Origin of the sequence: Enterobacter cloacae complex sp. SYL001, from assembly GCF_049237025.1 — a bacterium.
GTDB classification, from domain to species: Bacteria; Pseudomonadota; Gammaproteobacteria; order Enterobacterales; family Enterobacteriaceae; genus Enterobacter; species Enterobacter intestinihominis.
The window spans coordinates 1-56,732 of record NZ_JBMKJI010000009.1 but is presented as its reverse complement, the minus strand read 5'-3'; the positions used below and the strand labels follow the sequence as shown (position 1 = coordinate 56,732).

The following is a 56,732-nucleotide window of genomic DNA, read 5'->3' as shown; positions in this document are numbered from 1 at the left end:
GCGTTCTGCGGTGGCATTCTGGTGGCAGCGCAAAGAGATGTGATCGGCCTCAAGCGGCGCGATATCCAGCCCGAGACGGGTGGCAAGTTCTGTGAACGCCTGGGTGAAGCGCGGTAAATCTGCGGAAATATCATGCAGTTCGTCAATGGTGTGCCAGTTCGCCATAGGTCAGTCTCGTTTCGTGTCGCAAAGCCGCTAATTTACTCTGTTGATCTCTGTCGACCAACCGCAGAATCACGGTTTTTTTGACTGCATGATTATGCATACCGTCTTCGCCTGGATTCTGAGCGATCTTCGCCCCCCGCAGGGCTGACGCCCGAGGGCATTTGCAGTATACTCCCGCCCTAAATTCTTAAACTGGCGTGGGTGTTTTTTACCCGCATCAAAAACGTAAGGTATCCAGGTGAATATTCAGGCTCTTCTCTCAGAAAAAGTCAGTCAGGCACTGATTGCCGCAGGTGCGCCTGCGGATTGCGAACCACAGGTTCGTCAGTCAGCGAAAGTACAGTTTGGCGACTATCAGGCTAATGGCGTGATGGCAGTGGCTAAAAAACTGGGCATGCCGCCACGACAGCTCGCTGAGCAGGTACTGACGCATCTGGATCTCAACGGCATCGCCAGCAAAACCGAAATCGCCGGTCCGGGCTTTATCAACATTTTCCTTGAGCCTGCGTTCCTGGCAAGCCACGTTGACGCGGCGCTGAAATCTGACCGTCTTGGCGTGGCTCAGCCAGAAGCGCAGACTGTGGTGGTTGACTACTCCGCGCCAAACGTGGCGAAGGAGATGCACGTCGGTCACCTGCGCTCCACCATTATCGGTGATGCGGCCGTGCGTACCCTGGAGTTCCTCGGTCACAAGGTGATCCGCGCTAACCACGTAGGCGACTGGGGCACGCAGTTCGGTATGCTGATCGCATATCTGGAAAAACAGCAGCAGGAAAACGCAGGCGAAATGGCGCTGGCAGACCTGGAAGGTTTCTACCGTGAAGCCAAAAAACACTACGACGAAGACGAAGCCTTTGCCGAGCGCGCGCGCAGCTACGTGGTGAAACTTCAAGGCGGCGATCCGTACTTCCTCGAGATGTGGCGCAAGCTGGTGGACATCACCATGTCCCAGAACCAGCTTACCTATAACCGTCTGAACGTGACCCTGACCCGCGACGACGTAATGGGTGAAAGCCTGTATAACCCGATGCTGCCGGGCATTGTGGCGGACCTGAAAGCCAAAAACCTGGCGGTGGAAAGCGAAGGCGCAACGGTAGTATTCCTTGATGAGTATAAAAACAAGGAAGGCGAACCGATGGGCGTGATCGTCCAGAAAAAGGATGGCGGCTATCTCTACACCACCACCGATATCGCCTGTGCGAAATACCGTTACGAAACCCTGCATGCAGACCGCGTGCTGTATTACATCGACTCCCGTCAGCACCAGCACCTGATGCAGGCGTGGACTATCGTGCGTAAAGCGGGTTATGTACCTGAATCCGTGCCGCTGGAACACCACATGTTCGGCATGATGCTGGGTAAAGACGGTAAGCCGTTCAAAACCCGTGCGGGCGGCACCGTGAAGCTCTCCGATCTGCTGGATGAAGCGCTGGAGCGCGCCCGTCGCCTGGTGGCCGAGAAGAACCCGGACATGCCTGCTGAAGAGCTGGAGAAACTGGCTAACGCGGTTGGGATCGGTGCGGTAAAATACGCGGATCTCTCCAAGAACCGTACCACCGACTATATCTTCGACTGGGACAACATGCTGGCGTTTGAAGGCAACACGGCGCCATACATGCAGTACGCTTACACCCGCGTACTCTCCGTCTTCCGTAAAGCCAGTATTGACGAAAGCGTGCTGGCGAACGCCACGGTGACCCTTACCGAAGACCGTGAAGCACAGCTGGCTGCCCGCCTGCTTCAGTTCGAAGAGACGCTCTCTGTGGTCGCGCGCGACGGTACGCCGCACGTTATGTGCGCTTACCTTTACGATCTGGCCGGTCTGTTCTCTGGCTTCTACGAACACTGCCCTATCCTGACCGCCGAGAGCGAAGCGGTGCGTAACAGCCGCCTGAAGCTGGCGCAGCTGACGGCGAAGACCCTGAAACTGGGTCTGGATACTCTGGGTATCGAAACCATAGAACGTATGTAAAAAAGAAACCCGGCGGTTGCCGGGTTTTTTTATAAATGAACGCCATCAGTCGTGAACGAGTACCTGGAAGGTATCTAATTCATACTCTCTGCCGTTATAGCCGATGCAGCAACCTCTGCTGAGGTGACTTCCAGCTTTACCCACAAAGAGACCGTTATCGAATTTTGCGCGGGCAACGTAGAGCTTAGTGCCATTGGCTTCATGTCCCGCCTCAACCATATTCGGTGGGAAATGTTTATCCTTAACGTCTACCCATTTTAAAGCGCCCACGTAAACTTCAAATTCATTACAAAAGTGCTCTCTTCCTCCCCATGGGACCCATGCCGTATTGCCGAACACCCATTTCCCCGGATGAATCCCACCATTCACTTTTGCGCGAATAATAAACAATGGAGATGGTCCTTTGATACCAGGAACACCTATTTCATAACCTGCTACAGGCGCGTCCAATGGGATAAACTCATCTCTTTTCGCTGATTTCCACATAATGATGTCCTTTTCAGTCTAAATAATTATCCGTAGTTAAAATCATTAAAACTCAGAAATTGAATGAATGGCAAAGTCATTATTCAGGCTTTGAAAAATAATCACCTTAACCAGTGATTTTTCCGGGCCTTCCGCATGGATAAAACGGCGAAGCGCAATAAAGGTATGGAACTGGCCAGCCACAAGCTGGCTTCCGACATACAGTAGTGGGAAATAACCCGCACCATCAATATCCTTGAAAACCGTGTCGAACATATTGATATGTTCATCAGACATTTTATCGGCATGCATATTTACAGCAGGGTTAACGATAATACCGCCCATTGTATTTTCCATTGCATCACTCCTTGTATGAATATTAGAAGAATCTTAACGCAGATAAAAAACAGGATAAATACGAATTGTGTTTTGTGAAGAAAATCACGATTTAATATTAAGCGTAATGTATTTCCAGCCTAGTATTCACCACATCAATATATAACACGCCTGATATTGATAGCGTAAGGTATTTTCCCGGTGCCATTATAAAAAAAGCCTCTTCTAAAAGAGGCTTTGCAGTAATGAGATTATTATTCAGGTATTAAAAATATTTCCGCAAATATTCCGTCAGACACAGAATTGCCATTGCCTGGCCATACGGCATCGAGGTCAGCGGTATCTGGCGGTAAAACGCCAGATCGCTGCCCATCCCCGTCCCGAAGGACGTTTGCAGCAGTTCCCCTTCCGGCGAGATGTTTTGCACGATACCGCGGATCGCTTTCTCCGCCACCTCTGCATACTCTGCGCCGACATACCGCTTGCGCACGGCTTTCAGAATGCCGTAGGCAAACCCTGCCGTGGCCGACGCCTCCAGATAAGAATCAGGATCGTCCAGCAGCGTATGCCACAATCCACTCTCATCCTGACATTTTGCCAGTGCGGCGATCTGCGCATTTAGCACCTGCACCAGATAGCGACGAACGGCGTTGTTTTCTGGCAGATCCACCAGTTCGAGGAAATCCGGGATCACGATGGTCAGCCAGCTGTTGCCGCGCGCCCAGCGGGCCCGGGCAAAGTTGTGATTGCCGTCGTAATTCCAGCCGTGGAACCACAGCCCCGTCTCACGATCCATCAGGTTCTGTACGTGGAGCAGGAACTGATAGATCGCCTCCTCGACGTACTCCGGCTTATTAAGCAGCTTGCCGATTTTCGCCAGCGGCAGCACCGTCATCATCAGCGTGTCATCCCACATCTGCTGATGGTTCTCTTCCGCCAGTGTGATGTGCTGCATGCCGCCATGTTCGGTGCGCGGCATCTCATTCATCGCCCATTCCGCCCAGCTTTCCAGCCACGGCAGCCAGGCCGGGTTTTTGGTCTCTTCGTAGCGATACGCCAGTGTCAGGAACGGCGACATGGTATTCACGTTTTTGGTGGTTGCGCCTTCTGCGAAACGGTCAGTAAACCAGCTGTCGATAATCTCGCGCATGCCTGCGTCACCGGTCTGGCAGTAATACTGCCAGATACCGTACAAACCAACGCCGTGCGTCCATTCCCATCCGGCCCAGCCTTTGGTGTCGATCACGCGCCCGTCGTCCAGCCGCAGCAAAAACTCACCCGTTTTGTCGTGGATATTGACCAGATTATGCGTCACCTTTTGAATCAGCGATTTCAGTTCATCCCTGGCGATAAAGCGCTCAGGCTGACGCAGTAACGGGCTATGTTTGACAGGCCAAACTTTCATCATCTTAACCTCTGTTGTATGTCGAATTCAGTACCGCACGATCCTTCAGTGAAGGGGCCGCTGGCTTGTTGCGATTCAGGTAACCGATATTATTGTTGCCCCACAGGGATTCATACGGCATACCGGCCAGCATCTCCACGGTGGCGCGGGCCTGCGGGGTCGCCGCCTCCGGCATCGCATGGCCGGACTCGCGCATTTTCGCGGTCTCTTCACGCAGGGTGCTGTGGGTCTGCAAATTGAGTTTGAAGCGCAGGGAGACCAGGAAGCCGCAGAACAGTACCAGAATGGTGCCGACGCTCAGGATCATCAGGATAGTGTGGCTCACTTCCGCAGGCTGCACTTTTTGACCGCTGACAAAGCCAGACATCTGCATCACGATCCCCACCAGCATTACCGCACCGGCCTGGGACGCTTTACGGGTCAGCGTCATGATGCCCGCGAAGATCCCTTCGCGACGCTGACCGGTGATCACTTCGTCCACGTCAGCAATATAGGTGTAGGTATTCCACGGTACGTAGTTGATACCCCCGCGGCCAAGACCGGCAACCGCAGAGATCAGCAGCAGCAGAGCGTAAACGTCGCTCAGGCCCGCGTAATAAAGCACCGCGTAAGAGAGCGAGGCCAGGCCAAACAGCACGACCACCATGCGGTAAGACGGCGCAGGCCCGAAGCGAATGCACAGCGGGATCATGCCAATCACGGCGAGGAACTGGAAGATGGCCATCGTGCCCAGCAGGTTGGACGCCATGGATGCTTCCTGCATCAGCACAAACACCACGTAATAGGTGAATACGGCGTTGAACACATCCTGGGCAATATAGCCGCCGAGATACATGCCCAGATGCTGGCGGAAAATCTTGATACGCAGCGTCGAACTTAATTCGACAAAAAGACGGTTCAGGCTCTGTCCCAGGGTCAGCTTTTTCTTCTCTTCTTCAGCGCGCAGGGCTGCTTCAGACCACTCTTCCCGCGGACGCTCCCAGGTGAAGAACCAGACGAAAGTAAGCATCAGCGCGCAGAGTACAGAGAAGACCAGGCTTGCATAGAAGAAGGAGATCGCGTTGTCTTTGCCGAAATGCGTGAGCAGGATCCCCGGCAGGAAGGAGGCCAGAATGGCGGACATCTGGGCCATGGAGATACGCGCCCCGGAGAATTTGGTTTTTTGTTTGAAATCGTCAGTCATTTCCGGCACCAGCGTTTCATACGGCACCAGAATCATGGTGTAAACAATATCAAAGATCAGATACGTCAGGAGGTAATACCAGAAACTCATGTCCCCTACCCACATCAGCGAGTAGCTGAAAACGCAGGGAATACCGAGCAGGATGAAGAACTTACGCCGGCCAAAACGCTTACCCAGCCAGGTGGTACCAAAATTATCGGTTAAAAAGCCCATTAACGGACTGACAACCGCATCCAGCACCCTTGCGGCGGCGAAGATAAAGGTTGCTTCAATCGGTGTGAGTCCACAGAAGGTCGTATAAAAATACAAAAGCCAGGCGGCCGTCAGGGCGGTAGTCCCCGCTCCGAGGAAGTCCCCTGAACCGTAAGCAAGATAATTTGCGAGTCCAATTTTACGTGTTTTCATTGCCGTCAACCCTAATCAGTTTTGGGAGACTCCCTGTAAGCAAACCTCGTCCGGGAGCTTTTACACGGCTACAGTAAAAGTATCGACCTGGTGAAACCTTTCTGTTTCTGCCATCACAGGGTGGTGAATGGCAAAAATGCAAAGAGTGTCAATACGCGTGTCACTGATTTATAAAACAGCGTTTCTTTTGTATCAAAAGGGAAGGTCAATTTTGCGAGCCAGCCTTCAGAAATGCCTGAAGACTGGCGAAAAGGCGGGCAGTTAGCGGTAGTTGACGAGCACCTCGTTGCGCTGAACCTTCAGCGCCGGGATCAGGCGTCCGCCGCCTGGCACTTCCCAGATAAAGCGTAAAGGTTCCTGAGCAGACACCCCGTTGAAGGCCTGGGTGATGCCACTTTGGCCCTCGATTTCCGCGCAGCGGGTCAGCGAGCACAGCCGCACCCGCAACCCGGCCGGTGTGGGTCCCGTCAGGGTGTAATTCCAGGCCACCAGCGTCATCTGCCCGGAGACGGTCTCAGAGGCTGACAGCGGACGGGAGGAGATCGACTCCCCCCGATGGTTGAGCGTTAAGCCGATACTGCTGGCCTGCCATGCCCCCTCGCCTGCGGCCTGCACCGCCAGCGGGAAAAATAAGATCCACAGCCACTTACGCATTATTTCCCTCCTATGGTCGCCGTCATGCGAATATTGCGGTTATCGGACAGCTCCATATTCGACAGCACCACCAGCTGGTTCAGGCTCCGGCGCAGGAAGCGCGACAGCAGCGGACGCAGCGCATGATTCACCAGCAGCACCGGCGGCGCGCCCAGCATCTCCTGACGCGCCAGCGCCTCCTGGGTTTGCGCCAGCAATCTGTCCGCCAGACCCGGCTCCAGCCCGCCACCGCCCTGTAGGGCCTGAAGCAGCAGACGTTCCAGCGGCGTGTCCAGGCCAATCACCTGCACTTCGCCTGTTCCCGGGAACCATTGCTGGGTTATGGCGCGCCCGAGCGCCACGCGCACCACCGCCGTCAGCTCATGTGGATCGCTCTGGAGCGGCGCATGCTCGGCCAGTGTTTCCAGAATGGTGCGCATATCGCGGATCGGCACCTTCTCATCAAGCAGATTTTGCAGCACTTTGTGCAGGGTGGTTAAGGTAAGCACGCCCGGCACCAAATCTTCGGTTAGCTTTGGCATCTCCTGCGTTACGCGGTCAAGCAGCTGCTGCGCCTCCTGACGTCCAAACAGTTCCGCGGAGAACTGGCCAATCAGATGGTTGAGGTGCGTCGCGACCACGGTACTGGCCTCAACAACCGTGTAACCCTGGATCTGCGCCTGCTCTTTCAGGGCGCTCTCAATCCAGATGGCCGCCAGACCAAAGGCCGGGTCGGTCGTCTGCTCACCCGGCAACGTGCCAGCGGCCGTGCCCGGGTTAATCGCCAGCCAGCGGCCGGGGTACGCATCACCGCTGCCGATTTCCACCCCTTTCATCAGGATGCGGTAGCGTGCGGGCGGGAGATCCATATTGTCCCGGATATGCACCACCGGCGGCAGGAAGCCCATGTCCTGGGCGAATTTTTTACGAATGCTGCGGATACGGCCAAGCAGTTCGCCATCCTGCTGGAAGTCCACCATCGGGATAAGGCGGTACCCCACTTCCATCCCCAGCGAATCTTCGAGCTGAACGTCGTTCCAGGTGGCTTCCACCGCCTGGGTGTTCTCAGGCATTTTGACCGGCGCTGGCTCTGCCTTAGGCTGCGTTTCGCGGCCACGCATCCACCAGGCAAGGCCCAGCAGCGCGGCAGTGAACAGCAGGAATACCAGGTTTGGCATGCCCGGCACCATACCGAGCAGGCCCAGTACCGCCGCGGAGAGCAGCATAACGCGCGGGTTGCTGAACAACTGCCCCACCATCTGCTCGCCTACATCCTGATCGGTGCTGACGCGGGTCACAATTACGCCCGCCGCGGTGGAGATCACCAGTGCCGGGATCTGCGCCACCAGACCATCACCAATGGTCAGCAGCGTATAGCTTTCCGCTGCGTGGCCCATGTCCATGCCGTGTTGCAGCACGCCGACGAGCAGGCCGCCGACGACGTTAATCACCATGATCAGAATGCCCGCGATGGCGTCACCGCGCACAAACTTACTCGCACCGTCCATGGAGCCGTAGAAATCTGCCTCCTGGGTCACTTCGGCACGGCGTTTTTTTGCTTCATCTTCCGCAATCAGCCCGGCATTCAGGTCGGCGTCGATTGCCATCTGCTTGCCCGGCATCCCGTCGAGCACGAAGCGCGCGCCCACTTCTGCGATACGCCCCGCCCCTTTAGTGATAACCATGAAGTTGATAATCACCAGAATGACGAACACCACGATACCGATGGCGAAGTTGCCGCCCACCAGGAAGTGACCGAAGGCTTCGACCACCTTGCCCGCCGCCGCCGCGCCGGTGTGCCCTTCCATCAGGATGATACGCGTGGAGGCAACGTTCAGCGCGAGGCGCAGCAGCGTGGTGAACAGCAGGATCGTCGGAAACGCGGCGAACTCCAGCGTGCGCTGGGTGAACATCGCCACCAGCAGCACCATGATGGACAACGCAATGTTGAAGGTGAAAAGCAGGTCGAGGATAAATGCCGGTAACGGCAGCACCATCATCGACAGAATTAGCAGGATCAGAATCGGTCCGGCAAGGATCTGCCATTGCGTCGATTTCAGGTTGCCGGGCAGGCGCAACATTGCCACCAGATTAGCCATCAGTGTCCTTCTCGTTCAAAAAATCCAGTGCTTCAGGCACCGGAAGGTTCTCAGGTTTTACAGGTCGTTGACCGCCCGCTAAACGCCAGCGTTTCAGTTGCCACACCCAGGCCAGCACCTCTGCGACAGCGGCGTAGAGCTGGCCCGGGATCTGTTGTCCAATTTCCGCGTGGCGATACAGCGCACGGGCTAATGGCGGTGCTTCAAGGATCGGTACGCGGTTTTCCGTCGCGATCTCACGAATGCGCAGCGCAATTAGCCCGGCCCCTTTCGCCACCACTTTCGGTGCGCTCATTTTGTTTTCGTCGTACTGAAGCGCCACGGAGTAGTGGGTCGGGTTAGTGACAATCACATCGGCTTTCGGCACATCTTCCATCATGCGACGACGCGCGGCAGCACGTTGCATCTGGCGGATACGGCCCTTGACGTGCGGGTCGCCTTCCATCTGTTTATATTCATCGCGAATATCCTGACGCGACATTCGCAGCTTCTTGATATGGGAAAAGATCTGGAAGATAACGTCGAACGCCACCATCGGAATAATGCTGAGAACCACCAGCAGCGAGCCTAATCCGACCAGGTTCAGGGCATTCTTCATCGCCGTCATGGGGGATTCACTGATCAGACGCATCATCTCCGGCCAGTGGTGCCACAGAAAAAACCCGGCAGCACTGCCCATAAGAAGCGATTTCAGGATCGCTTTAAGAAGCTCAGCCCCGGTTTGAGCTGAAAACATTTTCGCAATACCGGGTAGCGGGTTGAGCTTGGAGAATTTTGGTTGCAGCGATTTACCGCTGAACACCAGGCCACCGAGCATGACCGGCGAAACAAGAGCCACGATGACCACCCCGGCAATCAACGGCAGCAGAGCGATCATGGCGCTTTTTACCAGGTTGATGATCTGAATGAGGATCAGATTGGGGTCATTGACCATGCTGTGATCAAAACGTAAGCCAGCAGAGAGCATTCCCGCCAGTCTGCGGGCAAGCATCTCCCCGCCCCACCAGATTATGCAGACGCCCACCACCAGGATCAGCAGGGAGGTCAGCTCTCGGGATCGGGGGATCTGCCCATCCTCACGGGCTTTTTCAAGTCGGTGGGGTGTGGGGGCTTCTGTTTTGTCGTCGTTCTCTTCTGCCACTGTGCCTGCTCGCAGCCCATTAATTCACGGGTATCATGCCAGCGCAGAGAAAATCCAATGGCGGGAAAAGCCCGTTTATTCGGGCTCTTTTCGCTGTTTTTGTTCTGAACAACCTCAGGCCGCGTTCACAGCCTGAGGCAGAAGGGCAATCAGAAACCAAGACTGTCCAGCAGATCGTCCACCTGATCCTGGCTTGCCACCACGCCCGCTTTACTGGTGTCAAGCTGTGGACCATTGAGCAGGCTTTCGTTCTCGCGTTTCGGACGGGCAGCCGGTTCCGGAATATTTTCCAGCAGCACCATCAACAGCTGACGTTCAATCTCCTGAATCACATCCATCATGCGCTTGATCACCTGGCCGGTGAGGTCCTGGAAATCCTGCGCCATCATGATGTCCAGCAGTTGCGCATTGGTGAAGCTGGTGTGCCCTGGCACATCGCCCAGGAACTGACGGGTGTCCGTTACCAGTTCGCGGGCATCCGCCAGCTCAATGGGGTTCTCAAACCACTCATCCCAGCGTTGGGTCAGCGCTTTCGCCCCCTTCTCCATCGCATCCTGGTGCGGCTGTGACGCCTCAACGCTGTTCAGCGCTCGCTCGGCCGCCTGCGCGGTCATCTGCACCACGTAGTCCAGACGGTCGCGCGCGTCGGGGATGGCTTCCGCCGCTTCGGCGATAGCCTGGTCCAGCCCCAGCTCACGGAGGCTGTCGCGCAGCATGCGGGTCAGGCTACCAATACGGGCAATAATGTCGCTCGGCGAATGTTCTTCAACGGGTTTCATAGCAGGTTGCAACATTTCCATCACCTCACATGCCGAGTTTCTCGAAGATCTTCCCGAGCTTCTCTTCCAGAGTCGCCGCGGTGAATGGCTTCACCACGTAGCCGCTTGCGCCCGCCTGTGCAGCGGCAATAATGTTCTCTTTCTTCGCTTCTGCGGTCACCATCAGCACCGGCAGAGAGGCCATGCCTGCATCCGCGCGGATGGTTTTCAGCAGTTCGAGACCGTCCATGTTCGGCATGTTCCAGTCGGAAATCACAAAACCAAACCCGCCAGCCTGGAGTTTGTTCAGCGCATCCACCCCGTCTTCTGCTTCTTCAACGTTGTTGAAGCCTAGCTCTTTTAGCAGGTTGCGCACAATGCGACGCATGGTGGAAAAGTCATCCACAACCAAAAACTTAAGCTCTTTATCCGCCATAAAATAATACTCCTGAGTCAAATACGTATTGCCTGTCCGGCACTGATTTTCGCCAGCATCTGCTGGCTTACCTGGCTAAGATCGACCACTTCGCTTACGCCACCCATATTGATGGCCTCGCGCGGCATGCCGAACACCACACAACTTGCTTCATTCTGCGCAATCGTCCAGGCGCCAGCCTGGTGCATCGCGAGCATTCCGGCGGCGCCGTCGTTGCCCATCCCCGTCAGGATCACCCCCACGGCGTTGCGCCCCGCATGTTTCGCCACCGAATGAAACAGCACATCCACCGACGGACGGTGCCGGTTAACCGGCGGCCCGTCATGAATTTTGATTTGATAGTTCGCCCCGCTGCGCGCCAGCTCCATATGTTTGTCACCCGGGGCGATATACGCGTGACCTGGCAGCACGCGCTCGCCGTCTTCCGCCTCTTTCACACTGATCTGGCACAGCTTATTCAGGCGCTCCGCGAATGAGCGGGTAAAGCCCGGCGGCATATGTTGCGTAATCAGGATACCCGGGCTTGAGAGCGGCAATGGCTGGAGTACATGGCGAATTGCCTCTGTTCCTCCGGTTGACGCCCCAATGACCAGCAGTTTTTCCGAGCTGAGTAACGGTCCGGCCTTCAGGGTTGCCGGCGCGGCCATCGGCTTGTGGGCCGCCAGTTTTGCGCGCGACGCGGTACGGATTTTCTCGGCGATCATCTCGCTGTACGCCAGCATCCCCTCGCGAATGCCGAGCTGCGGCTTGGTGACAAAATCCACCGCCCCCAGCTCCAGCGCGCGCAGGGTGATTTCTGAACCTTTACCGGTCAGAGATGACACCATCACCACCGGCATCGGGCGCAGGCGCATTAATTTTTCCAGGAAATCGATGCCATCCATGCGTGGCATTTCGACATCCAGCGTCAGCACGTCGGGGTTATATTTTTTGATTAAATCCCGCGCGACCAGCGGATCGGGCGCTGTTGCCACCATCTCCATATCGCTGTGGCTATTGATGATTTCGGTCATGATCTGACGCATCAACGCCGAATCATCGACAGACAATACCCTGATTTTACTCATGCTTTTTCCTTACTCAGCGCATAAACCGTTTGCCCACGCAGGCTAAACTCACGCACGAGGTTGCTGAAGTTTTCCGAGTGCCCGGCAAACAGTAAACCGTCAGGCTTGAGCAACGGAACAAAGCGACGCAGGATGTCCTGTTGCGTCGTTTTATCAAAATAGATCATCACGTTACGGCAAAAAATGGCGTCGAATGGCCCCGGCACGTTGTACTGCTTATCCAGTAAATTAACGGGAGCAAATTCCACGCAGTTCGCCAGCTCCTGGCGTACGCGCACCAGTCCTTCATGCGGGCCGGTACCGCGCATGAAGTAACGCTGTAGCTGCTGAGGAGACAGCGTTTTTAGTTCATCCTGGCGATAAACGCCGTTACGGGCTTTTTCCAGCACTTCGGTGTCGATGTCGCTGGCGTACACTTTCCAGCGGCCCGGCGCCATTCCCAGGGTGTCTGCAAGGGTGATGGCCAGCGAGTACGGCTCTTCCCCGGTAGAGGCTGCCGCGCTCCAGACGCGATACTCTCCGCTACGGCGACGGGCGTGTTCCGCCAGCACCGGGAAGTGATGCGCCTCACGGAAAAACGCGGTCAGGTTGGTAGTTAATGAGTTGATAAATGCCTGCCATTCGGCGCTGTTCTGGTTCGCTTCGAGCATGCTCAGATAGCGGCCAAAATCATCCAGCCCCAGCGTGCGCAAGCGCCGCACCAGCCGGTTGTAGACCATGTCTCGCTTATGGTCCGCAAGCACGATCCCCGCACGCTGGTAGATTAACTGACATATCCGACGAAAATGCGCGTCGGACAGCGCGAGGCGCTGTGTCATCTGCAACAATAATGACGTTTGCCCTGAGGGCATGGGTGATGTCATAGCGCCTTCTCAATCACATTCAGGATACAACGGGCACGGCCTGTGACCGTCCGACTTCTGTTACTGCTTCAACGTGCTCTTTCACATTAAATACGGCGACCAACCCGGTAAGGTGATCCGCCTGGTTTGCCAGCTGATCGGTAGCCGCCGCCGCCTCTTCCACCAGTGAGGCGTTCTGCTGCGTAACCTGATCCATCTGTGTAACGGCCTGCGCCACCTGCTCAATACCACGGCGTTGTTCATCAGACGCCGAGGCAATCTCGCCCATAATGTCGTTAACCCGCGTCACGGAGGTGACAGTCTCGTGCATGGTCTGCGCGGCGGTATCCACCAGCGCGGAGCCCTGCTGAACGCGGGAGACCGACTCTTCTATCAGCCCTTTGATCTCTTTCGCCGCGTTGGCGCTGCGACTGGCGAGGTTTCGGACTTCACCGGCAACCACCGCGAACCCGCGCCCCTGCTCTCCGGCACGCGCCGCTTCAACGGCCGCGTTCAGCGCCAGAATATTGGTCTGGAACGCGATACCGTCGATGACGCTGATAATGTCGCCAATTTTCTGCGAGCTGGCGGCAATCTGCTGCATCGTGCTGGCGACGTGAGAAGCCTGCTCGCCCCCACGTTTCGCCGTCATCGCCGCCTGTTTTGACAAGTCGGACGCCTGACGCGCGTTATCGGCGTTCTGGCTTACCGTCGCGGTCAGTTGCTCCATGCTGGCCGCCGTCTGCGCCAGCGATGCCGCCTGTTGTTCGGTGCGGGATGAGAGGTCGTTATTGCCTGCCGCAATTTCGGAGATCCCGGTATGCATGGCGTAACTGCCCTGACGAACATTGCTTACCGTTTCCCGCAGCGAACTCTGCATCGCCTTCAGGCTGGCGAAAATCGCTGATATTTCATTCCTGCCATACACGGCCACCGGACGCGCCAGGTCGCCCTTCGCCATACTGTCGAAGTGGCTGCTGACGATCGCCAGCGGCTGGACGATCATTTTGCGCGACCACCACAGCGAGCCGCCGGTCAGCAGGGCGGCCAGGATCACCATGGTCAGGAAAATCACCCCTGACATGCGGTAGCTGGTACGGCTGTCCGCACCGGCACGCGCCACAAACTGGTTAATATCCTGCTGCCATGCGTTAAAGCTGTCGTCAAATGCCGCCTGAGACGCCTGCACCGGCGCGGTCAGGAAGTCAGAGAGCTGGTTGTTCTCCAGCCACGTCGCCTGATGGTCGAGATCGCCGTACCACACATCAAAGTTCTTTTTCATGGCGACCTTCAGCGTTTTCTCTTTCTCACTCACCGCCTCCTGCGCCGTAAACGCCTTAAACTGCGCGTCGGCCTGCTTCAGGCTGCTGCGGGCCACGACCATCAGCGCCTTAATATCATCCGGCGGATAGCTCAGCGCGGTTAACGTCCCTGCTTTGTTCAGCGCAGTGCTTGCCTGTAACAGCACGGCACGCGTTTGTGCCAGTGCGGAGCGCTGCTGATTACTCGTCTCAACTTCCTGCAAATTCTGATAGCCATCGCGAAACGCCCAGAAAGACAACCCGTTACTGCCAACCTGCAAAACCCCACACAGGATCAGAATCAAAAACAGTGTGGTCGAGATACGAATACGATTTAACATCCACGCTCCCATCAAGCGGCAAGCAGCCGCGGTTTAATTGTCAGTCAAAATGTTTCCCAGTTTTCATCTTGTCCGGTCACCGCTGCGCGCGTAGGTGTTGTCACGGGCGCCGGGGTTGCTTCGCTGTACGCTGACCGCGAGCTGACCGTATTTGTTGTTTTTGAAGTAAGACGGAACGCCGAGACGGCCATTTTCAGGCGGCTCGCCTGATCCTCAAGCGCAGCGGCCGCGGCAGCGGACTCCTGCACCAGGGCGGCGTTTTGCTGCGTCACACGATCCATTTCAGATACCGCCAGAGCGACCTGGTCAATACCACGACTCTGCTCATCCGATGCAGAGGCGATTTCACCCATGATGTCCGTCACGCGCGTCACGGCATTCACGATGTCATTCATGGTTTCACCCGCACTTTCCACCAGCACCGAGCCGGTATCCACGCGTGAAACAGAGTCTTCAATCAGGGCTTTGATCTCTTTCGCCGCATTGGCGCTGCGGCTGGCGAGGTTACGTACTTCGCCAGCGACCACGGCAAACCCACGTCCCTGCTCGCCCGCACGCGCCGCTTCAACGGCCGCGTTCAGGGCGAGAATGTTGGTCTGGAAGGCGATGCCGTCGATAACGCTGATGATATCGGCGATTTTCTTCGAGCTGTCGGCAATGTCATGCATGGTTTTCACCACGCCGTCGACCACCCGACCGCCGCGCTGGGCGGTGTCGGACGCGCTTTCTGCAAGCTGCGACGCCTGACGGGCGTTGTCGGCATTCTGCTTCACGGTCGCGGTGAGCTGCTCCATGCTTGCCGCCGTCTCTTCCAGAGCGGACGCCTGCTGTTCGGTACGGGACGAGAGATCGTTGTTGCCCATCGCGATTTCACTCGTGCCGGTATAGATGGCATCCGCCCCCTCGCGCACGTTGGCGACGGTATCAATCAGCGAACGCTGCATATGGTCGACGCTGGTCGCCAGCTCGGTGATCTCGTTGCGACCAGAAACGGTCAGCGTTTTCGTGAGATCGCCCCGGCCAATATCGCGGATATGGGCAATGACGCGGCCAAGCGGATTAAGAAGGATATGACGAATGCCGTACCACACGGCCACCAGCACGATGACCAGCGCGAGGGCGAGCACCGCCATCTGCCATTTCGCGAAACGGTAGTCGTTCTGGCTTTGCGTAAAGGCGGAGTGATAAAGCTCGCCGCTGGCTTTGGCGTACTCGCCGAGCGCCGCGCCGAGGGCGTTCTGCATGCCCTGGGTCGGCTGCGCGAAATAGGCATCCATATTGCCCTTCTCCAGGAACTGCACCAGCTCCGTGAGGCCGGCGAAGTAGGCCTGATATTTTTCATCTATGTTCGCGCTCGCCTGCGCCATTGCGGGCTGAGGGGCGATTTTTTTGAAGGCCTCGTAATGTTTCGCCGCGTCTGCCAGGGTGGCGCGCGCATTCTTCAGCAGTTCCGTTTTTGCGCTGCTCTGCTGGTTGTTCGGATCCATCATCATGCGGGCAGACGAGCGGCTCAGATTGATACGCGTCTGCAACATCAGATCCCAGGTTGTGGTCAGTTCGCTTTGCTGCATCCGCAAATCGTTCGAGGCCGCGAAGCTGTCCTGGTTCTGTTTTAACGAGGAGAAAAAGAGGCCGCCAGAAATAAGCTGAAGAAGTGCGAAAATGACCAGCACCATCATAAGCATTGTGACAACGCGGATACGGTTCAACATACAACACCTTCTCATCAATTGATTAACGGTGTTATCGGCAGGGGCCACGGGAACTTTACATTTGCGAAAGGGAAAAGCGCGGGGAGTCAGAACGCGACGTCAACGATCAGCGTGTCGGTGTAGGTTCCGGCAGGCGGCGTGGCCTGGCTGGTCAGGACTTTAGCGCTGTAGTTATAAGTACGTAAAAGCCCGTCGGTACTGACCTGGGATGAGCTGGCGCTGGCCCAGCGCTCGCTGCCACTGCCGCCCCAGCGGTTGCTGGTCGCCTCTTTATAGATGTCGTAACTCATAAAATTGCTGCCGCTAACCATACGACGAACGTTGTTCAGGGCGTTTGCTCCATTATTAATGCCTATGGTGTAGGTGCTGCCCTTGGTGCAGGTGACGGCGATCGACTGCGAAACGGTGGGAAAATTTTGCACCAGCGGCGCGCTGTTAAAATTCACGTCCGGCGTGGTCATCGTGCTGCAATCGTTGGTGACGGTCATGTTGAGGAGAATGGAGGTAGTTGCCGTGCCGGTTTGCGGGGTCAGGCATAGCCCGCCCGCGCCAACGGCGCACACGTTGTAGTTGATGCTGAACGTTAACAACACCTGGTACGGCCCGGCCGTGACGTTCTGCCCCGGCACAGTACGGAAATAAAGCGGAATGTTGTAGCGCCTTGACCCCAGCAGCCCGAGCAGGGTGTTGCCATTCCAGGTATAGGTTTTGCTGATTTGTACTTCACTGTTTCCGCCGCAGCCAGTGGCACCGCACAGGCGCGTGGGGATAACGTCCGCGATGGCCGCATTATCGGTACGTTTCATGGTGGCGCGGCTGTTGGCGGCTATCGACGCCGAGGTGTAGGTCAGCGTCACCGAGTCGTTGGTTAGCAGGTTGAGAACAGTATCGCAGGACACCACCAGCGTGCCGGTGGTTTGCACCTCCCCCGTACTGCTCAGGGCGAATGAGGTGACGCTGCCAAACGAGGCGTTCACCGTACTGACGGTGCAGGCCGCCCAGCCGCTGCCCGAGAACAGCAACAGTATGGCTATCAACAGGCGTTTCACGGCGCCTCCCGGCAGGTCAGCGGACCGTAGGTTTGCAGCTTATGCTCGGGATTTGCGCCCACGTTCAACGTTGCGATACAGCGTTTACCGTCCGGGGTGATGACCTCCAGAGGATTCACATCGTTGAGGTTTTCCAGCCAGGCGAGGCCGTCGTAGCCAACAACCGCGCTACTGCGGGACGCGCGTTTGACCTGGCTTCCCACCGGGATCGGATTGCCCTGCGCGTCATGCAGGATCACGCTGGCAACCCGCTCCTGCTCCATCGGGAAATCCACCAGATAACCGTTATGCCGACGAATCGCCACCCGACGCTCGGTCTCTTTCAGCCGGGTATCCGCAGGTAAGTTCAGGGTATCAATGCGGTAGCTCGCCGGGTAATAGGCGGAAACGCCGCTGACCAGCAGATAACCTTTGTTATTGGTTTTACCAACCGGCTGGTTCTCGTAGCTGACGGGTACGTCCGGATGTCCGTCGGTGCTGATCACCACAAACGCATCGTTGATTTTGTTCGCCGCAAACAGCTCACCGTCCATCAGGACGACAGAGCCCATCGCCTCGCCCCACCAGGTCATCATCCCCTTCTCACCGTAGCCGCCGCCCTGAAGCTCAACATTGTTATTCCGCCAGCCGAGCGTGGCCTGTTGATAGTTACTCGACCGCGACTGGTTGGCCCAGGCCATGTTCCAGCTAAAGCCGCCGTCAGACGGCATCGAGTGGTTGTAGTTAATGCGTTGAGTGCTGCCTGCGTCAGGCGTGTTTTCAAAGGTAACGGCGGCGCTGTCACGTTCGCCCAGAGGGACCTGCAACGACAGCGCAACCGTCCAGTCGTCCCGCTGCTGGTCACGGCTGGCCGCCAGGTAAATACTGCTTGAGCGCCACAGATTTCGGCTCCAGGAGAGGTTGAGCAGCTCGGTTTTCCGGCTGTCAAAACTCTCCACGCCGATCCACGCCGCACCGATATTGCCGTAATCACCGAGGTTAAAGGTTAAGGAGTACTGGTCGGTATTGCGGCTCAGGCTGGCAACGGGGTTATCATATTCATCATAAACGGTGGGCTGATCGTACAGGGCGAGGTTGCCGAAGCCGCGGTCGCGTCGGGTATGCTGGGTCGCTACGCTAAACTCGCTGGTGCTGTACTGATAGCCCCAGTTCATCTGGCCCCCTTCGTCGCCGCGCATCCGGCTTTGGGTATAAGACGTGTTCACCACGCCAAAACGCCCGAGCTTCAGCACTGTGCCCGCGCCGCCGAGCGCCAGCGACTCCGCCCCTTCCGCATGCCCCTCCAGCGTCAGCCAGTCGGTCACCCCGTAGCGATACGATCCGCTGCCCGCCGCCGGGCCATAGTCAAAATTCTCTATACCGTAGTTGCGCCGCAGGCTGCCCAGCGTCACGGCGCCGTCGCTTAACCCCTGCTTCAGCAGATCGCTGCTGACATAAAACGGCAGCGTGGTGCTCACCTGACGTCCCAGCGCGTCGGTGGTGACCAGTACCGCATCCCCTGCGCCGTTGATGTACGGCAGATTAGTGAGGGTAAACGGCCCCGGCTGAAGGCGGGTGGAGCCGGAACGGTAGCCATTAATAAAGAGATCGATCGAGGTCGGGACGGCCGCCTCACCGGAAAACGCCGGCAGCGGCCAGGTCACCAGATCCGGACGCAGGGAGAAGTCGCGCCCGTAGCTGATCCCGCCCATCCGCACGCTGGTGCTCCAGCTCAGCGCATCGCTGATGACGTCCCCAACGGTCCACGTGGTGGCATCCTCCTCGTTGGTGATCAGCAGGGTTGAGTCATAGCGCACGTATCCTTCCTGCTGCCCGCTGCTTCCGGCGAAATTCTGTCGGGCGTACCCTGTCGAAGAAAACGAATAGTCTTCGTTGAAATAGCGGAACTCATGCCACACCGACGCCTGGCCGCCCGTGTGTTCGGTATGGTTGGTATAAACGTCGTAGTTGAGCAGCGCGCCCCGGCCATAATGCGGCTTGCTTTGCGCGCTCTGACCGCTAAACGACGTGATCCGCGCCGCAACCCAGTCCCGGGGGACCGTCAGCATGAGCCGCTGGGCGCTGCTGTCATACTCTACGCGTACCGATGAGAGCGTTGAAAGGTTCACCTCTCCGGCAGGCACATGCTCCTGCGGCAGTCCGGCGCGAAGCAAATCCGCTCCTGAAATAAACCAGGCGCCCTCGCGCTGCGTCACCGGCACCACCAGACCCGTGTCATAGTGGTTCAGCACCAGGGCGAGCTGGAATACAGCTTCGCCGTTCATCGTCCGCGCGTCCGGCGGCGGTAAACTGTCGTCGCCGGTTTCGGCAAATGCGCTGGTACTGACGCAAAGCAGGATCATCATCGCCGGTTTCAGTTGACGGGCGTCGATTGCCATTGTGTATCCCTGGCATTAATTTGCGCGCTCATCCGATTCGGCTGATAAATCCCTGCCGGAAGCGGCCAGCTTCGGGTGCTGCCTGGCAGCACATAACCCAGCAGCCCCTCGGCAACCGTGCGTTTTTGCCCGCCCTGCTCAACCGCAACCTGGCTGAGCCTGACGTGAACGTTTCCCTGATTGCGGACCTCAAGCGCGGGTTTCCCCTCCTCCTGAATGACCCGCCAGTTGAGCTGCTGAGTGTTCGCCAGCGCGTGATGCTCTCCTTCGTTGAGGGTGGGGATCCCCTGTCCATAAACAAATAAGGGAATGGAATAGCGCATTTGCAGTTTGAGGCCCATAGACGGTTCCGCTTTGGCATCCGGCTGGGGAATCTCATCCACAATGATGCGGTAGGCTTGCTCGACGCCGGACGGGATCGTCCCCTGCTTAATCAGGCGAATAAGCTGTTTACTGCCTTTAGCGATAGTCACGATCGGCGGGCTGGCGACCACATCCTGCTGGGCGGTGTAACGCTCATATCCGCCCTCCTGTTTCCAGCGCACAATGCGTATCTGCATTGTCGTGGCGCTGTTGCCCTGATTCTGGATCCACAATTCAGTTGCTCTGGCGTCTGCCGAAAGCCACGGATCGATAGGCCAAAGAAGAATGGTTGCGGCTGCTTGCGCCTTAACCGCTGTAAGGGCCGTTATCCCCAACAGACTCAACAGGCCTGACCGCCTGAAAAATGGCTTCATCAATGCTCTCCCTTTCCTACCATGACAAGGTCACGGTGAGTTGATCTGAATACGTTCCTGACGGGCTAAACCCGGTCAAAAGCGCGACGCCAAAAAGAGGCAGCGCGATGTTATTGCTGTTGGTATAGGTAATCGGTATTGCCTGGTTAACCCCAATTTCACTGTTTGCGGCCAGAGAGCTGCTGCTGTAGAGCCGGTAACCGACCACTTCAGTCCCGCCTGAACGCGTCATCCGCCGCACAGAGCTATAATTCTGACCGCCGTTAATGCTCATACTTAGCGCCACACCCGGTGTGCAGGCGATGGACAACGCGCCGTCGGCAACAAAGCTGGTGCTGACCGGTGCGCTCTCCACGCCGCTGCGGGTACCGAAATTCAGCGTACCGAAACGCCCGCCGGTGCCGGTGCTCACCGAGCATCCAGGCACAACCGTCGCGCTCACCCTGAATGACTGGGACGTCACCGCCCCGGCGTCTGGGATCAACATCAGCCCGACGAACAGGGTCAAAAAAGGGTGCACGACGCCCTCTGCGCTGTCGCGCAGACATAACAATGCCTTCATGGCTGAATCAGTAGGTGACGCTGACGTTAATCGTGTCGGTATAGGTTCCCGGTACGACCGTCACGCTATTGCCGCCGCCCGTAATGCGTGCGTAGAGGGTGTAGCTATCCACCCCACCCGCAGTAGAGGCGACCGGCAACGCGGCATTGTTTGCAACCACGTTGTTGTAACCGCTATCGCTGAACAGGCTGTAGGCAACGCCCTGCGCCGCATTGGCGGTGTTGACCAGATAGCGGCCCGGCGTACCTGGGGTGCCGACAACGGTTCCGGGTGCGGTAGCGTTAGTGTTGCCGGTGATCGCCACCGTGTAACTGGCAGTGGTACATTGAATGGTAAAGGTGTTTCCTCCGCTGGCACCGGTTAACTGGGTTGTCAGGGTGGAGAATGTTGCAGGATGAGTGCCGAAATCCAGCGTCCCGAAGTTAATGCCGTTTTGCGTTGGCGAGCCGTTGATCAAGCAGCCGTTGGTCAGCGTCAACGTCGCGCCGATAGTGCCGCTACTGGTGACCGCGAGAGCCTGACCGACCGTTGCCGCCGTCAGCAGCGTGCCCGCGCAGATAAAAAGAAGTTTTCTTTTCATTTACCACCCTCCAGAAGAAATATAGGTTCGCTTGCCATATTTTATTCATACTGTTCAGTATGTTAGCCCCGCTTAAACATTCCCCGGCGCGGTTACTGAGAATTTAGTTTATGGTTAGCACTTCAACCACTTTCATCAAAAAGAGGGCAACCCCGCTCGAATTAACAGGTTATTAACAAACATTACAAAGGGTTAGCAAAAAAAATGGGCATTATTCTTGCTTAACTTGAGGATATATCGCCTGTAGTGTGATCTGAGTCACAATATATCGTCATGATAAAAACAACGAATTTCATAAAAATTAAAAACAAGTTGTAACTCACGCAGCTTTACTTCAATTTATGCCCCGAATATTTTCCTGCGCTTAAATAAAAATTTTGTATGCATTGACGCAGGAAACTCTTTTAGCGCATAGAGGATCTTTTTGTGGCAAGTGCAAACAAACTCACGCTCTTCATCGTGATTTTCATGCTGGCGGGCATTCTTTCCGGTGCGGCGATCCATGAGTATGCTTCGTCCGACGCGATACAGGCCTGGTCGGAGAACATCACCCTGCTGACCGATATTTTCCTGCGGCTGATCAAGATGGTGATAGCCCCGCTGGTGTTCAGCACCCTGACGGTGGGCATTATGAGGCTGGGTGAAACGTCTACGATTGGGCGCGTCGGGGGTAAAGCGATGGTGTGGTTTATCAGCTCATCCGTACTTTCCATTCTGGTGGGGCTGTTTATTGTTACCCTTGAACAACCCGGCAGCGGTCTGAACCTGAGCATTCCGACAGAGACGGTTGATACCGGCCTGGCCGTGAGCGGGATGTCGCTGAAAGCCTTCCTGTCACACACCATTCCAACCAGCATTGCCGGCGCGATGGCGAACAATGAGATCCTGCAAATTGTGGTCTTCTCGATGTTCTTCGGCATTGGCGGCGCGTCACTGGGCCAAAAATTCAACGCCCCGCTGGTCGCGGCGCTGGATGTGGTATCCCACATTATGCTGAAGGTGACGGGCTACGTGATGTACGTTGCGCCGCTGGCCATTTTCGCGGCGATTTCGTCCGTCATTGCCACCCAGGGGCTGGGCATTTTGCTGAACTATGCCTCGTTTATTGGCGGTTATTATGTGGCGATCCTCCTGACCTGTCTGGTATTGCTGGCCGTGGGTTACATGGTACTGAAGAAAGAGATTTTCCGTCTGGTGGCGATGCTGAAAGATCCGGTGCTGGTGGCGTTTACCACCAGCAGCTCTGAAGCGGCATACCCTAAAACGCTGGAGCAGTTAGCGCGCTTTGGTTGTTCACGGAATATCGCCTCTTTCGTCCTGCCGATCGGCTACTCGTTTAACCTGGTCGGCTCCATGGTGTACTGCTCGTTCGCCTCAATGTTTATTGCCCAGGCGTACAACATTCACCTGAGTTTTACCGAGGTGACGGTGCTGATGTTAACGCTGATGCTGGCCTCGAAGGGCATTGCGGGCGTACCGCGCTCGTCGCTGGTGGTGCTGGCGGCAACCATTCCGAGCTTTAATATTCCGGTGGCCGGGATCCTGCTGCTGATGGGGATTGATCATTTCCTGGATATGGGGAGATCGGCCATTAACGTGCTGGGGAACGGGATTGCGACGGCGATGCTGTCGCAGAATGAAGGGGCGCGGGAAGTTGAGGCTGAGCTGGTGGAGCAGGAGGCGTAAAGATACATAAGAGCCGGGTGGCGCTGACGCGTACCCGGCCTACGTGTTGGAGCCATTTGTAGGCCGGGTAAGGCGAAGCCGCCACCCGGCATTATTTTATGCCACGTGATTCGCCGCAATATCGAGCAGCGCCATCTCTTCGCTGTTCAGCAGCTTCTCAATATTCACCAGAATCAGCATACGCTCGCCGAGCGCACCCAGCCCCGTCAGGTATTCCGTCGACAGCGTGACCGCAAACTCCGGCGCAGGACGGATTTGATCGGCGGTCAGCGACAGCACATCTGACACGCCGTCCACCACAATCCCCACCACACGCTGCCCCAGATTCAGAACAATCACCACCGTGTTATCGTTGTACTCCACATCGCCCTGGCTGAACTTCACGCGCAGATCCACGATAGGCACAATCACACCGCGCAGGTTGGTCACACCCTTGATAAACGCTGGCGTATTCGCGATGCGCGTTACCTGATCGTACCCGCGAATTTCCTGCACTTTCAGGATGTCGATACCGTACTCTTCATCACCTAAAGTGAAAACCAGGAATTCCTGCCCAGATGGCTCGCCCGCCAGTTTCGTTACGTTACTCATACCGGTCATGTTATTACCTTTTACTTAATCAGGCGGCTGTGTTCGCCACACGTTGTTCACGATTTAATCCCTGAAGTGCCGATACATCGACGATCAGCGCGACGCTACCATCACCCAGGATGGTGGCAGCAGAGATCCCCGGCACTTTGCGGTAGTTACTTTCCAGGTTCTTAACCACCACCTGATGCTGACCAATCAGCTGATCGACCAGCAGCGCGTAGCGGCGTCCGGCGCTTTGCAGGATCACAACGATACCCTGCGTGGCCTCGGTTTTTGCCCCGTCCACTTCGAACACTTTCCACAGTTCCACCAGCGGCAGGTACTCGCCGCGCACTTCGAGCACGCGCTCGCCGCCCGCCAGCGGATGCAGATCTTCTTCGCGCGGCTGGAGGGATTCCATCACCGCGTTCAGCGGCAGAATAAAGACTTCATCCGCCACTTTAACGGACATGCCGTCAAGAATGGCCAGCGTCAGCGGCAGCAGGATACGGATCGTGGTGCCCGTGCCCTGCTTAGACTGGATCTCAACGTGACCGCCCATCTCCTGAATGTTACGTTTCACCACGTCCATGCCCACGCCGCGGCCGGAAACGTCGGTGACCTGCTCTGCGGTTGAGAAGCCTGGGGCAAAAATCAGCATGCCCACTTCTTCATCAGTCATGTTTTCGTTGACCGCCATGCCCTGCGAAATCGCCTTCGCCAGAATACGCTCGCGGTTCAGGCCTGCGCCGTCATCGGTCACTTCGATGCAGATGTTGCCGCCCTGATGTTCTGCTGACAGGACCAGGTTGCCCACTGGCGATTTTCCGGCTGCCACGCGGTTTTCCGGCAGCTCAATGCCGTGGTCGAGGCTGTTACGCACCAGGTGCGTTAACGGGTCGATAATGCGTTCAATCAGGCTCTTATCCAGCTCGGTGGAGCTGCCCATCAGCGTGAGTTCGATCTGTTTGTTGAGCTTGCTGGCCAGGTCGCGCACCAGGCGCGGGAAGCGGCTGAAGACATATTCCATCGGCATCATACGGATGGACATCACCGATTCCTGCAAATCGCGGGCGTTACGTTGTAACTGGCCCATGCTGGTGATGAGATCGCCGTGGGTCACCGGGTCCAGCTCGTTGGAGCGCTGGGCCAGCATCGACTGGGTGATCACCAGTTCACCCACCAGGTTGATCAGCTGATCCACTTTCTCCACCGCCACGCGAATGCTTGTGGACTCGCTGGAACGCGCCGCCGGTTTTTCACCGCGGGCCGGGGCGGCCGTCTCTTTTGGCACGGCTTTCAGGGCCGGAGCAGCGGCAACTACCGCAGGGGCAATTTCTGCCGGCGCGGGCACTTCAACGGCCGCCGCCTCGGTTTCAAACGCAATTTGATCCGCTTCAATCACGAAGCACAGCACCGCCACAATGTCATCCTGACCGATCCCGCCGTCGAGCGTCGCGGCCAGGCTGTCTTTACCCTTCACCACGTTGCTGAGCGTCGCCAGGTTACCCAGCTCCTCTTCCAGCAGGTTGACCTCGTTCTCTTTCAGCCGTGACAGCACTACGCGCAATTTTCCTGCGGGCGCATCAGGCGCACTGTCTGGTTTGGCCGCGGCGTCAACAACGCTCAGTTTTGCCGCAGGGACAACGGGCGCAGACGCCTCACCTTTGGCTTCCAGCGCTAACTGACGCAGCGCGTTGCAGATGTATTCAAAGCTGGCGGCATCAGGCTCTGCCGAACTTTTATAGGCGTCGAGCTGTTCCTGCATAATATCTTTCGTTTCCAAAAACAGGTTGATAATGTCGGTATTGAGCTGCATCTCACCGCGTCGTGCTTCATCCAGCAGGTTTTCCATTAAATGGGTCGTTTCCTGCAAAATGGTAAATCCAAACGTTCCGGCTCCGCCTTTAATGGAATGCGCCGCACGGAAGATGGCGTTGAGCTGTTCTGAGTCCGGTGCCTCGGGCACCAGATCCAGCAAATGTTGCTCCATATCGGCCAACAATTCGTCGGCTTCATCAAAAAATGTCTGGTAAAAATCGGTAATATCCATGCTCACGCTATCACCTCGGATTGGCTGGTGGCGATGTTGGAACGGCAGCCGAAGGGACGGCCCCAGGCTGTTTTAAATCGTCCAGTGACTCATTCTGACTTTCGGCGTTTTCATGCAGGATGGCCTGCTCCGCCTGCTGGTTCAGCACTAAAAGACTGATACGACGGTTGATGGCGTCATCCGGTCCGCGGTCGGTCAGGCGCATGGTTGCAGCCATGCCGACCACGCGCAGGACCTTGCCATCATCAAGCCCACCCGCCACCAGCTCGCGACGCGAGGCGTTGGCGCGATCGGCAGAAAGCTCCCAGTTGCTGTATCCCTTCTCTCCCGTGGCGTACGGGAAATCATCCGTGTGACCGGAGAGGCTAACGCGGTTCGGAATGCCGTTCAGCACCGGTGCAATCGCACGCAGAATATCGCGCATGTAGGGCTCCACGTCGGCACTGCCGGTTTTGAACATCGGTCGGTTCTGGCTGTCGATGATCTGAATACGCAGCCCTTCCTGCACCAGGTCAATTTTCAGATGCGGACGCAGCGCGCGCAGTTTAGGGTCCGCCTCAATCAGCTGATCCAGGTCACCGCGCAGTTTTTTCAGGCGCGCCTGCTCCATCCGTTTTTTCAGCTCATCGATGTTAGGCTGTTTTTTCACTTCGCCCTGCTGCTGGGTGTAATCGTCACCGCCGCCGGGGATCGGGCTGTCGCTGTTCGATATGCGCGGCCCGCCGGTGACCGCCGTCGCCAGCGGCGTTCTGAAATATTCCGCAATCTGAATAAGCTCTTTCGGGCTGGAGATGGAGATCAGCCACATCACCAGAAAGAAGGCCATCATGGCGGTCATAAAGTCGGCGTACGCGATCTTCCATGAGCCGTGAGAACCGTGCCCGTGCCCCTTATGCTTGCGTTTTTTTACGATGACGATCGGATGGGACTGGTTTTTCATGCGTCCTCAGTTGTCGTCTGTTGGTTGGGGTTTTTCACCGCGCGCACGTGCTCTTCCAGTTCGATAAACGACGGACGTTCGCTGGAGTAGAGCGTCTTACGACCAAATTCGACGGCGATCGGTGGCGCATAACCGTTGAGGTTTGAGAGCAGCGTAATTTTCACGCACTGCATCATTTTGGTGGTTTCAGCGCTCTTCTGGCGCAGCACGCTCGCCAGCGGGGAGATAAAGCCGTATGCCAGTAAAATACCGAGGAACGTCCCCACCATTGCGTGGGCAATCAGGGCGCCCAGTTCAGCCGCCGGGCGATCCGCCGAGGCCAGGGCATGAACGACGCCCATGACCGCCGCCACGATACCGAACGCCGGAAGCGAGTCGCCCACCAGCGCCAGGCTGTTGGCCGGAACTTCGGATTCGCTCTCGTGGGTTTCGATCTCTTCGTCCATCAGGGCTTCAATTTCGAAGGTGTTCATGTTGCCGCTGATGATCAGTCGCAGGTAATCGACGATAAAATCGAGCATCATCGCGTCAGCCAGAATACGCGGGTAGCTGGCGAAAATTTCGCTCTCTTTCGGGTTTTCAATGTCCCGCTCCAGCGAGAACATTCCTTGCTGACGTGACTTCGCCATCAGGCGATAGAGCAGCGCCAGAAGATCCATATACATGCTTTTGGTGTATTTCGAGCGACGAAACAGCAGCGGAATCGCCTTCAGCGTGCCCTTGATCGATTTACCGTTGTTACCAACGATAAAAGCCCCTACCCCTGCACCGCCGATGATGACAAGTTCAGCCGGTTGATAGAGTGCTCCAAGGTGCCCGCCGGTCATCATGTAACCGCCGAAAACTGTACCGAGAACTACCAGGTAACCTAATAAGATAAGCACGACATCATCCTTCCGCTAGTGACTATGGCAGGACGTTCATTTCGAGCGCGTGACCTGAACGCAGGGTAAAAAAAAGCAGCGGTAATCGCTTACCGCTGCTGGAATCTTGCCCACAGGTTCGGGTTAAACAGCGTGTTCGATCTGTTCATCCAGCAGTTGTGGAATAATATCGGCAGCATCCCGGGAAAGTTTACGTCTTTTTACGGCTCGGGATGGAGGCTGGCATAAACTACAGGCGAAGCTGCCCGCAGGCTGGTGCGCGTGGGTAATAAAATTGCCGTCACAGCAGTTGCAGCGCGACAATTCAAGCATTCCGCTTTCAACAAAACGCACCAGCGTCCAGGCGCGGGTCAGCGCCAGCAGGGGTCCCTGTTCCTGCTGCGGGCATTGCTCAAGGTAAAGTTTGTAGGCTTTAATCACGGCATCCACGCCGCTGCATAAGCCCGTTTTAAGCAGGTACTGCCAGGCGTTACAGAACATGGAAGCATGGATGTTCTGCTCCCAGGTCATGAACCAGTCAGTCGAAAACGGCAGCATGCCTTTTGGCGGTGGGCTACCACGCAATTCTTTGTACAGCTTGATCAAACGACCACGGCTCAGTTGCGTCTCGCTTTCCAGCATTTGTAAACGCGCACCCAGCGTGATGAGTTCCATTGCCAGCTGGATATCACGGGCTTCCTGAACAATGCTTTTTTCGCTCATTGTTAAGCCCTTTTCTTCCGGGCTACGTCGTCAGGCTGGCTGATTTCGTTGAGCAGGCGGGTGGAGAGAAGAATACCGGTGTGGATCTGTTGCAGATCGTCCACGCGGGATTCCTGAGTCAGACGCGTAATGGTCTGCGGGTTATCGAAACGGAACTGGCAGACAAGCTGATTGGTTTCAGCCAGCTTGACCATCTGCGGAAGTGTTAATCCCCCCAGCATGGTTGCCATCTCTTCGTTAACACCCAGACGAAACATCGCTGACGGTTTGTCCTGACTAATCAAACGCTGCGCGAGCAATAAATACGACAAATTGATGTCGTAAATATGTTTTAGCAACTCGGATGTATGCATTTTTCCCATCCCGAATAACCAACTATTATTTTTATGCGGAAAGACCGCACCCCGTGATGTCGCCGGGAAATCACCCGGTATAAAAAGAAAAGGCCAAATGCATAGTTGAATTTAGGTTTGTACGTCGTAAAGCGCGTGACCGGTTAACATGGCCAAAATGTCGGTTACACATTTTATCTTTTCTTACAAATAACTAAGATTTTTCCTAATTCGACGCAAACTCTACTCGTCAGTTTTGACACATACAATGCAGCCCCCCCTGGAATTTAAAAAAAATGTGATCTGCGTCACATAATTTACACGAATGTAACCTATAAATCCATCAGCGTGACTTGTAATTTGGGTGTTATTTATCCAACCCAAGCTTGTTTATATTCTTCAGGAACGAATACTCATGCATCCGGACGGGGGAATTGGGTCTGGGAAATGTAAAGACAGGGCAAATCCGCATTGATCTGCTATGGGGAAAACTTCACGTTGAAACTACCATTAATTAATAAAGTAAAAACAGGGGGTTAACGCTGGCAACACAAAAATCAGTTTCGTTGCGTAACGATCTACGCCGGGTTGATGATGAGTTAAGGCGTGTTAACCACCCGGAAGGGAAAATGTGTAATTTACGTTAAGCTGTTAATTTTTTTCATTTAGGCCATCTTTTCAGTTATTCTTCTTATAAGAATAATTAATGAATAATTATGATAAGCTTCACACTAATGACGCATTCACCTCTTGCAGTAATGACATTTTCGCGGTAAAGCTGGGGAAACTTGTCATTCTGACATCAAAGGAGTGCGTGATGAGTTACTCCCATCTGCTTGTTTCAGTTGCTGTTTCTCCCGAAAGCCACCAGCTTGTCGCCCGAGCCGTATCCATCGCCCGCCCCGCCAATGCCCGCATCAGCCTGATCACGCTGGCCGCGGAACCCGAAATGTATAATCAGTTGGCTGCGCCGATGCTGGAAGATATACGTGAGGTATTGCAGGAGGAAACGCACCAATTCCTGCAAGAGTTGGTGGACAGGGCAGACTATCCGATTCATCAGACCGTTATCGCGACCGGTGAATTAAGCGCGCATATACTCGACATCTGTCAGAAAGAGAATATTGACCTGGTTATTTGCGGAAATCATAACCAGAGTTTTTTTTCTCGTGCGGCATGCTCGGCAAAATCTATCGTTTCGTCAAGCCAGGTTGATGTCCTGCTGGTGCCTCTTGGGGGCAATTAATGCCCCCGGAGAAAATCAGGCGAGTTTAGGGAAGGTCGCGATCTTTTTTTGCAGATCACCTTCCTGACTTTGCGGCTGGATCGCGCGCAAATCGTCAATAAAACGCGCCTGCCAGCGGTTAATATCATTCTTCATGATGGTCTCCATCATTTCCGAATGGCGTGAAATACGTTCCGCAAGCGGCATAGTTAACGCACGGTTCAGGGCATTTGCCACGTCATCGCGATCGTAAGGGTTTACAATCAGCGCTGAGGTTAACTCGTTTGCCGCACCGGCAAATTGAGACAGCACCAGCACACCCGGGTCAGCAGGATCTTGTGCTGCAACATACTCTTTTGCCACCAGATTCATCCCGTCGCGCAGGGGCGTGACCAGCCCGACGTCCGCATAGCGGAACACTTTCATCAGAATTTTGCGTTCAAAGTGCTGATTCAAATAGAAAAGTGGTGTCCAGCCAAGCTGCCCGTAGCGCCCGTTGATGCGCCCTGCTTCGGTCTCAAGCTGGTGACGGATATCCTGATAGGCCTGAACCTCACCGCGCGAGGTCGGCGCTATCTGGGTATAACGAATCTTGCCGTGATGCTGCGGGAATTTTTCCAGCAGGGTTTCGTACGCGAGGAATCGCTCCGGCAAACCTTTGGAATAATCAAGTCGTTCAACCGAAAAGATATTCTTAACGTGCTTGAGTTCATCCTTAAGCTGGGCAAGCTTCGGAGGCAATGGACCGGAGGCCTGCTCGGCAATTTCGTCTGGCTCAATACCAATCGGGTAGACCTCGGTATGGAAATTACGTCCCCACGCGGTGTGAGATTTGCCGCCGTGAGTGACCAGTCGGGTTTTACCGGACACGCTGTCGAGGAAGGCCAGCCTGTCGTTTTCCGTCTGGAAACCGAGCAGGTCGTAATCGGACAGCGCCTCAAGGATCTCTTCATGCTGCGGCAGTGCCGTGAAAATCTCCGGCGTCGGGAAAGGAATGTGCAGGAAAAAACCGATTCGGTTATTCACACCACGTTTTCGCAGCTCTCTGGCGAAAGGCAGCAGATGGTAGTCGTGGATCCATAAAATATCGTCTTCTTCGATCAGCGGCAGCAGTTTATCTGCCAGCAGCGCATTAACGCGCATATAGCCTTCATAGGATTCACGCTGGAATTTCACCAGGTCCAGACGATAGTGAAACGCTGGCCACAGCACGGCGTTTGAGAACTCGGAATAATATTCATCATAGTCCTTCTCACTGAGTGCGAAGGAAGCCCACGTGATATTGCCCCGTGACACCTTTTTAAGCGGTTTCTCATCATTACTGATTTCCCCGCTCCAGCCAAACCAGAGACCACCCGCGGCTTTGAGGGCACCTAATACCCCGACCGCCAGGCCACCGGCACTGGCTTTTTTATCATCCGGCGGTGCGATGCGATTAGAGACGACGACTAAGCGACCCATAATGATTTCTCCCGTTGTTTTGCGCTATTTGTTGTTGTTGCTGGTTAGCGACATCAGATATCCACTGCCAGACGCTGGCGACGTTTTCCAGCCGCCATCCGGCAACGGTTTCACCCGGCCCTACCTTGACAGACATGCCACTGGCCTGGTTTACCACGCTGAACCCGGCCTCATCGGTCAGGTCATCCCCAAAAAATACTGGCGTACGCCCTTTAAACGGCGCTTCCGCCATAAACGCTGCAATGGCAGCGCCTTTATTAATTCCTGCTGGTTTAATCTCGACCACACATTTACCGGGCTGTAACGCCAGCTCCGGATGGGCTTCCGCCACGCTTCTTGCTACCGAAAAGATCGCCGCCTCATGGTGAGGCGCCTGACGGTAGTGCAGCGCAAAGGCCATGCCTTTGGCTTCCAGTTCCGTACCGGGAAGCAGTTCCAGAGCAGAAGAGAGTTGCGCATGCAGCGCCTGAACCAGCGTATCGGGGAGTGAAACTATATGCAGTTGATCATGGATATCGCGGCGCTCCGCTCCGTGCACACCGGCCAGCGGAAAGTGATAAGGACTGGCGAGCACATCCAGCTCGGCCATTGAGCGCCCTGAAATCAATGCCAGTGCCCCCTCGTTCTGTCGGGAGAGCTGCTGCAAATTCTCTAACACCAGATCCGGTACAACGACGTCGTCAGGATGCGGTTCAATCCCGGCGAGCGTCCCGTCGAGGTCAAAAAAGAAAGCAAATTTTCCGGGCAGTACAGGCGGTGCGGTTAACAAGTCAGCCACCCTAATCCTCCTTACAGTGAACAAAACAGCCATGTAAGTATAGACAGTGTGACGGCGCTCGCCATTTAGCAACCGGCCCGTCAGCATAACTGGCGGGCCGGTCAGGGAGTCAACTATGGTTAATAGTTGAGCAGATAAGTGGCTAAAAATAAATCAGACGGTACGCTTAGCTTTTTGCTTGTAACGGTCGAAGATCACTGCTGCCAGCAGGATCAGGCCGCGTACGACGTACTGAGAGAACGGAGAAATATTAAGCAGGTTCATGGCGTTCTCCACGGTCCCCAGAATCAGGATCCCCGCCACCACATATGAGATTTTTCCGATGCCGCCCTTGAGGGATACGCCCCCCAATACGCAGGCTGAAATGACAATCAGCTCATAACCGATAGAGGTCATTGGCTGGCCGCTGGTCATACGCGACGCCAGAATAATCCCCGCCGCTGCCGACACCAGCCCGGAAAGCACAAAGATAATGATCTTGGTCCGTACGACCGGGACACCCGCCAGACGCGCCGCTTCCTCGTTCCCGCCAATCGCCAGGGTGTTACGTCCAAAGGTGGTGCGGTTAAGCAGGAAACCAAACAGGATCAGACAGGCTACCGTCAGCCAGATAGGCGCAGGCAAGCCCAGCCAGTTGGCATAGCCCAGCGTAAAGAAGCGCTCGTCTTCAATCCCCACCGCCTTACCGTCGGAGATGATATAGGCCAGACCGCGCACGATTTGCATGGTCGCAAGCGTCGTGATCAGGGCGTTAATCTTCAGGCGCGCAATCACAAAGCCGTTCACCAGACCGCTCAGCACGCCGAGCATCAGCCCCGCCAGCACGCCGATCCACAGGCTTTCGGTCATATTGATCACCACGGCAGTGGTGACCCCGGCACAGGCAATCACCGAGGCGACCGACAGGTCAAAATCGCCGGAGGCCAGGCAGAATAGCATTCCGCAGGCCACCATGCCGGACATGGAGATGGCCAGCCCCAGTCCCTTCATGTTGATGAAGGTCGCGAAGTTTGGCACAAAAATCGCGCACGCAACGAACAGGGCGGCAAAAACCACCAACATGCCGTACTGGTCCCAGATGCGGCCAAAACTGAAAGCCGACTTCGGCGCTCCGGATGTAGTAACAGAGGACATCATTGACTCCTTACTCAGGCGACAGCCTGGCTAACTTTAGGCATGGCGAGACTCAACGCCTGTTGTTCATTCGCCTGTTCATGCAGCAATTCACCGGCAATTTCGCCTTCACGCATCACTACAATGCGGTCAGCGACGCCCAGCACCTCGGGCAGATCGCTGGAGGCGAACAGCACCGCCACGCCGCGTTTTGCCAGCTCATAGATGACGTTATAGATTTCGTGTTTCGCCCCCACGTCGATACCGCGCGTTGGTTCATCCAGCAAAATGACCTTCATGTCTTCCGACAGCCAGCGCCCCAGAATGGCTTTTTGCTGGTTGCCGCCGGACAGGTTCATGATCAGCTGTTCAGCCCCGGGAGTTTTGATGTTCAGCGAACGGATATGGTGATCAGCGTTGCGCGCCTCCCACCCGTCGTTAATCAGACATCCCGCGCGGATGAACTTGCGCCGGGCAGAGATGTTGATGTTGTCGCGCACCGAGTGCACTGGAATAATGCCTTCGGCCTTTCGATCCTCCGGACAGAGCATGATGCCCGCGTTAATCGCCTGCGCAGGCTTCTGTATATCGACCTTTTTCCCGTCGACGAAGACCTGGCCCTGGGTAATACGCGTCCCGCCAAACAGCCCTTTCATCAGCTCGCTGCGCCCTGCCCCGACAAGGCCAAACAGCCCGACGATTTCGCCGCTGCGCACCGAGAGTGAAATAGGTGTGCGCACGCCTGGGGCTTTAACGCTATCCAGACGCAGACGCTCAGGGCCGTACTCGCGCGGCTTCCAGTGGTAAATATCCCCGAGATCCCGCCCGACCATCGCCTGCACCAGCTGGTCATGATTGACCTGCTGCATATCGGTGAAGGTGCGCACGTAGCGGCCATCCTTAAACACGGTGATGGCATCGCTTAAGGCAAAAATTTCTTCCATACGGTGGGAGACGTACAGAATGATGCGGCCCTCTTTGCGCAGCTCGCGGATCACGCGAAAGAGGTTTTCAATTTCACGCGCCGAGAGCGAGCTGGTTGGCTCGTCAAAAGCGATGATCTTGGCGTTACGCGCCAGCGCTTTGGCAATTTCCACCATCTGCCACTGGCCGATGGAGAGATACTTGAGGGGCGTTTGTGGATCGACATCCAGCCCAAGGTGCCTGAGTTGCAAGCCCGCTTCATAGTTGAGCAGCGAGCGGTTGACCACGCCGCTTTTATGCGGAAGCTGGCCCAGGTAGATGTTCTCCGCCACGGTCATTTCAGGAATGAGATGCAGCTCCTGATAGATGATGGCGACGCCCGCGTTTAACGCTGCCGTGGTATCGGCAAAGGCCACCTCTTCGCCGCGAATGGCCAGCGTGCCGGTGGTGGGCGTGTAGTTGCCGCTGAGAATTTTTAGCAGCGTGGATTTTCCCGCGCCGTTCTCCCCCATCAGGGCATGAACCTGGCCGGCATAGCAGTCGAAGCTGATATCGGTCAGCGCGTTTACGCCGGGGAATGTTTTACCGATGCCGCGGAAAGAGAGATACGGATCAGACTGTTGCATAACGACTCCGTGATTCCTGTAGTGTGTACGTCAGGCCCCTCACGGCGTGTGAGGGGCGCAATCACAGCGTATTACTTACCGCCCAGTCCTTTTTTCGCCAGCTCCTCTTTGAAATTATCGCGGGTGATCAGCACCACATCGGTTACTTCGGTGAATTTCGGCGGCTCAACCCCCTTGGTCACCCAGTTGTAAAGCATTTCGCTGGATTTATAGCCGTGGACATCCGGGCTTGGCAGCAGAGAGCCGTAGAAGCCGGTCGCCTGCGCTTTAGACAGTTCGCTCACGGCGTCCACGCCGTTGATGCCGATCCCGATAATGTCCGGTGCTTTAAAGCCCTGGCCTTCCGTTGCACGCACGCCGCCCAGCACGGTGTTATCGTTCATCCCCACCACCAGCCAGTGTTTCACCTCCGGATGCTGGACGAGCATGGAGTTCGCCGCATCAAAGGCGCCCGGGATATCATTGGATTTGGTCGGGACTTTGTAGATTTGTTTTTCCGGGAAGCCAGCCGCTTTTAGGGCGTCCATTGAGCCCGTGGTACGACGACGGGCGGTATCCAGCTCGTCAGCGGTAATCGCCATCACGGCGGTCTCTTTTACATCCCAGCCGCGTTTTTGCATCTCTTTATAGAGCTCCTGGCCCTGACGCTCGCCGATTTTGGTGGCCGCCATCATCACCAGCGGAACGGTATCCATCGGTTTGCCTTTGGCATTCACGAACTGATCGTCCACCGCAATCACTTTCATGTCATAACCGCGCGCTTTCGCGGCAATCGCTGAACCCAGCTTTGGATCCGGCGTACAGATAACGAAACCTTTCGCGCCGCTCGCCGCCAGGCTATCAATGGCGTTAAGCGTTTTCTCGCCGTCAGGTACGGCGATTTTAATTACCTCAAATCCCAAATCTTTTCCGGCTTTATCAGCAAATTTCCATTCGGTCTGGAACCACGGTTCTTCCGGCTGTTTAACCAGAAAACCGAGCTTTAAATTTTCAGCGATAGCGGATTGTGACATAACGGCAGCCAGGCCGATGGCCGCCAGCGCTTTAGTAAATTTGTGCATGGTAAACTCCAGCTTTTGCATTCTTATCTGTAGGGAATAATGGCGAACAACTTATTTAATCGGACTTAAAACAAGGCATTAGCGCTTACCTCGTCATAAGCGTTATTGCTGGTGATAGTTTTAGCGGGAAATTAATCATCCATAAGAGAGCGACATCACACCGCAGAATTACAGTAATTGCGTACATAAATTCAGCGAAAAATGACATAAAAAAGGACGTAATTGTCCTACAAATGGAAAGGAGTTAAGCAGGATTATCCATAAGGTCAGCTAAGAAATCCCTGTAACCCGGACGCCTTAGCGTCCGGCAGAAATTTACCAGCGGTAATAGATGTGTTCAGCATGATCGCGCACGGGGGCGTCGTCGCCCAGCAGACGCGCAGAGAGCGTCAGCGCAAAGTCAAAAGCGTGCCCCAGCCCCTTGCCGCTGATGAGGTTGTTATCCTCCACGACCGGCGCATCCACATATACTCCATCATCAACGGTCTGCCAAAGATCGCCGGAACAGACGTAGCGCCGCCCCTTCAGTAGCCCGTTTGCGCCCAGCACCCGCGCAGCCGCAGAGCAGATCGGGCAGATGAGTTTGCCGTGCTCGTCATGCGCGGAAACAAAGCGTATCACCTCCTGGTTAGCCGCAAGATTGATACTCCCCTGCGGCCCACCGGGTAACACGACCGCGTCATACAGCGTATTAATACGTTCCGTTAATGTACTGTCAGCCACCATGGGGATATTGTGGTAACTCACTACCGCACGGGACTCCGCGCAGGCCAGCGTTTCCACCTCAATCTGCAAGCGACGCAGGATATCAACTGTGATAATCGCTTCTGCTTCTTCAAAACCAGGTGCCAGCAGCATCGCAACTTTTGTCATCATAAACCTCTACGGGTGAAAAGATATAAAACATCGTTTCATTTTCCAGATTTGTTAGATAACAATCTTACGACGCGATCACAGAACCGTATATTGCGGGAAAATTGATTTAGCTCAAATTTGCTACAGCAGGATATATTTGCAGTTATTATTTCTGATTTAACACTTTCACAGAATTTCCCGCCACAGAAGGTTTCCTGAAACGATAAAAATGGGAAGCACTGATTTTAATATCATTAAAAACATAAAGATAAAAAATATTATATCTCGTCACCTGTTTTCTGTTCTGCGCTATATTTAAATTTGTAATGTATGGTAAACACAGCCCAACTAAGAGTTTTCTTAATTCCAAGAGAAGCGTATGCTTATTTAAATCGAACACAGGACGTGAATTTTCGAGTTTGTTTACCTTGCAGAAATCTTTTTCTGTTATTCAATCGTCAGTACCTGCCGGGTCAGGTTTCGTAGTGGACATCAAGTCCCACAGTCAATAAGGATATGAGTATGACTACCCAAACGATGATGCAAAAACTGAATGCCCAGATGAACCTGGAGTTTTATGCTTCAAATCTGCATCTGCATTTGAGCGCCTGGTGTTCCAGAAAAAGCCTCAACGGCACTGCCACCTTCTTTCGTACTCAGGCGCAAAGTAACGTCACGCACATGATGCGTGTCTTTAACTTTTTGAAAGCCATCGGCGCCAATCCCACAGTCAAAGAGCTTGAAACGATTGAAGATAATTACTCCTCTCTGGAGGAACTGTTCCAGAAAACGCTTGAAGAGTATGAGCAACGCTGTACAAAGCTGAACAAGCTGGCCGATGAAGCCAAAGCGCAACAGGACATCATTACCCTCAAGTTTTTACGTGATATGGACAGAGAGCAGCAGCAGGATGGCATGCTGCTGAAAACGCTCGCAGACGAAATCCGCAACGCGAAACGCGCGGGGATCTGTCTGGAGCAGACGGACCGCCATCTTCTCGACATAGCTACCGTGCAACACCACTAAGTTCCTTCACCCGCTCCCGTCAGGGCTGAGAGTTCCCCACAAAATAATGCCTGCACAGACGGCCCCCTCTCCCTTGAGGGAGAGGGCTGGGGTGAGGGGGAACATACGGCTCTGGTGGTCATTCCGTTCACTTTATGTTCCTTGCTACTCTGTCACGGCATAACCGGTGAACGTGCCAGGGTGGCTCAGTCGCCACCACCCTGGCGACCCGGGCTTCCGGCGGAAAATCGCCGCTTCGCGGTACCTTCGGCTTATTCCTTCCGGCTTATCGGGGACGGGCGGAGGTAACATCCCTGTAAAGCCCGCCCTCTCGGCGCATCCCTGCGCCTCGCCCCGGCCTACAGGAAACGCCTCAGCGATTTACAGCCGGACCGAGGCATCGCTGAAAGCCTTCAGTTATTCTGAAGGCAACGTTATCGCTTTTGCTTTCAAATTACTGGGGATCCCTCAGCCCGTCAGGGAGTGGGTGCCAACTCCCTGCTTTTGCTGACATTTAACAAATCAGATCTTGCTCCCAATGAATAACCACACATCGTGTAATGATTTGTTTAATTACATTCATTAACGAGGGAGCATTATGATCACCATTGAGTTTATTGTCATTATCCTCTGCCTGCTGGTAGGTACCCGCTTCGGCGGGATGGGCCTGGGGCTGATAAGCGGCATCGGCCTGTTTATTTTGAGTTTTGTCTTTGGTCTGCAACCCGGTAAACCGCCGGTTGACGTGATGCTCACGATCCTCGCCGTCATCGGCTGCGCGGCAACACTACAGACCGCCGGTGGCCTGAACGTGATGATGCAATTCGCAGAGCGCCTGCTGCGAAAACATCCCCAGCACATCACCCTTCTCGCGCCGTTTACCACCTGGATGTTGACCTCTCTCTGCGGGACCGGCCACGTCGTCTACACTATGTTTCCCATTATCGCGGATATCGCCCTGAAAAAAGGCATTCGCCCGGAACGGCCGATGGCGGTGGCCTCGGTGGCCTCACAGATGGCGATCACCGCCTCCCCCGTTTCCGTGGCCGTCGTTTCGCTGGTCTCAATTCTGGGTGCGCAGCACGGTATCGGCCACGCGTGGGGGATCCTTGAAATCCTCGCCGTTTCCGTACCGGCCTCACTGTCTGGCGTCGCCATTGCGGCACTGTGGAGCCTGCGCCGGGGGAAAAACCTCGCAGACGATCCTGAATTTCAAGAAAAGCTGAAAGATCCGAAACAGCGGGAGTTTATCTATGGGGGAACGGAGACGTTGATGGATCAGCGTTTCCCTAAACAGGCCTACTGGTCAACGTGGATCTTCTTCGCCGGGATTGCCGTTGTGGTCCTGCTGGGTGCGTTGCCCGAGTTGCGTCCGGCGTTTGAGATCAAAGGCAAAATGACGGCCCTGTCGATGAACCTTGTCATTCAAATGATGATGCTTATTGCCGGGGCCATCATGCTGATGACCTGTAAGGTTAATGCGTCGGCCATTTCAAACGGAGCGGTATTTAAGGCGGGGATGGTCGCCATCTTCTCGGTGTTTGGCGTGGCATGGATGAGCGATACCTTTTTCCAGGCGCATCTCGACGAACTGAAAATGGCACTGGAGGGGGTAGTGAAGAGTCATCCCTGGACGTATGCCATCGTGTTGTTTCTGGTGTCGAAACTGGTCAACAGCCAGGCCGCGGCCTTAACCGCAGTCGCCCCGATGGGGTTGATGTTAGGCATCGATCCGAAAATGCTGGTGGCCTTCTTCCCGGCCTCCTACGGCTACTTTGTGCTGCCCACCTATCCGAGCGATCTGGCCTGTATTGGATTCGATCGCTCCGGCACCACCCGCATCGGTAAATTCATCATCAACCACAGCTTTATTCTGCCGGGCCTGATTGGCGTCAGCTGTGCCTGCGTGGTGAGCTATCTACTGGTGCAGACGTTCTTTTGAACCTTCTGCGGGCGACAGACTCTGTCGCCCTTCGACGTAAAATCAGAAAACGGTTTCTAATTTTAAAACATCGGTTTATTTTAGTGTGACTCACCCTGCGGCGTGAAGCGCAGTTCAATCAGCGCGATCGCTTTCTGGATCGCGCGGAGCGTAACCGGGTCCGCCGCAGCAGGATGATTGGTGAAATCGATGTTTTTTAGCTGGGTCGACATCTTTTCGCGTACCTCAACCGGCGCGATAACGTCAATCACATCAAGGATTTGTTTGATAACCAGCTGGCAGGCGACGACGTCAGATACCAGTTCCTGATCGGCGCTCAGGTTTTGTGACATGGGGTTCTCCTTATTCAAAGGCCGCCATAGTAGCAAAACAGACGCCCTTCCATCTCCCTCTCGTCGTCCGCAGACATAAAAAAACCTGCCGAAGCAGGTTTTTTTATCAGAACATCGCACCCGGTGGGACGTCTTTAAACGTTGTGCAGTAGTTAGCCCACATGCTTTTCAGGATTTTGCGCAGTTTCATTATGTTGCTCCAGTAACGTGTTATGCAGGTGTTATTATCAATACGCTTATAATATGACCACCATCACAAAAATCAACCATTTTGTGACCTGCATCACGGTTAATAAACCCTCAGTGCTGCCGGTTTGTTAAAAAAGGCATGATAAATCCGCACGTTACAGACTTATAAATTCCAGTAAATTTTTATAAAATTTTTTGAGCGGGCAGGAAGAGAATGAGTGAAAACGTATCCGGCAAAGAGAGCCGTGGATTATCGCCTGCGGCACTGCTGGTGGCCGGTGCTTTCTTTATGGAGTTTCTGGACGGGACGGTGATCGCCACCGCATTGCCGGATATGGCAAAAAGCTTCGGCGTACAGGCCGTGGATCTGAATATCGGCATCAGCGCCTACCTGATCACCCTTGCCGTGCTGATCCCCGCCAGCGGCTGGATCGCCGACCGCTTCGGCGCGCGAAAAGTATTTGCCCTCGCGCTGGCGATCTTCACGCTGGCCTCGGTATTTTGCGGCCTGTCCACCACGCTCGAGGAGTTTGTCGCAATGCGCGTCTTCCAGGGCATGGGTGGCGCGCTGATGGTGCCTGTGGGTCGCCTGGCCGTGTTACGTACAACGCCAAAGCATCAGCTCATCACGGCAATCGCCACCCTGACGTGGCCTGCGCTGGTCGCGCCGATCATCGGCCCGCCGCTGGGCGGGTTCATTACAAGCTATGCCGACTGGCGCTGGATCTTCTTTATTAACGTGCCGCTGGGGATAATCGCCATTTTGCTGGCACTGCGAATCATTCCAGACCTGCATGAAGATACGCGCCGACCGTTTGATTTACCGGGTTTTGTGGTCACCACCCTTGCCATGGTGAGCCTGGTTTATGCGATGGAGTTGATGGGCGCAGAGCCTCTGCGGACAGGATTAACCGCCACGCTGTTTATCGTCGGTGTCGCCGCGTTGAGCCTGGCGCTGCGCCACTTTAAGCGGGCAACCTGGCCGATGATCAGGCTCGATGCGATGCAAGTGCCGACGTTTCGCGTCACCCTGTACGGCGGATCGCTGTTTCGCGCCTCCATCAGCGCGGTTCCGTTCCTGTTACCGCTGATGTTCCAGGTCGGCTTTGGCATGGACGCGTTCCATTCTGGCCTGCTGGTGCTGGCCGTTTTCGTAGGCAATCTCACCATTAAACCGGCGACGACGCCCCTGATCCGCAGCCTGGGGTTTAAGCGGCTGTTGCTGATTAACGGTTCACTGAATGTCCTGGCGCTGCTGGCCTGCGCCTTTCTTACGCCGCAGACTCCTGTGTGGCTCGTCATGCTGATCCTCTATCTGGGTGGCGTTTTTCGTTCGATCCAGTTTACAGCCATCAGTACGCTGGCCTTTGCGGATGTACCCTCTGCGCAGATGAGCTATGCCAATACGCTGTTTTCAACCGCAACGCAGCTTGCCGTGGGACTTGGGATCACGCTCGGGGCAATTGGTATTCGTATCGGGGAAAAAGTCAGTGAGACGATGGGGATTGCCGGCATGCCGGGAATGAGCTTCCGGCTGGCATTTGTGGCGATCGCGCTGATCTGCCTGGTGGGAATGGTTGACACGCTGCGTCTGACCAAAAATGCAGGCAGCGCGGTATCATCGAAAAAGTAAGGCTCTGTGCCGGGCGGGCAACGCACCGCCCGGCAAAGGAAATCAGCCAACAATACCGCGCACGAAGGCTTCGATCTCTTTGTCCTGGCAGTTCTCGAAGAAGCACTGCTGGAAGCGCTGGCCTGAGACGGCGGTTTTAACCAGCTCAGGATCGATTGCACGCAGGGTATCCAGATAGTTTTCTTTTACCACCGCCGCTTTCACCTGGTTCAGAATACCGGCGTTACGCACCTGCGGCTCCTTACGCTCTGGTGGATAGCCTTCGCCATTGCGTCCGGTAAACGCTTTCTCAAAGATAAAGCGTACGTTCAGTTCTGCCCCCCAGCCGAAGCCCTTCGCAAACGGCAGAGAAAGCGCGTTACCGTTGTTGATTTGCGCGAACAGGAAAGCATCCGCAGGATCGATGCAGTAACCGCAAATCACACCCGGATGGATGTTCAGGGACATTAACGCGCCCTGCCCGGTACCGCAGCCGGTGACAACAAAATCAACGGCTTTTGCGTTAAGCAGAATGCTCGCCATGATGCCCAGGTGAATATAAGTGAGATGATGATCGTTCTCATCACTCATACCGACGTTATAGACCGGGAAACCTTTCTCATCAGCAACGGCTTTCAGCTCATTAAGGATGATGGGATTCTTAGCGGCCTGGCTGTTTTCCATCATCAGTGCAATTTTCATCTTGTCTCTCCTGAATGCATGGCGGGCGATCCCGCTGTGGATACCTTTTCAACTTAACCTTACTATCAAACAAACACACTTTCAAATTAAGTGAAAACTTGTTTTAAAAAACAAAGATGCGCTCACAATTTCGCGCGGTGGCCCGGCTCGTTGTAGAGTGAAAGGGCAGATCCTCCGGCTATTCCGGCCATTGCGTCCCGTCGCGTTGGTTACAATGGCGTATTTCCCGTCACGCAGAGTGAAACATGAAACGTGTAATCATAGCCGGAACGATCCTGTTGCTCGCCGGGTGCAGCATCAACCGTCAGGCAGAAGTCAGTAGTACGGATGCCCCAAACGGAATTGTGCGCCTCGACTATGGCCAGGCCATGCTGCAAAACGCCTGGTCTGATGACTATGTTAATAACGGTACGGCAACAAAGGCCTGCCAACACATGGGCTACGCCTCCGCGTCAGCCTACGGGCAGCCGATTAAAACCTGCACCCTGATCAGCGGTTCATTCTGTCTGAACGAAAGTGTGACCATTCAGTATAAATGTCAGGGATATGCCGTTACCTCTTCCAGCCAGAATCCGTGGTATTAACCGCGACTGCCAGTCACGCTGGCAGTTTATTTAATAAGAACAAAAATAATTCTCATTAATAAATACAAATGGCGGCAATGCGTTTTATTCCCATTCGTATTTTTAATAAATAAATATTTATTTTACTTTTTGCAAATAATTAAATAACAAATTATAGTGTCGCTCATCGTGAACCAGAATTAATAAACCGGAGCTGCACCATGTTAAAAACTGAAATGATCGACAAGCTCAATGCGCAAATGAATCTTGAGCTATTTTCTTCCCTGCTTTATCAGCAGATGAGCGCCTGGTGCAGCTATCACAGCTTTGAAGGGGCTGCCGCCTTCCTGCGTCGTCATGCCCAGGAAGAGATGACGCACATGCAGCGTCTGTTTGATTACCTGACGGACACCGGCAGCCTGCCGCGCATTGATAACGTGGTATCGCCTTTCGCCGAGTACGGCTCTCTTGATGAACTGTTCCGTGCCACCTATGAGCACGAACAGCTGATCACCCAGAAAATTAATGAACTGGCTCATGCCGCCATGACCAGTCAGGATTATCCAACCTTTAATTTCCTTCAGTGGTATGTGGCTGAACAGCACGAAGAAGAGAAGCTGTTTAAATCCGTGCTGGATAAATTATCTCTGGCAGGTAAATCCGGGGAAGGTCTGTACTTCATTGATAAAGAGCTGTCGACGCTCGACACGCAGAATTAATAGAAAAGCGGTGCTGAGTTTTCAGCACCGCTTTATTCAATGACGGCAAAATTTACTTTCGTGCGTGGAAAATCCGTCTGCTGCCGGAATGAATTTTCCGCGCGCCGCCAGAAACGCCACCAGCTCCGCGGCTGTCATTTCCGAAGCTGAACAGGTATGGAAACGCGCCGCTTCGCCAAAGCGGGCATGTATCGCCTCAACCAGACTCTCCTTCGTATAACGCTCACCTGACTCAATCATCATATTCAGCACGTCGTGTCCGTGAATTGACATCATTACCTCTCGCAAATAAAAAGCAGACTAAATGCTCCCTCCACGGCACGCTTTGCGCTGGCGCAGGTTCCCCCTTTCTTTTTGTAAATTAATCATTACACCCTATGTAACGGTGATTTGACGAGATGGTGCTTTTCCCTTACTCTGCGCCGCAGAATGAGTCGCGGTATGGAAGCGTTGTAGAGGAAAGCGTGAAGAACAGAACTCTGGGAAGTATTTTTATCGTCGCCGGAACGACAATTGGCGCAGGAATGTTGGCCATGCCGTTGGCTGCCGCCGGCGTCGGGTTTGGGGTTACCGTAGTGCTGCTGGGCGGTCTTTGGGCCCTGATGTGTTACACCGCGCTATTATTGCTGGAGGTTTATCAACATGTCCCTGCCGATACCGGCTTAGGCTCCCTGGCTGCACGCTATCTTGGACGCTACGGGCAGTGGATCACCGGTTTCAGCATGATGTTCCTGATGTACGCGCTGACCGCCGCCTACATCAGCGGCGCCGGGGAGCTAATTGCGTCAAGTATCAATGACGGCTTCGGTGCGTCGCTTTCACCGGAAACAGGCGCCATTGTCTTTACGCTGATCGGTGGCGGTGTGGTTTGTGCGGGCACGTCGCTGGTCGATCTGTTTAACCGTTTTTTGTTCAGCGCCAAAATTCTCTTCCTTGTTGTGATGCTGGTGCTGCTGGCACCGCATGTGCACAAGGTTAACCTGCTCTCCCTCCCGCTGGAGAAAGGTCTGGCGCTTTCGGCCATCCCGGTGATTTTCACCTCTTTCGGTTTTCATGGCAGCGTGCCGAGCATCGTGAGCTATATGAACGGGGATATTCGCAAGCTGCGCCGCGTCTTTGTGATCGGCAGCGCCATTCCGTTGATTGCTTACCTGTTCTGGCAGCTGGTGACGCTGGGCAGTATTGATTCCACCACCTTTATCGGCCTGATGGCAGAGCATTCTGGTCTGAATGGATTCCTGGTTGCCCTGCGTAACGTGGTGGCCTCTTCACACGTGGAGCTGGCGGTACATCTGTTTGCAGACCTGGCGCTGGCAACCTCCTTCCTCGGCGTGGCGCTTGGCCTGTTTGACTATATGGCGGATCTGTTCCAGCGTCGCAATACCGTTGCCGGACGCTTACAGACGGGGGCGATGACCTTCCTGCCGCCGCTGGCCTTCGCGCTCTTTTATCCGCGCGGGTTTGTGATGGCGCTGGGGTATGCTGGCGTGGCGTTATCGGTACTGGCCCTGCTGCTGCCTTCCCTGCTGGCGTGGAAGAGCCGCCAGCAACATCCGCAGCAAGGATACCGCGTGGCGGGTGGTAAGCCGCTGCTGTGCGTGGTGTTTGGTTGTGGGGTGGTGATTATTCTGGTGCAGATTTTGATTGCAGCGGGGATGCTGCCGGAAGTGGGATAACTTATTTATACAGGTCCTGAGGTACTGTTCCGTTCACCTTAAGATCAACAGAATATGATTTTTTCACAGCATGTGAACGGGATAAGGGGGCCGCCGCGGCCCCCTTATCAATCCCCGCGGCCCCGCGGAAAATCGGTGCTTCGCACTGCGCTCACCTCCCGACCATCTGCCTGCGGTCGGCTCAACTCGACATCCTGTCTCGATTCGCCTCTGGCCGCCATCCATGGCGTCCAGCCCTTGTCATCTGGTCTCCGGTTCGCCGATTTTAGCGGGGACTCAACACCCGTGCCCCATTCAGGCCACAGTAATTAATGATTTAATGCAGGCAGCAACTCTTAAACTTCTTCCCGCTCCCGCACGGACACGGATCGTTACGTCCCACCTTCGACCCGTTCACGATCGGCTTTTTCGCTTCCGGCTGCTGCGGATTAGCCACCCAGTAGTTGTACAAACGCAGCGCCGCAGGCTGAATGCTCTCGATGCTGGCCATATACTCCTCTTCGGTCAGCGCATCCAGCTTCTCGCTGTTCTCTTCCGTTCCGTGCAGGGCAATCACCGCCAGATCCGCTTCCAGCGCTTCCGGCAGGGATGACCAGTCCGTCAGCGCCACGCCGCGCATGTAGCCATAGCACCACTCTTCCACTACGGTATAGCTCTGACCGTCAACGTCGTTATAGCCAAACAGCGGTTCAAACTGATCCGGGTATTCGCTCAGGCGCTCGGCAATATCGTTCATGTGCTTAAAGCAGAGATCGATAAAACGGTTCATCTCACGATCGTTTTTCCAGCGCGGAATATACTTCTCGCCACCCCATACCGCCACCAGCCAGGTGTCGGGCTCCACCACAACGGGACCGGAAAGTACTGCGGTAAGCATGCCGTCCAGTTCGGACACGTCAATCACGGATGCATCGTCGTGTCCGTAAGAGATTAATGTCTCTTCCAGCCACGCCATCTCGCTTTCATTTAATGGGCCTTCAGCCATTGCTGATACTCCTGATAAAAAAAACGATCCTGACATATATCGCCGCGCATGCCTATCTGAAGTTTAGGTCTTTATTGCTGCAAAAACGTGCAAATCGTGACCGTTGCACAACTTATGGGCTTTGTTGTTAAGGAGATGTGATCTCCGCTGTAAATTCATCTCATCCCGCAAAGGCGCATAAAACGGCGCTCTATACTCAACGTGTTGTGACCCGGTCAAGGGATTAACCATTCTGGCAACCTTTTTGCTTAATGTTCTGCGCGCTTCGCGGTGCGTGGGATCCTCGCCGTATTAAGCACGAGATTGCTTCTAAAGTGCATTTTGTTCTCGCTCTTGTTTTTGGATTTACGATGCCATCAGGCGTTCGGGTTTATACCTGGTGCAAAAACCTCTTTGCTAAGGAACATAATAATGTCGCTGAAATTTACCAAAACTCCCCTCTCCCTGTTGCTGGCCGGTTGTCTGGTGACGGCCTTTTCTGCACAGGCCGATATCGTGATCGGCGTGGCCGGGCCGTTCACAGGCCCGAACGCAACCTATGGCGATCAATACTGGCATGGCGCTACGCAGGCGGCGGAAGACATTAACGCCGCTGGCGGGATCAACGGTGAGAAAATCAAACTGGTTCAGGGCGATGACGCCTGCGAACCCAAACAGGCCGTTGCCGTCGCCAACCGCTTAGTCGATCAGGATAAAGTGAAAGCGGTCGTCGGCCACTTCTGCTCCTCGTCGACCATGCCCGCCTCCGAGGTCTATAGCGATGCCGGGATCCTCTCCATCACCCCCGGCTCAACGAACCCGCTTATTACCGAGCGGGGCATGAGCGATATGTTCCGCATGTGCGGACGTGACGACCAGCAGGGCCAGGTCGCCAGCGATTTTATTCTTGATAAGCTGAAAGCCAAACGGGTCGTCATCATCCACGATAAAGACACCTACGGTCAGGGGCTGGCGGACGCCACTAAAGCGGCGCTGGCGAAACGCGGCGTTAAGGAAGTGATGTACGAAGGGTTGTCCCGCGGGGAGAAAGACTTTAACGCGCTGGTGACCAAAATTGGCGCACAAAAACCAGACGTGGTGTTCTTCGGGGGCTGTCACCCGGAAGCGGGCCCGCTGGTTCGCCAGATGCGTGAACAGGGCGTGCAGGCGAAGTTCTTCTCGGGAGACTGTATCGTCAATGAAGAGATGGTCACCGCCGCCGGTGGGGCGCAGTACACCAACGGTATTTACATGACCTTCGGTAAAGACCCGCGCCTGATCCCGGACGGAAAAGCCGTCATCGAGAAATTCCGCGCCGGTAAATTTGAACCAGAAGGATACACCCTCTACGCCTATGCGTCTGTGCAGGCTATCGCAGCGGCATTCAAGGCCACGAAAGGGACGGATTCCGCAAAAGCCAGCGAGTGGCTGAAGGCCAACCCTGTCGACACGGTGATGGGTAAAAAAGCCTGGGACAGCAAAGGTGACCTCAAAGTGTCTGACTACGTGGTCTACCAGTGGGACGACAAAGGCAAATATAAAGAAGTGCCATAACGGGACGGAATCTGCTCAACGCCGGCAGGTCTGACTGTCGGCGTAACCCTTTATTCAGGTGCGCGACCATGAGTACATTCTTCCTGCAACAATTAATTAATGGCTTAACGCTGGGTTCGGTCTATGGTCTTATCGCCATCGGCTACACCATGGTGTACGGCATCATCGGTATGATCAATTTCGCCCACGGCGAAGTGTATATGATCTCCGCCTATCTCTCGGCCATTGGCCTGGCCCTGCTGGCGTTTTTTGGACTCCACTCCTTTCCGCTGCTGATCCTGGGAACCCTGGTTTTCACCATCGTGGTCACCGGCGTTTATGGCTGGACGATTGAGCGCATCGCCTATAAGCCGCTACGCAATTCGACGCGTCTGGCGCCGCTGATTTCGGCCATCGGGATGTCGTTGATACTGCAAAACTACGTCCAGCTCAGTCAGGGCCCGCGGCAGCAGGGCGTACCGACCATGCTGGATGGCGTGCTGCGTTTTCACCTCGGCGAAGGGTTTGTCCAGATAACCTATACCAAAGTCTTTATTCTCATCGCCTCGTTCGCGGGCATGCTGGTGCTGACCTGGATTATCAACCGTACCCGCTTAGGGCGCATGTGCCGTGCGGTGCAGCAGGATCGTAAGATGGCCTCCATTTTGGGTATCAACACCGACAGAATTATTTCGCTGGTGTTTGTTATCGGCGCAGCCATGGCCGGGCTGGCGGGCGTGCTGATCACCATGAATTACGGCACCTTTGATTTTTACGTCGGGTTCGTTATCGGCATCAAGGCCTTTACGGCGGCGGTGCTGGGCGGCATCGGCTCTCTGCCCGGTGCGATGCTTGGCGGGCTGATTCTGGGCGTCGCAGAAGCGCAATTCTCCGGGATGGTGAACTCGGATTATAAAGACGTGTTCTCGTTTGGATTGCTGGTATTAATCCTGATCTTCCGTCCTCAGGGGCTGCTGGGCCGCCCTGTCGTGGCTAAAGTGTAAGGAACAACGCGATGACCTCTGACGGCTTTTCCCTGAAGCGCTGCATTCTGGACGCGATTTTTTCCGGAATGATCGCCCTGATTATTTTCGGCCCGATTGCGGGCGTGATACTGGATGGTTACAGCTTTAACTTTGACGGCCAGCGGCTGGCGTGGATTGTAGGCACGGTGATGCTGGGACGCTTTTTGCTGAGCGCCTTTTCAGCTACGGCGGCCGGAAGACGTTTACAGGCGCGGTTTGAATCCGACAATGCGGGGGTGTATGTCCGGCCACCGGCGTATAAAAGCCGCATGCGCTGGATCATTCCGCTGATTGTCACGCTGGCGATCTGCTTCCCGTTTGTGGCCACAAAATACGTTCTGACGGTCGCTATACTCGGACTGATCTACGTCCTGCTCGGTCTTGGGCTGAACATTGTCGTTGGCCTGGCAGGGCTGCTGGATCTGGGTTATGTCGCCTTCTATGCCATCGGCGCTTACGGGCTGGCGCTCGGGTATCAGTATCTGGGGCTTGGGTTCTGGAGCATGCTGCCGCTGGCGGCGCTAATGGCTGCGGGCGCGGGCGCCCTGCTCGGCTTTCCGGTGTTGCGCATGCACGGGGATTATCTCGCCATCGTCACGCTCGGGTTTGGCGAGATCATCCGTCTGGTGCTGAACAACTGGCTTACCTTCACCGGCGGGCCTAACGGCGTTTCAGCCCCTGCCCCGACCTTTTTTGGCCTGGAGTTTGGCCGACGCGCCAAAGAAGGCGGCGTCCCTTTCCACGAGTTCTTCGGCCTGACCTATAACCCCAACATGAAGTTTATTTTCATCTATGCAGTGCTTTTCCTGGTAGTCATGCTGGTGCTGTACATTAAACACCGGCTGACCCGAATGCCCATTGGACGGGCGTGGGAAGCGCTCCGTGAGGATGAGATTGCCTGCCGTTCCATGGGGCTCAACCACGTTCTGGTCAAACTCTCGGCCTTCACCCTGGGCGCATCGACGGCAGGTATCGCCGGGGTGTTTTTTGCCACCTGGCAGGGGTTTGTTAACCCCACCTCTTTCACCTTTTTTGAATCGGCCCTCATCCTCGCGATTGTGGTCCTGGGCGGGATGGGCTCCACCGTCGGCGTCGTACTGGCCGCCTTTGTGCTGACCGTCACGCCGGAACTGCTGCGCAGCTTTGCGGAATACCGCGTGCTACTGTTTGGCATGCTGATGGTGGTGATGATGATCTGGCGTCCTCGCGGTCTGATCCGCATCAACCGCAGCGGATTTGCCGTGCGTAAAGGAGTGGCGCCATGAACGTAACGATTTTGCGTGTAGAACATCTGATGATGCACTTCGGCGGGATCAAGGCCTTAAACGACGTCAATTTTGAGGTGCAGCGCGGCTCTATTACTGCACTCATTGGGCCTAACGGCGCGGGAAAAACAACCGTCTTTAACTGCCTGACCGGTTTCTACCGGGCCTCCGGCGGCAACATTCTGTTCAATGCACGAAATAAAACCACCAATGTCATTCAGGTGCTCGGCCAGAAACTCCAGCCGGGCGACTGGCTCAGCCCGGCGCAGCTTGGTCAACGCCTGTTCTATAAGATGTTTGGCGGCACGCATCTGGTGAACCGCGCGGGTCTTGCGCGCACGTTTCAGAACATCCGCCTGTTCCGCGAGATGTCCGTTGTGGAAAACCTGCTGGTGGCACAGCACATGCGCGTCAACCGCAATCTGCTGGCGGGGGTGCTGAACACCCCTGCGTATCGTCGGGCAGAGAACGAGGCGCTGGGCCGGGCGTTTTACTGGCTGGAGGTGGTGGATCTGGTAGATTGCGCGAACCGTCTGGCCGGGGAAATGTCCTATGGCCAGCAACGACGCCTCGAAATCGCCCGCGCCATGTGCACCGGCCCGGAGATGATTTGTCTCGATGAACCTGCTGCCGGCCTGAACCCGGTGGAGACGCACAAGCTGAGCGAGATCATCCGGTTCCTGCGCGACCACCACGACATCACGGTTTTGCTGATCGAGCATGATATGGGGATGGTGATGGGCATTTCAGATGACATCATTGTGCTCGATCACGGCGATGTGATTGCCAGAGGTAAACCGGCTGAGATCCAGCACAATGAAAAAGTGATTGCCGCGTATCTGGGCACCGACGAAACCGAGGTAAATCTGTGAGCGCACCGATGCTTCAATTTCATAATGTGGACGTTTTTTACGGGGTGATCCAGGCGTTGAAGCAGGTTTCACTTGAGGTAAACAAAGGGGAAACCGTGGCCCTGATTGGCGCTAATGGCGCGGGGAAGTCAACATTACTGATGTCTGTCTTTGGTCAGCCCCGGATCCGCAACGGGCAGATCCTCTTCTGCGGCGAGGATATCAGCCACAAATCCACCCACTATGTTGCCACCGGCGGCATCGCGCAGGCACCTGAGGGACGACGCATTTTCCCGGATATGTCTGTAGAAGAGAACCTGCTGATGGGGACAATCCCCGTCGGCAATCAGCATGCAGCTGAAGATATGCAAAGCATGTTCGACCTCTTCCCTCGCCTCAAGGAGCGGCGTAACCAGCGGGCGATGACGCTCTCCGGCGGTGAACAGCAGATGCTGGCTATTGCCCGGGCACTGATGAGCCGTCCTAAACTTCTGCTGCTGGATGAACCCAGCCTCGGCCTCGCACCAATCGTGGTTAAACAGATCTTCCAGACGCTGCGCGAACTGGCCCGTAACGGAATGACGATTTTTCTGGTCGAGCAGAATGCCCACCACGCGCTGAAGTTGTCCGACCGCGGCTATGTGATGGTTAACGGGCAGATTCGGTTAAGCGGCAGCGGCGAGGCGTTGCTAAAGGATCCGGAGGTGAGGAAGGCGTACCTGGGCGGCGTGTGAAGCCTGGAGGCTATAGTGAGAAAAACTCACAGTGATTGCCATTATTAATCGTTTTTCTGATGCGACCGCATTCAAATATCATCTTTACGACCCGCCTTTGCGCGGGTCGATAAAACGTTCAGCCGCAAACTGAATAATAATGATAAGAGGATCCGGGGCAAATATGACACTTGATGCGTTATATCAGTTAATGAAAACTGTATTACCACCTGACACCAATTCAGCCGATGATTTAGAGGATTTTATGGCCATGCTTATGGCGACGAAACATCACTCAGAGGCTCTGTCACCGTTTTCGCAGCGCGTATACATGCTGTCCGTTGCCCATCGCGACCCTAAGCAAGCGGCTGCGCTGATTTCAGCCTGTCATCCTGAAGCAGGAAAGCCCCTTCCGCTGCTCGACTTCTCCGGCTGGCCGCACGTGCGTTACGCCACGTCGGGTGAATTACAGACGCCTGAGACTGAAGAATATTTTCACAGGATCTCGTCTGCCGCCACGATATTACGCGGTGCAATTATTGACGCTGAGCAGCAGAAAAACACGCCAGCATTTTATATTCTGGATAAGGTACTCAGCCTGAACAGCGCTTTGCCAGAACGCTATAAAAAGATGGCCAACATCTCTTACTCATAACGGTATTAATAAACCCGGCTTTCATCGTATTCCAGGTAATCGATATCCAGAGCCGGAACGACCGGGGTATGGTTTTGCAGCCAGCCCAGAAGGTGCTGGATGCTCTCTCTTTTGAGCGAATTTTTTGGCCAGACGAGGTAGTAACCATCTCCCGTCGCGATAGCTTCCCTGAACGGCAGGCCCAGCAGGCCGCTTTTCAGGGCATCAAGCGTGAGATGCAGGTCGGCGATAGCGATGCCGTGCCCGTTCATCGCGGCGATACTTCCCTGTTCAAGGGTATCGAACACCATGCCGCTGCTCATATCGAGCCCCGGAAACAATCCTGTTCTTCGCAGCCAGCGCCGCCAGTCACGTCTGTCCGGTGAAGGATGGATCAAATCACATTGCGGAAGCCGTTGCCGGGCCGGTTCGATAAGTGATGGAGTACAAACCGGGATAAGCCATTCATGAAAAAGCAGCTGACTTTCCGTTGTGTCACCAAAACGGCCATTACCAAGAAGGATGGCGCAGTCGTAGGGCTCAAGATTGAAATCAACGGTGTCAATGTCCATCCAGACGCTGGCAATCTCAACCTGTGGTTTTGCATGGTTGTTGCGAAAAGATCGCAGCACGTCGAGAAGCCATCTCATGGTCAGGGTGCTGGGTGCTTTTAACCGCAGCAGATGATTTTCACTGCGAAATGCCCGGCAGGCCCATTCAATGCTCGTGAAGCTCTCGTTCAGCTGTCCGGCAAGCACTCGCCCGGCTTCAGTGACCTCCACGCGAGGACCTTGCCTTTTGAAAAGCTCGCAGTCGAACCACAGTTCAAGGGTACGAACATGTCTGCTGACCGCACCCGGCGTAATATTGAGCGTTTCAGCGGCTTTACTGAAGGAGTTCAACCGCGCAGCAACTTCAAACGCACGCAGTGCATACAATGGCGGTAAAGACATAACGTCCCTTAAATGAAAATTTCATTATGCTAAAACTTGTTCCGGGGCAACGCCAGCAAGTAAATTATGGAGAAAAACAATGATCCCCAATATACCGAGTCATATCGATATGGGTCAAAATCGATATGCAAAAAGCTGCGGACAAACTCGTAGCCATTAGCAAAGATGTTTATCTGAACGGCTGCAACAGCGATTACAAACACCATATATGCGATAAATAGCGGGTATTTATGCAGCCTGTTAACTTTTAGTTTCCCGAGATAAAGCAAGAAAAAAATTGCAACAGATACAACAAAATAGACGATGGCAGGCCAAACGGGTGGATGAAGCGAAAATTCTAATTCTTGTGACATAATCAATTCTCTTTAGCTATCTGGTACATCTGCCATCCCGTAATGCTCCCAGTGGTCAAATCCAGCGCCATTGCCGTTTTAGATGCCTCTTGCCAACCGTAGTTCATATCCTGTCCGTTCGAGAGCTTGTCGCCGGAGAACAATGTTTTGATCATTTGTTGATACCCTTGCCCAGCCCATTTGCAAGCTCTTCCACTTTTTCTAAGGAAAATCCAAATGAAGTTATCTGCGAAGCTGCCGCAGGGCAATCGATGAAACGGAGATATAAGAATTTACGCGATAAGGAAACGCCCTCAACGCATAATGATCGAAAAATTATGGTTGTGCATGGGTCAGGCACGAAAAATAAGATTTGTTGTCAGGAAGGGGGAATTGCAGGCACAAAAAAACCACCTTTCGGTGGTTTCACGACACTACTTATTGCTTTGATTATTCTGCTGTTCCCATAGTAGCCGGAGTGGGACTTGAACCCACACAGCGCGAACGCCGAGGGATTTTAAATCACGCGTGTTATCTATAATAATCAAACACATACGCTTATTTTTCGCCATTAATTCATAATTTTTAGATCAGAAGAATCAACTACTTACGGGTATCGAAAAGTCATAATGGCGAAACTTTTTCGTGCCGCGCACCAACATGGGGTGTCGGGGGTCGGAGGTTCAAATCCTCTCGTGCCGACCAAAAACATATTGAAAACCAACCTCTTATGGCTGGTTTTTTGTTGCCGTAAAATTAAGATGGCGAAACGATGGTGAAATGATGGCTTAACCCTGCTTTAAATAGCTGGGCAATCATCGTTCCCGATCCTGTTAAGACTATGCGTCAGCACGCCAAAAACCTCCACGTCATCCAGCGCGTCGCCTTCTATAGCTTCACCATCTTCAGTGATCAATGCCGACCCGTATAGCTTTGCAAACTCGTTCCTGTTATCCATTCTTACCAGTAGCGTATCGCCCTGCTCTGGCCTCATGGCAACGTTAATGACAGCCCAGCCGCATGACGTTTCTATTACCCTGCAATTCCCGTCAATTCCGCACAGCAGATCGATGGTCAATCGTTGTTCCTGGTAATCCATAGCAGGTGAAGGAAACCCCATCAGAAAACCCTCTCCATGTTTCGCAATATCCAATAACGGTTATCGCTTCCGTCTGTAGTTTTGTCGGCGAAGTCAGGCTGGTTACGTTCAATCCATGCGTTTGCATCGCCACGACTGAAGTGCCAGTTCTTCTCTCTTAACTTGAAAATGAATACGTCTGTTCGAAGACAGAGATAGCCTTTTATATTCTGCTGTATAGCCTCAGTAAAGGCGGCTTTGATGTCTGCTTGGCGGGGCATATTTTCCTCACAACAAATACTGTACATACATACAGTGTAGCTACTTTATAGGAAATTCAACCCTTAACTATTCATTGAGTTTAAATGCTTGTTGGGGTTAAAATTTCTTCATAAGGAGATTACATGCTCAAAATTTTAACTATGGTTGCTCTTTCAGCCAGTTTTTTTGCTCACGCAGACATGTACACTGATTTCAAAGGCGATGAATCAGCAGGAAGTTTTTACGGTGTCACCAATAAACTGATTCACATGAGACTTTCGCAGATTGATGATGAGGAAGCCAGTAAGACGATCATCATGTTTGGAGACTCCATAACTCAGGGTCTCAACCCAAACGGATTACATTTTGACTATGTAAATGCTGGCATTGGTGGGGATACAGTTCACGGAATTAAAGCCAGGGTTAAGGGCGAGGACTTAGGCAGGTATCGGGCCGTGTTCATTGAGTCTGGCACGAATAATTTATTGATGGGTGAGATCGGATCGCAGGTTGGTGACGAGATAGTCGAGATGATTGAGTATGCAGCTCCGAAGTCGAAGAAGCTGTATGTCTCTCAGGTCTTCGTGCCGAACAGGGATAAGATAACTCACATCGCAAAAGACGCTCCGCTTGCAGACTATAAAATCAAGCTGACCTGCGCGAAGTTTAAAAACTGCGTTGTAGTTCCACTCCCGGCAGGTGTCATAGGAGAGAATGGGATCAAGCCTGAATACTCGCTCCCAGACTCAACCCATCTTAACGGTAAGGCTTACGCATTATGGAAAGATGAGCTTAATAAAGCTATGGCTAGCTTCCCATATTCCGTATATTACAACTACTTCAAGTAGGGGCCAGAGGCCCCTATTCTAATTCAGAAGCTGACCTTTAATCTTATCGACAAGATATGCAGAAGATGCGGGGGTAAGGTGTCCCCAGTCAGCGGCAGATAAGTCTTTCACCCCGTCACCGACCCTGGTTATACATCCCTGCTCGTTACACATCTCATTGAGGGCAGAAATGTACTTCACCCCATGAGGCTCAAGGCCAGATTTGAGCGCCTCATCCCATGTGAACATGCTTTTATCAAGTTCAAAGTCCATATACTTTGGCGGGTAAGTATGAAACTCATCCCAGTACTTCAGCATTACAGCAACAAGATTTTGTTTCCACTGTGGCACCGGACCGATAACAATGATTTTCGATTCCGGGGAAACCCTCTTTATAAGATTTATGGTATCAAGAATACCTGCAACCGCTTCCTGAGGGATCTGAATTGAGTTAACACCTGTCATCATCCAGGTTATCACAACGCGCTGAGGCTTCATCGCTGCAACGATATCAAGCTTCTCCTGATTGACGGTAATCATGTCTTTTTTATTATCAGCCAGGGTGGCGTTACGGAAGAAAGGCGCACCATTTCCATCAGTAAACTGCTCGATAGAAAATTTGTGGTGATCACTCTTCTGAAGTGCAACGAGACCTGGATAAAGAGCGCCTGCGTATGTAGTGGTCAACTAAAACTGGCCACGGCTTTAGATTTTTTCCAGTATCGGTTTTCCGATTCGTTTGGCGGTAACCCACCGTTATAGTCATGCGGCCTGAGCGA

58 protein-coding genes (1 of these 58 running past the window's edge) are annotated in these 56,732 nt (G+C 54.6%); 16 read left to right on the top strand and 42 right to left on the bottom strand.

From position 1 onward, the window contains the following. Positions 1-165, bottom strand: partial view of a VOC family protein gene (locus ACOTZP_RS11115; RefSeq protein ID WP_023306486.1) — the 5' portion only. It extends 396 nt beyond the left edge of the window; the window shows 165 of its 561 coding nt (coding positions 1-165); the start codon lies at positions 163-165; its stop codon lies beyond the left edge, outside the window. Positions 166-403: 238 nt separating this feature from the next. On the opposite strand from ACOTZP_RS11115, the gene argS reads away from it, so the two are divergent. Next, complete coding sequence (gene argS / locus ACOTZP_RS11110) at positions 404-2,137, top strand: arginine--tRNA ligase (protein WP_271075227.1); 1,734 nt, start codon at positions 404-406, stop codon at positions 2,135-2,137. Positions 2,138-2,182: 45 nt separating this feature from the next. Here argS and ACOTZP_RS11105 read toward each other — a convergent pair whose 3' ends face one another. The 18 genes from ACOTZP_RS11105 to ACOTZP_RS11020 form a co-directional block, all read right to left on the bottom strand. Then, entirely contained in the window at positions 2,183-2,623 is a 441-nt protein-coding gene (locus ACOTZP_RS11105; protein WP_022648495.1) for a DUF3421 domain-containing protein, read from the bottom strand. Between the two features lie 45 nt (positions 2,624-2,668). Beyond that, entirely contained in the window at positions 2,669-2,959 is a 291-nt protein-coding gene (locus tag ACOTZP_RS11100) for a hypothetical protein (RefSeq protein WP_022648496.1), read from the bottom strand. Between the two features lie 244 nt (positions 2,960-3,203). Further along, positions 3,204-4,343: a glycoside hydrolase family 88/105 protein gene (locus ACOTZP_RS11095; protein ID WP_045308666.1), complete on the bottom strand. Its 1,140-nt coding sequence runs from the start codon at positions 4,341-4,343 to the stop codon at positions 3,204-3,206. Between the two features lie 4 nt (positions 4,344-4,347). Continuing rightward, positions 4,348-5,931, bottom strand: a complete 1,584-nt coding sequence (locus ACOTZP_RS11090) for an MFS transporter (protein WP_022648498.1) — start codon at positions 5,929-5,931, stop codon at positions 4,348-4,350. A 261-nt stretch (positions 5,932-6,192) separates the two neighbouring features. Beyond that, the gene (gene flhE, locus ACOTZP_RS11085; protein ID WP_045308578.1) at positions 6,193-6,585 is read right to left on the bottom strand and encodes a flagellar protein FlhE; all 393 of its coding nucleotides are present in this window, start codon (positions 6,583-6,585) and stop codon (positions 6,193-6,195) included. Continuing rightward, on the bottom strand, positions 6,585-8,663 hold the full coding sequence (flhA, locus tag ACOTZP_RS11080) for a flagellar biosynthesis protein FlhA (protein ID WP_003859723.1): 2,079 nt from the start codon (positions 8,661-8,663) through the stop codon (positions 6,585-6,587). Before flhA ends, flhE begins: the two co-directional genes overlap by 1 nt. Beyond that, on the bottom strand, positions 8,656-9,804 hold the full coding sequence (gene flhB, locus ACOTZP_RS11075) for a flagellar biosynthesis protein FlhB (RefSeq protein ID WP_022648500.1): 1,149 nt from the start codon (positions 9,802-9,804) through the stop codon (positions 8,656-8,658). The genes flhA and flhB overlap by 8 nt, the downstream gene beginning before the upstream one ends. Positions 9,805-9,953: 149 nt before the next feature. Beyond that, positions 9,954-10,598, bottom strand: a complete 645-nt coding sequence (gene cheZ, locus ACOTZP_RS11070; protein WP_022648501.1) for a protein phosphatase CheZ — start codon at positions 10,596-10,598, stop codon at positions 9,954-9,956. A 10-nt stretch (positions 10,599-10,608) separates the two neighbouring features. Continuing rightward, positions 10,609-10,998 carry a chemotaxis response regulator CheY gene (gene cheY, locus ACOTZP_RS11065; protein ID WP_000763862.1) on the bottom strand — a complete coding sequence of 130 codons (390 nt, stop codon included), beginning with the start codon at positions 10,996-10,998 and terminating at the stop codon, positions 10,609-10,611. A gap of 17 nt (positions 10,999-11,015) precedes the next feature. Further along, the gene (locus tag ACOTZP_RS11060; protein ID WP_014884341.1) at positions 11,016-12,065 is read right to left on the bottom strand and encodes a protein-glutamate methylesterase/protein-glutamine glutaminase; all 1,050 of its coding nucleotides are present in this window, start codon (positions 12,063-12,065) and stop codon (positions 11,016-11,018) included. Next, positions 12,062-12,928: a protein-glutamate O-methyltransferase CheR gene (gene cheR, locus ACOTZP_RS11055; RefSeq protein ID WP_017384409.1), complete on the bottom strand. Its 867-nt coding sequence runs from the start codon at positions 12,926-12,928 to the stop codon at positions 12,062-12,064. Before cheR ends, ACOTZP_RS11060 begins: the two co-directional genes overlap by 4 nt. A 19-nt stretch (positions 12,929-12,947) precedes the next feature. Next, the gene (tap, locus tag ACOTZP_RS11050) at positions 12,948-14,549 is read right to left on the bottom strand and encodes a methyl-accepting chemotaxis protein IV (protein WP_271075225.1); all 1,602 of its coding nucleotides are present in this window, start codon (positions 14,547-14,549) and stop codon (positions 12,948-12,950) included. Between the two features lie 44 nt (positions 14,550-14,593). Continuing rightward, positions 14,594-16,261 (bottom strand): methyl-accepting chemotaxis protein II, encoded by a 1,668-nt coding sequence (tar, locus tag ACOTZP_RS11045; RefSeq protein ID WP_022648503.1) that lies wholly within the window; start codon positions 16,259-16,261, stop codon positions 14,594-14,596. An 86-nt stretch (positions 16,262-16,347) separates the two neighbouring features. After that, a complete protein-coding gene (locus ACOTZP_RS11040; RefSeq protein WP_023300457.1) occupies positions 16,348-17,310 on the bottom strand; it encodes a Csu type fimbrial protein in 963 nt (320 codons plus the stop codon). Beyond that, positions 17,307-19,688, bottom strand: coding sequence for a fimbria/pilus outer membrane usher protein (locus ACOTZP_RS11035; RefSeq protein ID WP_271075224.1), 2,382 nt, complete (start codon positions 19,686-19,688; stop codon positions 17,307-17,309). Before ACOTZP_RS11035 ends, ACOTZP_RS11040 begins: the two co-directional genes overlap by 4 nt. Further along, positions 19,664-20,425 carry a fimbrial biogenesis chaperone gene (locus ACOTZP_RS11030; protein WP_023300459.1) on the bottom strand — a complete coding sequence of 254 codons (762 nt, stop codon included), beginning with the start codon at positions 20,423-20,425 and terminating at the stop codon, positions 19,664-19,666. Before ACOTZP_RS11030 ends, ACOTZP_RS11035 begins: the two co-directional genes overlap by 25 nt. A 16-nt stretch (positions 20,426-20,441) precedes the next feature. Continuing rightward, positions 20,442-20,987 carry a Csu type fimbrial protein gene (locus ACOTZP_RS11025; RefSeq protein WP_063849179.1) on the bottom strand — a complete coding sequence of 182 codons (546 nt, stop codon included), beginning with the start codon at positions 20,985-20,987 and terminating at the stop codon, positions 20,442-20,444. A 7-nt stretch (positions 20,988-20,994) separates the two neighbouring features. Further along, positions 20,995-21,567 carry a spore coat protein U domain-containing protein gene (locus ACOTZP_RS11020; protein ID WP_022648508.1) on the bottom strand — a complete coding sequence of 191 codons (573 nt, stop codon included), beginning with the start codon at positions 21,565-21,567 and terminating at the stop codon, positions 20,995-20,997. Positions 21,568-21,993: 426 nt separating this feature from the next. Here ACOTZP_RS11020 and ACOTZP_RS11015 point away from each other — a divergent pair, with 426 nt between their 5' ends. Beyond that, a complete protein-coding gene (locus ACOTZP_RS11015) occupies positions 21,994-23,253 on the top strand; it encodes a dicarboxylate/amino acid:cation symporter (protein WP_023300461.1) in 1,260 nt (419 codons plus the stop codon). A gap of 96 nt (positions 23,254-23,349) precedes the next feature. Here ACOTZP_RS11015 and cheW read toward each other — a convergent pair whose 3' ends face one another. The 6 genes from cheW to flhD all read right to left on the bottom strand — a co-directional run bounded on the left by cheW (position 23,350) and on the right by flhD (position 28,755). Further along, positions 23,350-23,853, bottom strand: coding sequence for a chemotaxis protein CheW (cheW, locus tag ACOTZP_RS11010; protein WP_003859699.1), 504 nt, complete (start codon positions 23,851-23,853; stop codon positions 23,350-23,352). 19 nt (positions 23,854-23,872) lie between these two features. Continuing rightward, positions 23,873-25,882 (bottom strand): chemotaxis protein CheA, encoded by a 2,010-nt coding sequence (cheA, locus tag ACOTZP_RS11005; protein WP_271086562.1) that lies wholly within the window; start codon positions 25,880-25,882, stop codon positions 23,873-23,875. 4 nt (positions 25,883-25,886) lie between these two features. Then, the gene (gene motB, locus ACOTZP_RS11000; protein ID WP_022648511.1) at positions 25,887-26,816 is read right to left on the bottom strand and encodes a flagellar motor protein MotB; all 930 of its coding nucleotides are present in this window, start codon (positions 26,814-26,816) and stop codon (positions 25,887-25,889) included. Beyond that, positions 26,813-27,700 (bottom strand): flagellar motor stator protein MotA, encoded by an 888-nt coding sequence (gene motA / locus ACOTZP_RS10995; RefSeq protein WP_003859696.1) that lies wholly within the window; start codon positions 27,698-27,700, stop codon positions 26,813-26,815. The genes motB and motA overlap by 4 nt, the downstream gene beginning before the upstream one ends. Positions 27,701-27,823: 123 nt before the next feature. Further along, positions 27,824-28,402 carry a flagellar transcriptional regulator FlhC gene (gene flhC / locus ACOTZP_RS10990; RefSeq protein WP_022648512.1) on the bottom strand — a complete coding sequence of 193 codons (579 nt, stop codon included), beginning with the start codon at positions 28,400-28,402 and terminating at the stop codon, positions 27,824-27,826. Positions 28,403-28,404: 2 nt separating this feature from the next. Beyond that, complete coding sequence (gene flhD / locus ACOTZP_RS10985) at positions 28,405-28,755, bottom strand: flagellar transcriptional regulator FlhD (protein WP_003859693.1); 351 nt, start codon at positions 28,753-28,755, stop codon at positions 28,405-28,407. Positions 28,756-29,551: 796 nt separating this feature from the next. Here flhD and uspC point away from each other — a divergent pair. Beyond that, complete coding sequence (gene uspC / locus ACOTZP_RS10980; RefSeq protein ID WP_271075222.1) at positions 29,552-29,980, top strand: universal stress protein UspC; 429 nt, start codon at positions 29,552-29,554, stop codon at positions 29,978-29,980. Between the two features lie 15 nt (positions 29,981-29,995). Here uspC and otsA read toward each other — a convergent pair whose 3' ends face one another. From otsA to ACOTZP_RS10950, 6 genes are all read right to left on the bottom strand, one after another. Continuing rightward, on the bottom strand, positions 29,996-31,420 hold the full coding sequence (otsA, locus tag ACOTZP_RS10975) for an alpha,alpha-trehalose-phosphate synthase (protein WP_022648514.1): 1,425 nt from the start codon (positions 31,418-31,420) through the stop codon (positions 29,996-29,998). Continuing rightward, positions 31,395-32,198 carry a trehalose-phosphatase gene (gene otsB, locus ACOTZP_RS10970; protein ID WP_022648515.1) on the bottom strand — a complete coding sequence of 268 codons (804 nt, stop codon included), beginning with the start codon at positions 32,196-32,198 and terminating at the stop codon, positions 31,395-31,397. Before otsB ends, otsA begins: the two co-directional genes overlap by 26 nt. A 153-nt stretch (positions 32,199-32,351) precedes the next feature. Next, a complete protein-coding gene (gene araH, locus ACOTZP_RS10965; RefSeq protein ID WP_022648516.1) occupies positions 32,352-33,332 on the bottom strand; it encodes an arabinose ABC transporter permease AraH in 981 nt (326 codons plus the stop codon). Positions 33,333-33,346: 14 nt separating this feature from the next. Next, entirely contained in the window at positions 33,347-34,861 is a 1,515-nt protein-coding gene (gene araG / locus ACOTZP_RS10960; RefSeq protein ID WP_023300465.1) for an L-arabinose ABC transporter ATP-binding protein AraG, read from the bottom strand. 71 nt (positions 34,862-34,932) lie between these two features. Further along, positions 34,933-35,922, bottom strand: coding sequence for an arabinose ABC transporter substrate-binding protein AraF (araF, locus tag ACOTZP_RS10955; RefSeq protein WP_023300466.1), 990 nt, complete (start codon positions 35,920-35,922; stop codon positions 34,933-34,935). Positions 35,923-36,237: 315 nt separating this feature from the next. Next, the gene (locus tag ACOTZP_RS10950; protein WP_271075248.1) at positions 36,238-36,795 is read right to left on the bottom strand and encodes a DJ-1/PfpI family protein; all 558 of its coding nucleotides are present in this window, start codon (positions 36,793-36,795) and stop codon (positions 36,238-36,240) included. 504 nt (positions 36,796-37,299) lie between these two features. Between ACOTZP_RS10950 and ACOTZP_RS10945 the strand changes: the two genes are divergently transcribed. After that, positions 37,300-37,803, top strand: coding sequence for a non-heme ferritin-like protein (locus ACOTZP_RS10945; RefSeq protein ID WP_022648520.1), 504 nt, complete (start codon positions 37,300-37,302; stop codon positions 37,801-37,803). A gap of 577 nt (positions 37,804-38,380) precedes the next feature. After that, positions 38,381-39,724 (top strand): anaerobic C4-dicarboxylate transporter, encoded by a 1,344-nt coding sequence (locus tag ACOTZP_RS10940; RefSeq protein ID WP_271074896.1) that lies wholly within the window; start codon positions 38,381-38,383, stop codon positions 39,722-39,724. Between the two features lie 80 nt (positions 39,725-39,804). On the opposite strand, the gene ACOTZP_RS10935 is transcribed toward ACOTZP_RS10940, so the two are convergent. Together ACOTZP_RS10935 and azuC are read right to left on the bottom strand one after the other, a co-directional pair. Next, positions 39,805-40,056, bottom strand: coding sequence for a DUF2766 family protein (locus ACOTZP_RS10935; RefSeq protein WP_003859683.1), 252 nt, complete (start codon positions 40,054-40,056; stop codon positions 39,805-39,807). Positions 40,057-40,162: 106 nt separating this feature from the next. Further along, a complete protein-coding gene (gene azuC, locus ACOTZP_RS10930; protein ID WP_003859682.1) occupies positions 40,163-40,246 on the bottom strand; it encodes a stress response protein AzuC in 84 nt (27 codons plus the stop codon). Between the two features lie 213 nt (positions 40,247-40,459). On the opposite strand from azuC, the gene ACOTZP_RS10925 reads away from it, so the two are divergent. Further along, the gene (locus tag ACOTZP_RS10925; RefSeq protein ID WP_032676179.1) at positions 40,460-41,878 is read left to right on the top strand and encodes an MFS transporter; all 1,419 of its coding nucleotides are present in this window, start codon (positions 40,460-40,462) and stop codon (positions 41,876-41,878) included. 42 nt (positions 41,879-41,920) lie between these two features. On the opposite strand, the gene ACOTZP_RS10920 is transcribed toward ACOTZP_RS10925, so the two are convergent. Further along, positions 41,921-42,559, bottom strand: a complete 639-nt coding sequence (locus ACOTZP_RS10920) for an RpiB/LacA/LacB family sugar-phosphate isomerase (RefSeq protein WP_003859680.1) — start codon at positions 42,557-42,559, stop codon at positions 41,921-41,923. 245 nt (positions 42,560-42,804) lie between these two features. On the opposite strand from ACOTZP_RS10920, the gene yecR reads away from it, so the two are divergent. Next, entirely contained in the window at positions 42,805-43,143 is a 339-nt protein-coding gene (gene yecR, locus ACOTZP_RS10915) for a YecR family lipoprotein (protein ID WP_045622428.1), read from the top strand. Positions 43,144-43,343: 200 nt separating this feature from the next. Continuing rightward, positions 43,344-43,841: a non-heme ferritin gene (gene ftnA / locus ACOTZP_RS10910; RefSeq protein WP_022648525.1), complete on the top strand. Its 498-nt coding sequence runs from the start codon at positions 43,344-43,346 to the stop codon at positions 43,839-43,841. A gap of 36 nt (positions 43,842-43,877) precedes the next feature. Here the strand turns inward: ftnA and ACOTZP_RS10905 are convergent, their stop codons facing one another. Beyond that, a complete protein-coding gene (locus ACOTZP_RS10905; protein ID WP_271074897.1) occupies positions 43,878-44,117 on the bottom strand; it encodes a YecH family metal-binding protein in 240 nt (79 codons plus the stop codon). Positions 44,118-44,305: 188 nt separating this feature from the next. Here ACOTZP_RS10905 and tyrP point away from each other — a divergent pair, with 188 nt between their 5' ends. Further along, the gene (tyrP, locus tag ACOTZP_RS10900) at positions 44,306-45,517 is read left to right on the top strand and encodes a tyrosine transporter TyrP (protein ID WP_032622450.1); all 1,212 of its coding nucleotides are present in this window, start codon (positions 44,306-44,308) and stop codon (positions 45,515-45,517) included. Between the two features lie 316 nt (positions 45,518-45,833). On the opposite strand, the gene ACOTZP_RS10895 is transcribed toward tyrP, so the two are convergent. Beyond that, positions 45,834-46,502 (bottom strand): YecA family protein, encoded by a 669-nt coding sequence (locus ACOTZP_RS10895; RefSeq protein WP_003859671.1) that lies wholly within the window; start codon positions 46,500-46,502, stop codon positions 45,834-45,836. Positions 46,503-46,913: 411 nt separating this feature from the next. Here ACOTZP_RS10895 and ACOTZP_RS10890 point away from each other — a divergent pair, with 411 nt between their 5' ends. The 6 genes from ACOTZP_RS10890 (at position 46,914) to ACOTZP_RS10865 (ending at position 52,523) form a co-directional block, all read left to right on the top strand. Continuing rightward, positions 46,914-48,035 (top strand): branched-chain amino acid ABC transporter substrate-binding protein, encoded by a 1,122-nt coding sequence (locus tag ACOTZP_RS10890; RefSeq protein WP_023300472.1) that lies wholly within the window; start codon positions 46,914-46,916, stop codon positions 48,033-48,035. 68 nt (positions 48,036-48,103) lie between these two features. Beyond that, entirely contained in the window at positions 48,104-49,018 is a 915-nt protein-coding gene (locus ACOTZP_RS10885) for an ABC transporter permease subunit (RefSeq protein ID WP_003859667.1), read from the top strand. Between the two features lie 11 nt (positions 49,019-49,029). After that, positions 49,030-50,304 carry a high-affinity branched-chain amino acid ABC transporter permease LivM gene (gene livM, locus ACOTZP_RS10880; protein ID WP_063146298.1) on the top strand — a complete coding sequence of 425 codons (1,275 nt, stop codon included), beginning with the start codon at positions 49,030-49,032 and terminating at the stop codon, positions 50,302-50,304. Then, a complete protein-coding gene (locus tag ACOTZP_RS10875; protein ID WP_271074899.1) occupies positions 50,301-51,176 on the top strand; it encodes an ABC transporter ATP-binding protein in 876 nt (291 codons plus the stop codon). The genes livM and ACOTZP_RS10875 overlap by 4 nt, the downstream gene beginning before the upstream one ends. Beyond that, positions 51,173-51,889 carry an ABC transporter ATP-binding protein gene (locus tag ACOTZP_RS10870; protein ID WP_032622411.1) on the top strand — a complete coding sequence of 239 codons (717 nt, stop codon included), beginning with the start codon at positions 51,173-51,175 and terminating at the stop codon, positions 51,887-51,889. Before ACOTZP_RS10875 ends, ACOTZP_RS10870 begins: the two co-directional genes overlap by 4 nt. Positions 51,890-52,052: 163 nt before the next feature. Next, positions 52,053-52,523, top strand: coding sequence for a hypothetical protein (locus ACOTZP_RS10865; RefSeq protein WP_271074900.1), 471 nt, complete (start codon positions 52,053-52,055; stop codon positions 52,521-52,523). 5 nt (positions 52,524-52,528) lie between these two features. Here the strand turns inward: ACOTZP_RS10865 and ACOTZP_RS10860 are convergent, their stop codons facing one another. The 5 genes from ACOTZP_RS10860 to ACOTZP_RS10840 form a co-directional block, all read right to left on the bottom strand. Next, complete coding sequence (locus ACOTZP_RS10860) at positions 52,529-53,455, bottom strand: LysR substrate-binding domain-containing protein (RefSeq protein WP_271074901.1); 927 nt, start codon at positions 53,453-53,455, stop codon at positions 52,529-52,531. 29 nt (positions 53,456-53,484) lie between these two features. Beyond that, positions 53,485-53,808: a hypothetical protein gene (locus tag ACOTZP_RS10855; RefSeq protein WP_003859653.1), complete on the bottom strand. Its 324-nt coding sequence runs from the start codon at positions 53,806-53,808 to the stop codon at positions 53,485-53,487. Between the two features lie 2 nt (positions 53,809-53,810). Further along, positions 53,811-53,963 (bottom strand): hypothetical protein, encoded by a 153-nt coding sequence (locus ACOTZP_RS10850; protein ID WP_271074902.1) that lies wholly within the window; start codon positions 53,961-53,963, stop codon positions 53,811-53,813. Between the two features lie 623 nt (positions 53,964-54,586). After that, a complete protein-coding gene (locus ACOTZP_RS10845; RefSeq protein ID WP_404350057.1) occupies positions 54,587-54,907 on the bottom strand; it encodes a hypothetical protein in 321 nt (106 codons plus the stop codon). Next, positions 54,907-55,146 (bottom strand): hypothetical protein, encoded by a 240-nt coding sequence (locus ACOTZP_RS10840; RefSeq protein WP_271074904.1) that lies wholly within the window; start codon positions 55,144-55,146, stop codon positions 54,907-54,909. Before ACOTZP_RS10840 ends, ACOTZP_RS10845 begins: the two co-directional genes overlap by 1 nt. A gap of 123 nt (positions 55,147-55,269) precedes the next feature. On the opposite strand from ACOTZP_RS10840, the gene ACOTZP_RS10835 reads away from it, so the two are divergent. Continuing rightward, a complete protein-coding gene (locus tag ACOTZP_RS10835) occupies positions 55,270-55,974 on the top strand; it encodes an SGNH/GDSL hydrolase family protein (RefSeq protein ID WP_271074905.1) in 705 nt (234 codons plus the stop codon). A gap of 18 nt (positions 55,975-55,992) precedes the next feature. Here ACOTZP_RS10835 and ACOTZP_RS10830 read toward each other — a convergent pair whose 3' ends face one another. Then, positions 55,993-56,640, bottom strand: coding sequence for an SGNH hydrolase domain-containing protein (locus tag ACOTZP_RS10830; protein WP_271074906.1), 648 nt, complete (start codon positions 56,638-56,640; stop codon positions 55,993-55,995). Between the last annotated feature and the right edge of the window lie 92 nt (positions 56,641-56,732).

Coding starts and splice junctions, on each gene's coding strand:
- cheY (WP_000763862.1), bottom strand. CDS start 10,998: ATGGCGGATAAAGAGCTTAAGTTTTTGGTTGTGGATGACTTTTCCACC.
- ACOTZP_RS10950 (WP_271075248.1), bottom strand. CDS start 36,795: ATGACAAAAGTTGCGATGCTGCTGGCACCTGGTTTTGAAGAAGCAGAA.
- ACOTZP_RS10895 (WP_003859671.1), bottom strand. CDS start 46,502: ATGGCTGAAGGCCCATTAAATGAAAGCGAGATGGCGTGGCTGGAAGAG.
- flhC (WP_022648512.1), bottom strand. CDS start 28,402: ATGAGCGAAAAAAGCATTGTTCAGGAAGCCCGTGATATCCAGCTGGCA.
- ACOTZP_RS11060 (WP_014884341.1), bottom strand. CDS start 12,065: ATGAGTAAAATCAGGGTATTGTCTGTCGATGATTCGGCGTTGATGCGT.
- ACOTZP_RS10855 (WP_003859653.1), bottom strand. CDS start 53,808: ATGTCACAAGAATTAGAATTTTCGCTTCATCCACCCGTTTGGCCTGCC.
- ACOTZP_RS10850 (WP_271074902.1), bottom strand. CDS start 53,963: ATGATCAAAACATTGTTCTCCGGCGACAAGCTCTCGAACGGACAGGAT.
- araH (WP_022648516.1), bottom strand. CDS start 33,332: ATGTCCTCTGTTACTACATCCGGAGCGCCGAAGTCGGCTTTCAGTTTT.
- ACOTZP_RS10940 (WP_271074896.1), top strand. CDS start 38,381: ATGATCACCATTGAGTTTATTGTCATTATCCTCTGCCTGCTGGTAGGT.
- tap (WP_271075225.1), bottom strand. CDS start 14,549: ATGTTAAATCGTATTCGTATCTCGACCACACTGTTTTTGATTCTGATC.
- araG (WP_023300465.1), bottom strand. CDS start 34,861: ATGCAACAGTCTGATCCGTATCTCTCTTTCCGCGGCATCGGTAAAACA.
- ACOTZP_RS11095 (WP_045308666.1), bottom strand. CDS start 4,343: ATGAAAGTTTGGCCTGTCAAACATAGCCCGTTACTGCGTCAGCCTGAG.
- ACOTZP_RS10860 (WP_271074901.1), bottom strand. CDS start 53,455: ATGTCTTTACCGCCATTGTATGCACTGCGTGCGTTTGAAGTTGCTGCG.
- ACOTZP_RS11025 (WP_063849179.1), bottom strand. CDS start 20,987: ATGAAGGCATTGTTATGTCTGCGCGACAGCGCAGAGGGCGTCGTGCAC.
- cheW (WP_003859699.1), bottom strand. CDS start 23,853: ATGACCGGTATGAGTAACGTAACGAAACTGGCGGGCGAGCCATCTGGG.
- ACOTZP_RS10845 (WP_404350057.1), bottom strand. CDS start 54,907: ATGGGGTTTCCTTCACCTGCTATGGATTACCAGGAACAACGATTGACC.
- ACOTZP_RS11100 (WP_022648496.1), bottom strand. CDS start 2,959: ATGGAAAATACAATGGGCGGTATTATCGTTAACCCTGCTGTAAATATG.
- cheZ (WP_022648501.1), bottom strand. CDS start 10,598: ATGTTGCAACCTGCTATGAAACCCGTTGAAGAACATTCGCCGAGCGAC.
- ACOTZP_RS10835 (WP_271074905.1), top strand. CDS start 55,270: ATGCTCAAAATTTTAACTATGGTTGCTCTTTCAGCCAGTTTTTTTGCT.
- ACOTZP_RS10920 (WP_003859680.1), bottom strand. CDS start 42,559: ATGAAAATTGCACTGATGATGGAAAACAGCCAGGCCGCTAAGAATCCC.
- ACOTZP_RS10875 (WP_271074899.1), top strand. CDS start 50,301: ATGAACGTAACGATTTTGCGTGTAGAACATCTGATGATGCACTTCGGC.
- ACOTZP_RS11030 (WP_023300459.1), bottom strand. CDS start 20,425: ATGAAGCCATTTTTCAGGCGGTCAGGCCTGTTGAGTCTGTTGGGGATA.
- yecR (WP_045622428.1), top strand. CDS start 42,805: ATGAAACGTGTAATCATAGCCGGAACGATCCTGTTGCTCGCCGGGTGC.
- ACOTZP_RS10890 (WP_023300472.1), top strand. CDS start 46,914: ATGTCGCTGAAATTTACCAAAACTCCCCTCTCCCTGTTGCTGGCCGGT.
- azuC (WP_003859682.1), bottom strand. CDS start 40,246: ATGAAACTGCGCAAAATCCTGAAAAGCATGTGGGCTAACTACTGCACA.
- ACOTZP_RS10925 (WP_032676179.1), top strand. CDS start 40,460: ATGAGTGAAAACGTATCCGGCAAAGAGAGCCGTGGATTATCGCCTGCG.
- ACOTZP_RS10935 (WP_003859683.1), bottom strand. CDS start 40,056: ATGTCACAAAACCTGAGCGCCGATCAGGAACTGGTATCTGACGTCGTC.
- ACOTZP_RS10945 (WP_022648520.1), top strand. CDS start 37,300: ATGACTACCCAAACGATGATGCAAAAACTGAATGCCCAGATGAACCTG.
- ACOTZP_RS11090 (WP_022648498.1), bottom strand. CDS start 5,931: ATGAAAACACGTAAAATTGGACTCGCAAATTATCTTGCTTACGGTTCA.
- flhA (WP_003859723.1), bottom strand. CDS start 8,663: ATGGCTAATCTGGTGGCAATGTTGCGCCTGCCCGGCAACCTGAAATCG.
- ACOTZP_RS10885 (WP_003859667.1), top strand. CDS start 48,104: ATGAGTACATTCTTCCTGCAACAATTAATTAATGGCTTAACGCTGGGT.
- tar (WP_022648503.1), bottom strand. CDS start 16,261: ATGTTGAACCGTATCCGCGTTGTCACAATGCTTATGATGGTGCTGGTC.
- uspC (WP_271075222.1), top strand. CDS start 29,552: ATGAGTTACTCCCATCTGCTTGTTTCAGTTGCTGTTTCTCCCGAAAGC.
- flhD (WP_003859693.1), bottom strand. CDS start 28,755: ATGCATACATCCGAGTTGCTAAAACATATTTACGACATCAATTTGTCG.
- araF (WP_023300466.1), bottom strand. CDS start 35,922: ATGCACAAATTTACTAAAGCGCTGGCGGCCATCGGCCTGGCTGCCGTT.
- ACOTZP_RS10905 (WP_271074897.1), bottom strand. CDS start 44,117: ATGATGTCAATTCACGGACACGACGTGCTGAATATGATGATTGAGTCA.
- ACOTZP_RS11105 (WP_022648495.1), bottom strand. CDS start 2,623: ATGTGGAAATCAGCGAAAAGAGATGAGTTTATCCCATTGGACGCGCCT.
- livM (WP_063146298.1), top strand. CDS start 49,030: ATGACCTCTGACGGCTTTTCCCTGAAGCGCTGCATTCTGGACGCGATT.
- cheR (WP_017384409.1), bottom strand. CDS start 12,928: ATGACATCACCCATGCCCTCAGGGCAAACGTCATTATTGTTGCAGATG.
- motB (WP_022648511.1), bottom strand. CDS start 26,816: ATGAAAAACCAGTCCCATCCGATCGTCATCGTAAAAAAACGCAAGCAT.
- ACOTZP_RS11035 (WP_271075224.1), bottom strand. CDS start 19,688: ATGGCAATCGACGCCCGTCAACTGAAACCGGCGATGATGATCCTGCTT.
- ACOTZP_RS10865 (WP_271074900.1), top strand. CDS start 52,053: ATGACACTTGATGCGTTATATCAGTTAATGAAAACTGTATTACCACCT.
- ACOTZP_RS10840 (WP_271074904.1), bottom strand. CDS start 55,146: ATGCCCCGCCAAGCAGACATCAAAGCCGCCTTTACTGAGGCTATACAG.
- otsA (WP_022648514.1), bottom strand. CDS start 31,420: ATGGGTCGCTTAGTCGTCGTCTCTAATCGCATCGCACCGCCGGATGAT.
- ftnA (WP_022648525.1), top strand. CDS start 43,344: ATGTTAAAAACTGAAATGATCGACAAGCTCAATGCGCAAATGAATCTT.
- ACOTZP_RS11020 (WP_022648508.1), bottom strand. CDS start 21,567: ATGAAAAGAAAACTTCTTTTTATCTGCGCGGGCACGCTGCTGACGGCG.
- flhE (WP_045308578.1), bottom strand. CDS start 6,585: ATGCGTAAGTGGCTGTGGATCTTATTTTTCCCGCTGGCGGTGCAGGCC.